This is a genomic window from Mesorhizobium sp. ESP-6-4 (genome assembly GCF_020164735.1).
Lineage (GTDB): Bacteria > Pseudomonadota > Alphaproteobacteria > Rhizobiales > Rhizobiaceae > Mesorhizobium.
Genome location: NZ_JAIUGS010000010.1, coordinates 55,996 through 113,666 on the forward strand (window position 1 = coordinate 55,996; position 57,671 = coordinate 113,666).

Consider the following 57,671-nt stretch of genomic DNA (forward strand, 5'->3'; position numbering starts at 1 on the left):
ATGTCGAACGCCTCGCGCGCCTCCTCGAAGGAAAGCGCGGTGCCCGATGCGACCTTGGCTATGTGTGTCTTGAGAGCGCTCATCGTGTCTGTGCTTGCGAAACCGCGTTCGGATCGACGCGAACGTCATATTGCGACTGCAACTGCGCCACCAGCTGGTCGAGCAGATCGTCGGACATGCCGGCGCCGAAGGATTTCTGCGCGTCGTCCGGCACCGCGCTGCCATCGGCGCCCGCCGGCTCGAAGACCTCGGCGACCTTGAACAGGATCTGGCCGTCGCCGGTGGGCGAGGGGATCAAACCGGTACCGCCTTCGCCGACGCCGAACATGGCCGCGGCGCCTTCCTTGCCGAAATCGGCATCGTCGGCTTCGCGCTTCAGGCCGCGCTTGGTCTGCTTGTCGAGCTTGAGCTCGCCGGCGATGACGTCGAGCGCGGTGCCTGCCTTGAGGCGCTTCTCCAACTCCTGAGCCTTGGCGTCGAGCCGCTTGTCGGTCTCGGCCTCCGTCCAGTCGGCGACGACCTTCTTGCGGACTTCATCCAGCGTGCGGTCGCGCGCCGGCGTGACCGACTGCACTTCGTAGAAGACGAAACCGTTGCCGGCAGTCGTCAGGCCCTCGTTCTCGGTATTGGGCTCCGCCGCGAACACCGACTTGATCAGTTCGGCCGATTCCGGCAGGTCGTTGACGATCGTGCCGTCCGGCCGCTGGCCGGTACGGTCGATGGCGTCGATGGTGACGACCTTGAGCTTCAACTTCTCGGCGGCCTGGACCAGCGAGGCGCCCGAGGCGCGGGTGTCCTCGTAGCTGTCATGCACATCGAGCAGGATGCGGCTTGCCTCGCCAAGCGCCAGGTCCTTGCGGATCTGGCCGGACACTTCCGACAGCGGCTTGACCACCTGCGGCTTGATCTCGGTGACGCGCAACAGCACGGGACCGAAGGCGCCCTGCACGACCTGGCTCACCTCGTTGGCATTGAGCGAGAAGGCGGCATCGGCCACCGCCTTGTCGGCGATCTTGTCCTTGGCCAGCGTGCCGAGCAGCGTGTCGGCCTGCGTCTTGCCTTCGGCGGTGACGAGCTTGTCGAAGGTAGCGCCAGCCTTCAGCGAATCCAACGCGGCCTTGGCCGCATCCGGCGTCTTGAACACCAGCTGCTCGATGGTGCGCATCTCGGGCGTCGTGTAGCGCGCGATGTTCTTGTTGTAGTCCTCGCTGATCTGCTGGTCTGTCACCGCGGACGGATCCATGATGTCCTGCGGCTCCAGCCGGACATAGGAGAACTTGCGATATTCCGGCGCGGCATAGTTCTTCTTGTTGGCGTCGAAATAGGATTTGAGGGCGCTGTCGGACGGCGCCTCGATCGGCTGCACCAGCGTCTTGGGCAGCACGACATAGTCGATCGTGCGATCCTCGCCGCGATAGAGAGAGACCGCCTTCAGGAAAGTCTGCGGAACCTTGAGGCCGTCGGAGATCGCCTCGACGATCTGCTGGCGCACGGCCACCTGCGAGCGGTTCCTGAGATAGTCCTCGGGCCGCATGCCGAGCTGGCGCAGCAGATACTCGAAGGTGCGGCGATCGAACTGGCCGCCGGGGCCCTTGAAGGCCGGATCCTCGCGCGTCAGTTCGGCCAGCCGATCCTTGGAGAGGCCTAGCCCCAGCTTGCGCGCCTGTTCGTCGAGCACTGCGCCCGAAACGAGTTGCGCCAGCACCTGATTGTCGACACCGAGCAGCTTGGCCTGTTCGTGGGTGACGCGCTGGCCATATTGCTGCGACAGAAGGCTGAGCTGGCGGTCGTAAGCGAGGCGGTACTCGTTGATCGAGACCTCCGTGCCGCCGGCCGTGATCACCGCGTGATGGCCGCCCAGCACGCCACCCACCATGCGCGTGGTCGCGCCCCAGGCGAGGAAACTCACCACCAGCAAGGACAGCAACGCCTTCGCGACCCAGGTGCCTGCCGCGCTTCTCAATATACCAAGCATGCATACTTCCGATTTTTGCGCATTTTCGCGTGCGCCGAGTCTGAAACAAGCGCAATAGCGCCCTTCCGGTCCACTGTCGATTGCTTTGTGACCTGATTTTGGTAGTGAGGGCGCTGCTTAATGTCGCTCGGAGAACGCGCCCCATGACCCCTGGAATCCGCCCGCTTGTCGCCGGCAACTGGAAAATGAACGGCACCAGCGCCTCGCTCAACGAGCTGCGGTCGATAGGCAACGGGTTCATGAGCGGGCTCGACGCGGAGACCGAAGCGGTCGTGTGCGTGCCGGCGACCTTGCTGCAGCGCGCCGCCGAGATCCTGTCGCGCACGCCGGTGCGTGCCGGTGGAGAGGATTGCCATCCCAAGGAGAGCGGCGCCTTCACGGGCGAGATTTCGGCCGAGATGCTCAAGGATGCCGGCGCAAGCCACGTCATCGTCGGTCATTCCGAGCGCCGCGAGCTGTTCGGCGACGACGATGCAATGGTCCATGCCAAGGCGTCGGCAGCCTGGCGGGCTGGGCTGGTGGCCATCATCTGCATCGGCGAGACGCGCGCCGAGCGGGAGGCGGGCGCCACCCTTGACGTCCTGTCGCGCCAGCTTGACGGTTCCGTGCCGGCGAGCGCCACCGCCGCCAACACCATTATCGCCTACGAGCCGGTCTGGGCGATCGGCACCGGCCTGACGCCGACCGCCGCCGATGTCGCCGAGGCGCATGCGCATATCCGGGGCAAGCTGACCGCGCTGCTCGGCGATGCCGCGGCCAGGACGCGCATTCTTTACGGCGGCTCGGTCAAGCCTTCCAACGCGGTGGAACTGCTCGGCGTCGACAATGTCGACGGCGCGCTGGTCGGCGGCGCCAGCCTGAAGGCAGCCGACTTCCTGGCCATAGCGGAAGCTTATATGAACATGGCTTAGCCTGCGTTGATATTCAGGTGATGCCGGCCTGCGAACGATGGTTTCCTGCGCTTCCGGTGCTCACGTACTTTAGTACGCTCCGCTCCGGTTCTCGGAAACCACCGTTCTCGGCTCGGCCTGACCTGAATCTCAACACACCCTAGCCGTCTCCCGGGCTCGCGTGGGCTAAATCGTTGTAATGGCCGCATTGGTTCCCATATTCCCGGCCACGGGCTTGGAAATGCCGCCAAAGCATTGTAAGGAGCCGCCTCCAAATCATCGGTCGTATGCGCGCTCGCGCAAGGCCTCGCCAGGATAAATTATGGAAACCGTACTGATCGTCGTCCACCTCATGGTCGTGCTCGCCCTCGTCGGCGTGGTGCTGCTGCAGCGCTCCGAAGGCGGCGGCCTGGGCATCGGCGGCGGTTCCGGTTTCATGACCGCTCGTGGCGCCGCCAACGCGTTGACGCGCGCCACCGCGATCTTGGCGGCAGCCTTCTTCGTGACGTCGCTGGCGCTGTCGATCCTTGCCCGCTACGGCGAAAAGCCGATCGACATCCTCGACCGCCCGGCAACGTCCAGCCAGGGCAACGGCGTGCTCAACCAGCTGCCGGGATCGAACGGACCGGTGGGCAGCTCGCAGCCCGCAGCCCCGGCCGGCGGCTCTGCTCCCGCGGCTCCGGCTGGCGGTGCGACGAGCACCACGCCGCTTGCCAACGGCGCCACAGCGCCGGCTCCGGCCACAACGCCTGCTCCGGCGCCCGCGAATCCGAGCACCGCGCCGGCGACCAACGGCGTCACCTTGCCGGTCACCCCTCAGGTTCCGAACCAGTAGCCGGACAAGCACTGCCGCGATCTGTTGTTCTTTGAACACAGTCGCGGCAAATGCGCGCCCGATCACGAAGATTCAACCGGGCGTGGCGCCTGCCTCAGCTTGAGGCGATGACAGCTAATCGATTATAGATTGCGCGCGGCACTTTTGGCGTCCTTGGGGGACGCCGGGCGACGCCGTGGGCAACACGCATTGAACGATCGGATCTTCGCCATGCAGCTTCGCAGCTTCATCATTTTGGGAGTCTGTGCCGTCCTCGGCATGGGTTCCGCGGCCCTTGCCGGACCGGCAAACATGGTCTCCTCCCCGTCGGTAGAGAAAACCGACGCCATTCCCGTTGCCGCCGCCAAGAGCGACGCATCGCAGCTGAGGCTTCTCAAGAAGAAGAAAAATCCGACCTCGGATGATCTCGCGCAGATCGGCAAGCTCGAGGCCAAGATCGCCGCCGACAAGCAGGCGGCAAACGATAAGGCGCTCGAGGCTCGCAAGATGGCGATGCGCGAGGCCGCCAAGGCCAAGGCTGACGCGGCGCGCCAGGAATGGCTCGCCAAGAAGGGCACTGCCGCGACGGCTGAGGTCGCCGACGCCAAACCGGCCAAGAAGACCACCAAGATCATCGCGCCGCTGGACCCGGTGGCGCAGATCATGCCGGTCAAAGCCGAGGAGCCTATCCCGGCTGAGGTCATGAACATCACCGCTACCGGCAACAATGGCGAGTTGCGCAGTGAGCAGCCCGGCCAGAAGCAGACGAGCAGCGGCGGGCTGTTTGCCGGCCTCTTCGGCGGCTCGTCGGTGAGCTCGATCAGTTACCTGCCCGAGACCCGTGCGCTTGATTCGGCGCTGGCCAAGAAGGCCGCCAAGCGGCCGTTCAAGGTGAAGCCGGAATTCGTGCCGCAGGACGTCACGTTCACCGGTTATGAGCCGGGCACCATCGTCATCGACACCAGCGCGCGCCGCCTCTACCTCGTCGAATCGTTTTCCACGGCACGCCGCTATGCCATCGCGGTCGGCCGCGAAGGCCTGCAGTTCAAGGGCACGGTAGCCGTCGGCGACAAACAGGAATGGCCGCGCTGGATACCGACGCTCGACATGCAGAAGCGCGAGCCGAAGCATTACGGCCAATACAAGGACGGCATGCCCGGCGGCGGCGAGAACCCGCTCGGCGCGCGCGCCATCTATCTCTATGACGGCAAGAAGGACACGCATCTGCGCATCCACGGCACAATCGCGCCGCAGTCGATCGGAACCAGCGCCTCCAATGGCTGCTTCCGCATGATCAACGAGCACGTCATGGACCTCTACAGCCGCGTCAAGATCGGCACGAAGGTTGTTATTATCTAAGGCTTTCCGTCAAACTGCCGAAAGGGCCGGCATCGCCGGCCCTTTTGTTTTGACTGAATCCAAGCCCGTGCGGGCCCCGTCGCCATTTTGGGAAAAAGCCTTCGCGGCGGTTTTTTCTCTGGCGGAATCAATCAGGCCGCGTTAAGCGATGACTCCCATGGCGCGATATGTATTCATCACAGGCGGCGTGGTTTCCTCACTCGGAAAAGGCATCGCCGCAGCAGCTCTTGGGGCTCTTCTGCAAGCGCGAGGCTATCGCGCGCGGATCAAAAAGCTCGATCCTTATCTCAATGTCGATCCCGGGACGATGTCGCCGTATCAGCACGGCGAAGTGTTCGTGACCGATGACGGCGCCGAGACCGACCTCGATCTCGGCCATTACGAGCGATTCACCGGGCGCTCGGCGAACCAGCAGGACAACATCACCACCGGACGCATCTACAAGAACATCATCGAGCGCGAGCGGCGCGGCGACTATCTCGGCGCGACTGTGCAGGTGATCCCGCACGTCACCGACGAGATCAAGCATTTCGTACTGGACGGCAATGACGACTACGATTTTGTGCTGTGCGAAATCGGCGGCACGGTCGGCGACATCGAGGCGATGCCGTTCCTGGAAGCGATCCGACAGCTCGGCAACGACCTGCCGCGCAACAACGCCGTCTATGTGCATCTGACCCTGATGCCCTACATCCCGACGGCCGGCGAACTGAAGACCAAGCCGACGCAGCATTCGGTCAAGGAACTGCGCGGCATCGGCATCGCGCCCGACATCCTTTTGGTGCGCGCCGACCGGCCGATCCCGAAGGAGGAGCGCCGGAAACTTTCGCTGTTCTGCAACGTGCGCGAAAGCGCCGTCATCCAGGCGCTGGACGTGCCGCATATCTATGACGTGCCTTTGGCCTATCACCAGGAGGGCCTCGATTCGGAAGTGCTGGCGGCCTTCGGTATCGACCCGGCGCCGAAGCCCCGCATGGAGCCGTGGCAGAAGCTTTCCAACCACATCCACAATCCGGAAGGCGAGGTGACGATCGCCATCGTCGGCAAATACACCGGCCTCAAGGATGCCTATAAATCGCTGATTGAGGCGCTGTCGCATGGCGGCCTCGCCAATCGCGTCAAGGTCAAGCTCGACTGGATCGAAAGCGAGATCTTCGAGAAGGAAGACCCGGCGCCGTGGCTGGAGAAGGTGCATGGCATCCTCGTTCCCGGCGGCTTCGGCGAGCGCGGTTCGGAAGGCAAGATCCTGGCGGCAAAGTTCGCCCGCGAGCGCAAGGTGCCTTACTTCGGCATCTGCTTTGGCATGCAGATGGCCTGCATCGAGGCGGCCCGCTCTCTGGCGGGTGTCGACCATGCGTCGTCGACCGAGTTCGGCCCCACCGACGAGCCCGTCGTCGGTCTGATGACCGAGTGGCTGAAGGGCAATATGCTTGAGAAGCGCAGGGCCGCAGGCGATCTCGGCGGCACGATGCGGCTTGGCGCCTATCAGGCCGAGCTCGCCAAGGGCTCGAAGATAGCGGATATCTACGGCGACACGCAAATTTCCGAGCGCCACCGACATCGCTACGAAGTCAACATCGACTACAAGCAGCGGCTCGAGGATTGCGGCCTGGTGTTTGCCGGCATGTCGCCCGACGGCGTGCTGCCGGAGACGGTCGAATATCCTGACCACCCATGGTTCATCGGCGTGCAGTATCACCCCGAACTGAAGAGCCGCCCGCTCGACCCGCATCCGCTGTTCGCGAGCTTTATCTCGGCTGCAGTGGATCAGTCGCGGCTCGTCTAGGCGTGCTGATATTCAGGTGAGGCCGGCCTGCAAATGGCGGCTTCCTGCGCTTCCGGTGCTCACGTACTTCAAGTACGTTCCGCTCCGGTTCTCGGAACCCACCATTTTCGACTCGGCCTGACCTGAATCTCAGCACGCCTTAGCTCCGGCCTGCGTGCCAGCTATGCGGACCGTAATGCAAACTTATGTCGCGCTGCTCTACAGCATCATCCTGGGCGAGGGGCGGCGGGTGGTCATGTCCGACCTGAAGGCCATGGCGGAAAGCCTCGGGCTGAAAAACGTCCGCACGCTGGTGGCGACGGGCAATCTGGTGTTCGAGGCGCGCACAGGCGAGCTTTCAAAGCTCGAGGGCCGGCTGGAAAAGGCGTTCGAGAAAAGCTTCGGCCGGCATGTCGACATCATCGTGCGCCGTGCCGAGGACTGGCTGAAGCTTGCCGCCGCCAATCCGTTTCCGGGCGAATCAGCGGACACGGCCGATCAGGTTGCGGTGCGCGTGATGCGCGAGCCGCTGCCGGCGGACACCGTCGAGGCACTCCAGGCCTATGCCGCCGCCGACGAAAAAGTATTCCTAGTCGACGGCGATATCTGGCTTGTCTTCTCGCGCGAGCGGCCGAGCTCGCGGCTGCTTGCCGCTGCCAATCACAAGCGCCTCGGCATCGGCACGTCGCGCAACTGGAACACGGTGCGCCGTCTGGCGGAGTTGGTAGGCAGTAGGCAGTAGGCAGTAGGCAGTAGGCAGTAGGCAGTAGGCAGTAGGGTGGCATTCTCTATTGCCTAAGCCCTACTGCCTACTGCCTTGTTTCAGGCCTTGGCGGTCCTTGCCCCGGCGCCAAGCGCCATGGTGCGCAGCACGTAGTAGACGGCGCCGGCGATCGCCACGCCAAAGAACCAACCATAGACGCCCCACCAGGACGGCAGCCAGTTGGTGAAGTTAGGCAGGATCGAGGAGAAGATGGCGCCGATGCCGGCTGCGATGAAGGCGTTGACATGCCACCCGCTCTGGAAACGGAACTCGCCGTCTTCGCGATAGAGTGCTTCGACGTCGACTTCGCTTTTGCGGATCAGGTAGTAGTCGACCATCATCACGCCGAAGATCGGTCCCATCGTCGCGCCGATGACGTTGACGAAGGAAGCCGCACTGCCTTCCCATGGCGCGAAGGGATAGAGCACCAGCGCGATCAGCGCCGCGATGTAGCCGCCCTTCTTGAAGTCGATCTGGCGCGGGAAGACGTTGGAGAAATCGAACGCCGGCGAGACGAAATTCGCCACGACGTTGATGCCCAGCGTCGCCACCGCGAAGGTCAGTGCGGCAAGCGCGGCCAGGAACCAGCTGTCGAACTTGGCCGAGATCTGGTCGGGATGCAGCAGCACCTCATGATAGACGTCGTAGGCGGCGATCGTGGTGACGCCGGCGACCAGCGAGAACAGAATGAGGTTGACCGGCAGGCCCCAGATGTTGCCCTTGCGCAGTGCCGCATTGTCCGGCGCATAGCGGGCGAAGTCGCAGAAGTTGAGATAGAGCGCCGAGAAATAGGTCACCCAGATCGCTGCCACCGCGAACAGCGCGGTCCAGGACCCAGGCTCGCCCGGAACGCCGGCATCCTTGGTCTTGTCCAGCAGCACATCCATCGGGATGTCGCTGGTGAAGGCGAAAGTGCCGGACTTCACGCAAAGAAAAATGGCCAAGATCAGCATCATGACCCAAACGGCCGGGCCGGCCCAGTCCTGGAAGCGGCGGACGGTCTCCATGCCCTTCTGGATGATCAACAACTGCAGCGCCCAGATGATGATGAAGCAGATCACCTCCAGCGTCGAGTGTCCCAGAAGGTGCGAGCTCTTGTTGAACTCGTCGAACCATTGCAGGCGCGTCAGCAGCGCCACGATCGCGCCCGACGCCGCGGCCGTCTGGGCGCCGTACCAGAAGCAGGCGACGATCGCCCTCACCAGCGCCGGGACGTTGGCGCCCCAGATGCCGAAGGAGGCGCGGGCAAGCACGGGGTAGGGTACGCCGGTCTTCACGCCTGCATAGCCGACCATATTCATCAGCGCATAGATGATTAGCGAGCCGATGCCGATGGCGATGATGAAGTTGACGAAGCCGCCGCAGAACAGAAACAGGCTTGCCGCTAGGTAGTAGCCCCAGAGGCTGTGGACGTCGGAGGTCCAGACATTGAAGATCGAAAACGGTCCCCAGTTCCTGACCGTTGCGGGAGCCAGATCCTCATTGTAGAGGTCAGGCGATGCGCCTTGAATGGTCATTGCAAGTGTTCCCCTTTTTGCAAAACGCGCCCTCACGCGGTGACCGCGGAGGTTAAGCCTGACGCAGGGTAACCGGCAAGCAACCCATTTGCCGGCTTTCGCCTTAAAGATATTCAATGAGAATCGCCGTTATCCGACGGCTCCAGGCCTGCATTGGCTGAGTCGCCAATTGATTTTCGCGCATGTCAGGCGCGGGCCCGCGTTTCGAACTTTTTCCATCGGCAACCAAATTTGTTTGGAACCGATTCGCGGGACGTGCGTTTATTGCGGTTCGACTGCGCTGCGGTCGACCGGGAGGATAATTATGGATCGCTTGCATTTCTTTACCCCAGTGCGAATTGCGCGTGGGCAGGGATACCCTGTGGAGGAAGTCGATAGCGTCTCCGAGGCGATGGTGTTCCTGCGGAAGTGGCCAACGGGACGGCGCGGCCCGGTTTATCAATGCGCCCTGAATTGCTGTGCGGCGGCACTGTCGGGCAAGATGTCGGCCGAGGAAGCGCGCAAAGCCTTTGTCGGCTTTGCCCGCATCACCCGGCTGCTCGACGACGACATGGCGCTGCCGCTGGGCGGCGCATCGATGGACAATGTCCACGCCCTGAGGCGCTAGCGCCGTCACGCCCCCGCGGCTGCGCTGACAGATGCGACGATGAGGCGTCGGCTTATGGTCGACGTCGCTGTGCTGTCGTCGGCTCAGTTTTCCTTGAAAGAGCGTGTGAGCGAAGCCTGCACCGGGGCCAGCATATAGTCGAGCAAAGTGTGCTCTCCCGTCAGGATCATGACCTCCGCCGGCATGCCGGGCGACAAGTGCACGTCATGCAGCTCTGCGAGATCGGCGGTGTCGACTTTGACCTTGGCGAGGAAATAAGGCTCGCCGGTCTTTTCGTCCGTCAGCCGGTCGGCCGACACCGATGTGAGCAGGCCATGGATTTGCGGCAGATGCCGGCTCGGATAGGCCGACAACACCACGCGAGCCGGCATGTCAGGATGTACCACGTCGATATCCGCCGGTTTGATGCGTGAATCGATGACCAGATTGGGCTCGTTGGGAACGATATCAAGCAGCGCCTGGCCGCTTGCGATCACGCCCGATTCGGTCGTTATGCGCAGGTTCATCACCGTTCCGGCGATTGGTGCGACAATGTCGGTCCTGGCCAGCACATCCTGGCGCGAAGGTAATTGGCTGCGCAGTTCAGCCAGGTCCCCTCGCACTTTTGCGAGATCCTCATTGGCGCTCTCGCTGTCCTGTTGGCGCAGGTTGAGGAGCTGGAACTCGGTCTCGCCGATCTGCTGGTCGTTATGTGCCACTTGCGCGCGGTTCGACGCCTGATTGGCGCGGATCTCGGCCTGGGACCGCTGCAGCGCCAGTATCCGCGGCAGCCGCTCCAGTCCCTGTTTGTACATTTCCTGCGCTGAGGCGATCTCCTGGTCGATCAGCCTGAGCTGCTCGGCCTCGGCGGCAATCACCTCCCTCGATCCTGTACTTTGCTCCTGGATTTGCGCGATGCGCTTGTTGAGGATTTGCGTGCGCCCCGCACGGGTCGCCAGGCGGCTGTCGAGCAGCGCCTGTTCCTCGGCGACCACCTTTCGCGCCGTCTCGCTGTCGATCGATGTCAGCTCCTTGGGTAAGGTGATCCGGTCCTGCCCGGCAAGCTCCGCGACCAGGCGCGCTTCGGTCGCCAGCAGTCGGATATAGTGGCCTTGCAACTCGTCATAGCGACCTTGGGCGTCGGTCGTCTTCAGGCTGATCAGCACCTGGCCGGCGCTCACCTTGTCGCCGTCCTTTACGTGGATCGCGCCGATGATGCCGCCCTCCAGATGCTGGACGGTCTTGCGATAGCCCTCGGGGCTGACAACGCCGTTGGCGACGACGGCGCTTGCCAGAAGGGCGACGCTTGACCACGCGGCGGTGCCGCCCACGAAGACGATCACCGACACATAGCCCAGCATGCGCGCTGGCCGCGTCCGTTGGTTCAGGTCGCGGCCGCTGGCGCGGAGGGCAGGTGACCGCCGCCGGACCAAGCCTGAAACCAGCAGCAGGACGAGCACGCCGGCGGCCGCAATCATCGTGACGCGCGTCGGCTGGTTCAGGCCGCTGAACGAAATCGATGCCGCGGCGACCAGATCGCCTGCGGAAATGGACAGTCTGTCCGCCAACGCGCCCAAGCTATCCATCAGCCTGTCCAGCATCGTCGAGAAGTCGCCAAATCGATCACCGCCCATGGCTCACTCCCCTGCCTTCCGGTTTGCTGGCGCATTGGCGGCGATCTTGTCCCGTATGGCCGCCGGCACCGGGATGTGCCTGGGCTGGCCTGCCAGCGCGCCGAGCACCTCGTCGCGCGTGCCGAACATCGAAAGGGATCCGTCGCGGATGAGGGCGATATGATCGGCAGTGCGCAGAAGATTGGTCTGATGGCTGATGATGACCACCGTGCGGCCCCGCTCCTTGAGCTGCTGGAGCACGTTGAACAGCGCCACTTCGCCTTCGCCGTCGAGGCCGGTGTTCGGCTCGTCGAGGACGATCAGCGGCGGGTCACCGAATAGCGCCCGGGCCAGCGCGATGCGCTGGCGCTGGCCGCGCGATATCCGGGCCCCATGCGGTCCGACTTCGGTGCGATAGCCGCTCGGCAGCCGCAGGATCATTTCGTGGATGCCGGCGAGTTGAGCCGCGGCTATGACCGCTTCGCTGTCGACGTCGCGCAGGCGGGCGATGTTCTCGGCGATCGTTCCAGGGAACAGCTCGACCTGCTGCGGCAGATAGCCGATATGCTGGCCGAGTTCCTCCGCAGGCCAGTTCCAGACTTCCGCGCCATCCAGCCGGACATGGCCGAGCGAGGGCCGCAGCGTGCCGACAATGAGACGGCAGAGCGTGGTCTTGCCCGAGCCGGATGGGCCAATGACGCCGCAGGTCTGGCCGGGTTCGACGCCGAAGCCTATCGCGTTCAGCAGCGCCTGCGACGTCCCTGGCGCACAATAATGCAGGTTTTCGAGCTTCAGCCGGCCTTGCGGGCGGGGCAGGCTGACGCCGACTGTTTGCATCGACCTGGTTTCGGCGAAAAGCCTCATCAGGTTGCGGCGCGCGGTCCGCGCGCTGACCAGACTGCGCCAGGCGCCTATCGAGCGCTCGATCGGCGCCAGCGCGCGGCTGAGCAGGATGGAAGCCGCGATCATCGAGCCGGGTGTCAGCTCGCGACGCAGGACGAGATAGGCGCCGAGCCCCAGCACTGCCACCTGAAGGGCGAGACGCAGCGAACGCGACAGGCTGCCGATGATGGTGGTGCGCTGTAGAATCCGGGTCTGGATGTCGATCAGCGATTGCTGGTTTTGCTCCCACCGAAGCAACGCCGGCTCGGACATGCCGAGCGAACGCAATGTCTCGGCGCCATCGATGAATTGACCGACGGCGGCCTGGCTGCGGCGAAGCCCCGCTGCCGCATCCTGGCCTTTGCGGCGGGTGAGGAAATCGTTGGCGAGCGCGGCGCAGAACAGGAGCACGGCGCCGGCAAGGCCGACTACACCCAATGCCGGATGCAGAAACCACATGAATGCCAGGAAGACCGGCGTCCATGGCGCGTCGAGGAAAGTCAGTATGCCATCGCCGGCAATGAAGCCGCGCAGATCGCCCACGTCCTTCAGGCCGGTTTCGAGGTTGCTGCCGGCCAGGCGCGCCTCCATCGCGCGTTCGATCACCGGAACGCTGAGCTGGTCGTCCAGCCACTGGCTGATATGCCCGAGCATCATCCGGCGGGCGTGTTCCAGCAGGCCATAGACGGCGATGGCGCCGATGACGGCAAGGGTGAGCCATAGCAGCGTGTCGATCGACCCGCTCGACAGCACCCTGTCATAGATCTGCAGCATGTAGACGGTGCTGGCGAGCAGGAGGAGATTGGTAAGCAGGCTGAAGAGAAGGAGGGCGGGCACCTGATGGCGGGCCAGATGCATCACTTCCTGGAATTGTGGCCTTGGCTGCATCACGGATAGCCCCCGCTTCGATGCCGTTTGTCAGTGCCCGGCCCCGGCGTTGAATTGGCGCCTGGGCCGGTGTCGTTACGGGGGCAGCATCGGCTGCCCCCGTAAGGTCAGGCGTCAGGCGATGTCGACCAGAATGTGCTGCACCGCTGTCGTGTCGCCATCCGCGTCCGCTATCTGGACGCCGAAGTCGAGGTGCGCGTCCGGTGTCGTGGTCTGCGTCGAGGTGAAGCCGAGATCCACGATCTTCAACACATCGTTGTCGGTCGCGTCCCAGTTCACCAGTGCGGTCTGAGAGCTGCCGCCGGCTGAGCCGGTCGCCCGGTTCAGGTCGATCGCCGTCGGCGTCTCCTGAAAGCCGGCCAGGTTCGGGTTATCGGGACCGATGATCCCGTTACCGGACTGCATGATCTGTGCACCCTGGATCACCCAGTTCTCGCCGACACCATTGTAGTCGTTCCTCTCGATGATGATGAGGCCGTCGTTGTTATCGAGTGGGAAGTCGGCTGCGTATGCGGTAGGCACCTGCCCCATTTTGTAGATGTCGGCGTTCTCGATGTAGATCGCCTTGGTGGTATGCACGCTGCTGTCCGTGCTGCTGACGAGTTGAAGGATGACCATCAGGTCCTCACTGGTGCCGATCCCGTCGAACTTGATGGCCATGTCGGCGGCCGTCTGGCTCGGGGTGATGCTCTCGGTGCCGATGCCAGGGCTGGTGTCGAAGAACCGCAGCGTCAGCAATTCGCCTTTCTGGATGGTGTCGCCAGCGACCCCGTTCGTGCTCTGGGTGGCAGACACCCAGTCCTCGTGGTTGTTGGTGACCAGATCGCCAGGGTTCCACGCGGTGTCGGTGGGTGTCGCGTTGTCGCTGTCGCCGGTGGAGTTAAGACCGAACTTGATGGTGTTGGTGACCGAGTTCGCCGTGAACTGCACGAAGAAGTCCCGGTCGGTCGTTTCGGGAGTGCTGTCCGCCTCGAAGAGCTTCTCCACCACAATGTTCGGGTGGCCGACATTGCTCGTGGGCTCCTTGGATAGAAGCTCACTGGTGTGCAGGATGTCTTTGGTGAAGCCCTCCACCGCGTCGTTCAAGGTGATGGTGTAGGTGTCAGCAGTCTTGTTGAAGACTAGGGTACCGCCCGCCGTGGCCGTTTGGTCGCCAGCCGTATTCGGGTCGCTGTCGTACGAGATTTGCCAGTTGAACGTTGCCTGGGTGGCGTCTTCCGACTGGAGCGTCGCGGACGAGCTAATGAACGGCGTCTGCGTGTTGGGGACAAGACCTGTGAGGTTGCCACCAAGGCTGAGCTGGATGCCGGTAGCCACGACGTCCTGGTCGACAAAGTCCGAGTGCGTGGTGTCGTAGAACGCGGCTGGGTGGGCATCCGCGCCAACATCGTAGCCGAAGGCTCCGGTGGCCGACGCGTTGAGCGTGTTGGCCAGCGTCTCGTGCTGGATACCTGGGGTAACGGGGTCCCCGTCGAACGGCACCGTGATCGTCGGCCCGTCGTCCTTGAAGACGAGGTTCTGGCCGATGTTGAGTGTGGCCGCCTGTTGATCGCCGTCCTTGTCGATGATGGTCGCGGTGAGTTGAATCAGGTTGTCCGCGTCCAGCGTCTTGCTCTCGTCCGGGTCGCTGGTCGGATGGACCACTGCCCGGAGCTGATCCAGGGTGACGCTACCGGTACCGCTAACGGAGACTGTGAACACAAGGTCGTTGCTTGTGGCGGTGCGACCTTCGATGATGGCACCATTGAGCGAGAGGACGACCGCCTGGCCGGTTAAGGTGTCGGTAAGTCCGGTCGAGCCCGCTGTAAAGCCGAGCGCATAGGTCACCGTGCCGGCTCCGTCTGCCCCGAAGGCCGAGCTGAAGTTCGCTGCAAAGCTCTTGGTGTCGTTGGTCGTAAGAACCGTGTCATCGACACACAGCGTCGGCTCGGTGCCGTCTGCCGTGATGCTCGGCCCGTCGTCCTTGAAGTTGAGGTTCTGGCCGATGTCGAGGGTGGCCGGTGCGTGGTCACCGTCCTTGTCGGTGACGGTCGCGGTGAGTTGGATCAAATTGTCGGCTGCCAGAGTCTTGCTCTCGTCCGGGTCGCTGGTGGGATGGACCACCGCGCGGATCTGATCGAGGGTGACGTTGCCCGAGGCGTCGACAGAGACCGTGAACACGAGGTCGTTGCTCGTGGCTGTGCGACCTTGGATGGCGCCGCCACTCAGCGAGAGGACAACAGGCTGCCCAGTCGCGGTGTCGACAAGTCCGGTCGAACCTGCCGTAAAGCTAAGCGCGTAGGTCACCGTGCCCGCCCCGTCTGCCCCGTAGAGCGGGCTGAAGTTGGCGGCAAAGCTCTTCGTGTCGTTGGCGCCAAGAATCGTCTCGTCAACGGTCAGCGTCGGCTCGGTGCCGGTCGTCGAAATGCTTGGTCCATCGTCGTTGAAGTTGATGAAAGAGCCGACTTGTTCGTTGTAGGCGTTGGCCACGTTCCCAGCAAAGTGCACTTCCTTGACGTCGAAATAGTCCTTCTCCATGTCGATATTCTTGATGGTGAATCGGTCGAACCTTCCGCCCGAGCCGCCCGCGGTCGTGAAATCGACGGTCACGCCCTCGCGGACGTTGTGCAGGACCATTCCGGTGCCGCTGAGATCAACTGTTATGCCCAGGGCGGCGGCCGTCGTCGCGACGCCGTTCAGCTTGAACGTCACTCCGGTGATATTGATCTCGGTATCGTTGTCGTCACCCGGCAACACGGAACCTTTCGCGTTGTCGTTATTGTTGTAGGCGTGGACCTCAATATCGGCCACGGTGTTGGTGGGTGTGGACTGCGAGATCGAGAAACCTGCGCCGGAGACGTTCTCGATGTGGTCGGTGTAGTTGGGCGCGAGCGGCGTGTCGGTAAAGTTCTTGCCAGCGCTCTGGGTGCCGCCATTTATCAGATCGATCTGAAGCTCACGGCCGAAGCGTACATCCTGGGATGAGACGCCCAGGCCTTGCGTGCTGACGTTGACTTCAGCCTGCACCCCATTGTCGTGAGCGGTGACAAGGATCTTCTGTGAGCTCGCGACGTCGGCGTCGAGGATGTACCAATTGTTGTGTCCGGGAGGGGCGTCGCCGAGCTGACTGAAATTGAGCACGGTCGTTCCCGTGACCGATGCGAACACCTTGTTGAGCAGATCGATTTGGTCGTTCGGGTTAGTTGCATCCGGATGGAACAACGGCACATACTGAACCAGGTACAGGTCTGCATTGGTGGCGCTGGTGCTGGCCAGCCCAAACGAGAAGGCGAGTGGGCCGGTCGGGGCGGGCATGGTGGCCGCGTTTGAGGTCCCAATGACGCCGATCACAACGTTTGGGTGAGTTTGATCTTGGAACAGCCAGACATAATTGCCATCGACCGTCCGGATGCCGCTGTTGACGCCGACGGTGGTCGAAAACGGAGTTCCGGAGGAATTCTGCGTGAGAACGACCGAGGTGATGGTTTCGCCGGCGCTCGCCGTGGCGATCACGAAGTCGCTCTGGAAGGCGACCTCGGGTGAGGCCAGCCCTCCCGGACCGTCGAGGCCCAAGAGATAGGTAAGCGTGTCGTTGGTGCTGTGCGGCGGAAGGGCCGGGTTGATGTCGTCATCCTGCGGGCCGGTGGTCTCGTCGATGATGATGTCTTGAGCTGTGATGTCGAGTGCCATTGGAAATTCTCCCCTGGTTCAAATGCGGCAGGCGCGATTTCAGCCCCAACGCCGGCAACCGGCCGCACGGACGCGCATCCGCTGGCTAGGCCAGCGCCACGCGCCATCGTTAAAGAAAACTGGAGTGGTGAATTGACTCTCAGGAGGGGTAGAGGGGGTTGGGAGGAGCCGCCGCTGATCCTCCGCTCCTTGCCCCGTCAGGCAATTCTAGGGGGATGCGTCCTGCGCGCATCGGCGGCCCACCAACGGCGGCCGCCAAGGATCGATAATGAGGGCATACTAACCGCCCCTCCCCAACAGGCATGACTGCCTGCACGCCTCCACTGCTCATATTATGAGCAGCTAATGTTTACTCTTATTTGTGGAAAATTAAAACTGGACTATTGATTTTTTAATAACTATGTGACTGGGGAAAATGGTCCCTCTCGAAATGGGACTTATGTCCCTGCCATCGAAGTATCTGAAAATAAAAGAGAATGCGGTATATTGCGCTGACAGATGTGATTATGACAGGGGCAAACAGCATTGAATAGGCTTATGCAGACGACGCTCGCCATAGCACCAATGATGGATTGGACTGATTATTTAGTGATTTCGCTGTGTTAATATAGTGTTGTGTGCAATCTCTGTGCACAAAGTCATACTCCCCCTTCCGTACTCTTTTACCCGATAGGCTGCTCTACACCTTACTCAAACCGTTTCAGTATTCGCTGGCTGAGTCAATCCCGGCCGAGAGCCACCTCAACGGGTATAATCTATGTGGTATGCCGCTGGAGCACCGTCGAGAGATCCTCCAGGAGATAAATTCGGCCGTCGTTCGAGTTCAATTCAGTGAACGCCTAGCGTTTATCCACTTGGCCGACGAGGCCGGTCTCGCAGGCATGTTTCCACGTGCAAGCTCAGCCACTATCGCAGCAGACGGATGACGGACTGGCGCGCTTCACCAAAAAAGATCTCGACATCGTCGGCGTGAAATAGAGCCCGCTGACGTGCTCCCCTGAATTGTCCTCGGGTTTGAGTTTAGCCTGTTCCTCCGATGAGGAGACGGGCAATGAAGCGATCGAGATTTCTGATGAACAAATGATCGGCATTTGAAGAACCCCAGGCTGGGCTTTCGGCGACAGCACTGTGTCGCAAATACGGTTGTGCCTTGAAGAGGGAGAACGGCAAGCTGCAGCGTCCTGCTGGCCGGGCCCGAGCCCCGCGCGATCTCCTCCAGCGACTCGAACAGGCCGAAGTCGACGCACCGGTCGTAGGATGGCGGCTGATCGCGGGCTCAGCTTCGTCGAAGCGAAGCCTGGCGAATACATCAGCGGCCGGCTTGCCGGCGCCACCAACCTCGCCTCCGGCCAATTTGCTATGATCGACGCGACGGAACCGGCTTCTAGCTCGTCTCCTGTCAGCCTCGACCCGAACAAACGCATCGGCCAGCACATAAGGGGCTCGCCCGTGACGATGGTGCTATCGAATGGACCTTCGACAGAAGACGAGGGCTGGGGCCGCAAGGGTTGCGGATTATCCCGGCTTGCTCAAGATTCGAAACGCGCCCAGGAGGTCCTCGCCGACGTATCCTCCGATGTGGCGTTTGGAGCCGCTATCGATGGGCAGCTTCTTGTGCTGGAAAGGTGAGGGCGGAATTTCAGGTCACAAGGCGAGGTTGCCGAAGTTGACCGTAGAACACATTCTCCGGAAGTTGTAGGCTGCCCGGAGCAACAGCAGGCGTTTGCTTGTTGAGCCGAGTGCGCCTGAGACGGAACATCTCTCATCACTCGCGAAGCGCGCGTCCCATAGCGGCATACACAGGAGCGCTGAGATATTCCCAGGCTGATCTTGTGCCGGTTTCGATCATCACCTGCGTGTTCATACCAGCTTGCAATGCCACCGGCATTGCCTTCAACGACTCTGGGGTCAGGACAATTCGAGCCGAATAGTAAGCTTGCCCTGTCCGCGAATCTATAAGCCGGTCCGCTGACAGGGTTTGGATATCGCCGCTCATAGGCTGCTGGTAACGCTTGCTTACGGCGCTAAGCCAAATTGTCGCGTGCAATCCCGCCCTCACTTGGTCGACATCCAACGGATCGACATTTGCCAGCACAACAAAGTTGTCGTCGAGGGGGACGATTGTCATCAGTGGATCTCCTGCCGCTATCACCCCACCGATAGTATGCACCTTCAGTTCCACCACGGTCCCACCAATGGGTGCTTGGATCTCGGTACGGGCCAGCACGTCATTGGCGGCAGCCATTTTTTGCCCCGCCTCGTATATCTTGGCGCGGGTCAATCCGAGTTGTTCGACAATGTCGGTTGCTGTAGACGCTTTAAGTTCTGCAATCTTAAATTTTGTCTCCTCCATCTTCTCCCTGGCGACGCCGATCGACGCAACGTAACCGCTCAGGGCTCCGCTTACATCCGCCTGTTCTGTCTCCAAATCGGAAAGGCGCGTCCGTACAATCAGCTTCTTTTCATACAATGCGCGGACGTCGCTAAGTTGGTCTTCGATGACTTTGAGCTTTCGGGTCGCCGCGGCAACTTGCCCTTCATACCCCTCGATTTCCTTCTGCAGACTGGCGATCATCTGCTGCAGCACGGAGAGACCCTCGTGCAAAAGAGCCTGCCGCGAGCGAAAAATGCTTTCTTGCCCAGCAATGGCATCCATCGCCTGTTTGCCGGCTTGCTTCAATTCCGGCGGAATTTCGATGGTATCTTTTCCATCTCTTTCCGCGACGAGCCGCGCCTCGGTTGCTTTTGCCTCGTACCACTGCGCGCTGATTTCGTTTGCTGCGGCCGTCGAAGCAGTGCCCTGCAATCGTATCAAAGCCTGGCCCGGCGACACGTGGTCTCCCTCTTTAACCAGGATTTCGGATATGATCCCTCCTTCAAGGTGCTGGATGGTCTTCACGTTCGACGCCACATCCACCACGCCGGGTGCCAAGACTGCGCCTTGGATTGGCGCTTCAGCCAGCCATAGGCCCGCGGCGGCGGAGAAAGCTGCCATTATCGCGAAACCCGAAGTCACCAAGCTTTTGCCGAACGGCGCGGGGTCTTCTGCTTGCACACCGCCCGAGCTTTTGTTGCGGAGGGCCAGCGAGGCTTTCACTTGACTCTCCGCAATTCCGGCTTGCTCGGACGCACGGGACTTACGATGTGATCAGTGAACTCCGGTTTCTGGCCGCCCAGGATGAGCGATTTGTCGATCATTCCGATAAATCGCTTGGAACGCCCCGACATGGTGACGACTATCGAGCATCCGGAGTCCTTCATAAATTTGACGGCCGTTTCGAGTGTCCTCCTCGAAGAAATGTCTAAATTTGCGAAAGGCTCATCAAGGACGATCAGTTTCGGCGAACGAAAGAAGGCTCTTGCAACGGCTATTCGCTTCCGTTCGCTGCCGGAGAGGCCGACGGACTCATCAAGAAGGGTGTCATAACCCTGGCTTAACCGGAGAATAGATTCGTGAATTCCCGCTATCTTGGCTGCGGAAACCACGTCGTCCATGCTGGTCTGCTGAAATCGTGCGATGTTCTGCGCAACGGTTCCTTCGAAAAGCTCGATATGCTGCGGGAGATAGCCGATGACCTCAGCCCTGATGTAATCGGGAAGTCGTGTGACGTTCATGTCGCCCAACCGGACTTGTCCGGTGCGCGGCTTAAGCAGCCCAATCAAAAGGCGGGAAAGCGTCGTCTTTCCGGTTGCGGCCCGCCCCATGACCATCAGCAACTCTCCTGGCGCCAGGGAGAGTGAAAGTTTCCGGAACAAGTCTCCCCGCGCTCCGCTGTGCTTGAACGAGACTTCATCGAGATTCAAAGCGCCATTCGGTGTCCCGGGCAACAAGACCGGTTCGTCACGCGCCGGTCTGGCAAGCTCCGCCTTGATCTTCGAGTACCCCTCGCGCGCCTCTCGTAGACTTCTGAGCTCCCGAACCGCCTTGTCGACGATCTTGTAGGCGAAGTTGGCAACAAGGCGGCCTGCGAATAACCCCCCGAGCGTGGCATGATTGTTTAAAAACAACCAGATGCCGGATGCTAGGAGCACGATGTAAAAGGCGCGGCCCAAGACCCGGATGGCAGAGTCGATACTCACCCCTCTCGCGTTCAGCCGATCCCGCTGCAGAAAGCCGTCTATCTTGCTCTTACCCCAGCGGCCGGCGATTGCGTCAGCCATCGCAAAGGCGCCCACCACGTCCTTGTGCCTGTCTGCCGAGACCAAAACTTCCCTGGCCTGCTTGGCGGCGTCGCGTTCCGCCTGGCGGGGTTCTCGCGTGAGCTTGTCCTTAAGCAGGCTCAGACCGATCAGCAAGGCAATGCCGGCCGAAGCGATCATGCAGAGAACCGGATGGATGAAGTATACACACAGCAGGAAAATGGGGGCCCAGACCACATCCATCCATGGCGCTAGGCCGCGCTCCACAAAACTGGATACCTTCTCGATGTTGGCCAGAACCGGTGGGTTAGCAACACCGGCGGTCAATCCGGCTCTCACGGATTGAGTGGTCAACTGATGCTCGATCCATACACTCCATCGCGAAAGCATTCGCCGGCGGACCGTTTCCAGCGCAGCTCCCGCAACAAGCGCGATCAAAGCCGCTGCAGTGAGGGCAACAAGGGTTTCGATGCTGCGGCTCGAAATGACCCGATCGAAGATCTGTATGAGATAGAGGGGACCCGAGAAGCGGAGAAGATTGATAAAGATTCCGAATGTCACGACAGCAGCCAAGCCGGGCCTGGACCGTCGCCACATTTCGCTCAGAGCAGGACTGAACCTCTTATCTCGTATGCTCATTGATCACCGCTGGTCATGCTCGCCCGATTACGCTGCGGTGTTCAGTGTCGCTGAAAGCTCCTGAGAAGTTCATGATTGTGGCGTCCGGCTCATCCGGCGCGGAGGCCGAGATCGGTTGCCTCACAGCGTTAAGCAAGGTCTGGCCTTCATTTCCGCTCTTGCGATCCATCTCAAGCATCGACCAAGTGTCGTTCAGAAGCCCCTGCATTTGGTCGTCGGCCAGAGCAGAGCAGCCAAGCGCCTCGATAAGGTTGGACAAAGACAACTTCAGTGCGGCCCGAGTTTTGGCCAGCACTGCGGCTTCTATGGTCTCCGCAGGAGCGCGAGCCGAGATAAAGGCTGGAATGTCGAACCGTGATGACAGCTTAGGTACCGTGACGGTGATGCTCCCATAGGGAGTTAGCCATGACGCGAACCTGGTGCCTTCGGCAGAGGTCTGGTTGAGCTTACCGAACTCCGCCGCGACGAGCCCTTGCGCAACCATTCCTAAAAATTCAACGCGCAATTGCGAGGCCTGCGCGCTATAACCGTCCGGGGCCATTCCATCCGCAGATTCTGCGATGCGCCGGAAATAGGGATTACTGCTCTGTCCGTTGGCGAGTTTCGCAGAAGCGCGAGCCCTCATGACAGGGTTCAGTGCTCCTTCCTGCAGCTCCCATGGAGAGTAGACGTGCAGCCCGGTGGCTTCCTCGGCTTCTCTCACCGCGAGCGGGGATCGGCCAATTCGTCCGCTTATAGCAAGCACGTTGTGACCCGCGGCGCGAAGGCTGTCGACGCCATATTTTGCTCCCATGGCATCATACGAGGCGAAGATTGTGCCAAGGGCAATGCTCCGCAACGACTCGGCCCAGATGAGCTCCGATGTCTCCCTTTGCTGCAATCCGTCGGCGATCTCGATGACCGCGACATCACATCCGTTTTCGGCAGCGTGGTTCAGCAGGCGGAAGGCACCTTTCTCGATCAACTCCACTGAAGCCAAGTAGGTCGTTGCAAAACCTGCATCGGTGAAATCAAGAACCAAGTCCGCCCCGGCGTCACGGACGATCCACATGTCGCCGCCGGATCCTGTTCCGGTAATCTTCAACGCAGCGACCTTCAGTCCCAATTTTTTAAAGCCCCTGACCAATGACGTCGCCGTCAGGGTTTTGCCTGCGTTCATCGATGTGCCGAGCGACAGAACAATTGGCAGCGAGGGTCGAAGATCGTCTGAACTTACCTTGTAATCCCAGACATTCAGCCGACGGCCGAATTTATCCCCAACCAACCCCAGCGGCGTAATCTTTGTCGGCGCCGCCATTCTGTCATGCCTCGAAAGCTCCTGCGCCGCGATTCCCCCGCCGGCTACCAGGTCGCACGGGCCCAAATCCGGACCAATCACCGCTTCGAACTGGTCGGGGGCATACCTGTTGCCGTAGCAGACAATGATCTCATCGCCAGGAAACATGATGGCCTTTCTTCCGCCGATGAGCTCCAATCGGCTGTGATTGCCAAGTTCATCAATGCGCGCCAGGACAAGATCGCCTGCGGCGGGCTGTATCGGGCCAGTGATAAGGGTTCGCATGTGAGAAGCTGCGACACGACGCGTCGCGAATGCGCGCTTGGCCCTTTTCATACGCCCGCGTTGTATTCTGGAAATCGCCATGACAACTCCCCCAACTAAACTATAGTGACGCTGTTTTCGAAGATTTTATTTGAATCTTATTTTATTCGACTAACCTTTGACTTACCTCTTCTTTTATGCTTTACCATTAGATAACCATAATATAACGGTGGGTTGCATGCAATGGGGCCTCGCTTGGGACTTTAGCTGCGGACTTTAGTCCCATGTTGCGCCTTTCGAATTAGCGATTCCTTAAACATATTCGAGAGGCGGACCATCTGGCAGAAGTCAGATGCGATCATGACGAAAGTCATCTTCGCTCCCTGGCGCGCCAGCTTATCTTGCTGGGTGAGGACTCCGTGCGAGTTGAGCCGTGATCGGCATGGGGCAATTGGTGTTGGGGCGATAGCGTTATGGTATCTCAGCATGGAGAAGCGAAACCGATCACGGTCGTCGGACTTCGGACGTTGTGGGGAACAAATGTTTACGGCGTAAATACAGTGATTAAGCTGTCTCTGAACATGGGATCCTTAGCGGCGACGCATGTTTCAGCTTTTGCCCCTGAAGCTCGCTCAGCGCTTTCCAGGCTATTTCCCGACTGCCCACAGGATGGTTTGGTGGCGCAGTATATTGCGGATGCGATCCGGTGCGCTGATTTAGAGCTTTGCCAGGAGATGAATTTCTTTTCGTCGTTAGCGACGCCCGCGTTCGTGAGCGACCGAGCGCATGAGACTTTCTCTCTCGTTTGGGAGTCGGATGACCCGCAGATGTCGCGCGCGGCTGCTTCGGCTGTTGTTGACGCGATCGATGAAGCAGCACGAGGCGAGGACCCCGCCGCGAAATATATGGAGGCCCGAGCGCAAAATCTGGAAAAGGCCAAGAAGCGGCGGCTTTCGAATTCAACCGCTGTCCTGGTGGCTACGGCCAAGAGGAAGTGCATTCCATTCGAGTTCGTTGCCCGCAACCATCTTCGCCTTGGCCAAGGCAAGCACCAGAAACAGTTGTTCTCGACAATATCCGGCTCGACGTCGTTTGCGTCCGCGAAGACGGCCCTGGATAAAAGACTGGGCAACAGACTTCTGGCTCTGGCCGGCATCCCAGTTCCTCGTCAGATCACCGTCCGCACCAAGGCCGAGGCGGTCGCCGCCGCCAAGCAGTTGGGCAAAAGCGTGGTCGTAAAACCGGCTCAGGCAAATCAGGGGCGGGGCGTTTCCGTCAAGCTACGGGGGCGCGTCGCCATCGAAGCCGCGTTCGAGAGAGCATACGCGCTGCGCAACAAGCAGCACTCGGAGCATAGCGGAGTGCTGGTGGAGCAGTTTATTGCCGGCGCTGAATATCGAGCGACTGTCGTCGATTTTCGTGTCGCAGCGACGGTCATGTGCCGACAGCCGGAGGTAATAGGTGACGGCGAAAAGACCATCCGCGATCTGATCGACGAATTGAACCAGGAACCGGATCGGGATGGTAGACGTCTGTGCCGAGTGGAAATCGACGACGAACTGCTGCGGCACATCCGTTTGCAGCGGCTTTCATTGGAGTCAGTCCCCATCGCCGGCAAACCGGTGGTTCTGCGCCCCACAGGCCACCTTGCCCGCGGAGGCATCCCGGTCGATGTCACGGACTCGGTTCATCCTGACAACACACAGCTATGCGAGCGCATTGCCAAGGTCTTTGGCCTGAGTATCGCCGGGATAGACCTTATCATGCCGGACATTGCGATATCTCACAAAGAGGTCGGATGTGCAGTCGTTGAGGTAAATGCGCGACCAGGCATCGAATTTCATCTTTCGACACGAGCGGGCAACTCGAGGGATGTGAGTGACCTGATTCTTACCAATTTGTATGACGATCCGGCATCTTCGGAAGTCGCTACGATACTGGTCATCGGCGATCGGCACACGAGCATGGTGGCTAAAGCCATCGACCACCGGTTCCAGGCAGAGGGACGGCGGATCGGTCTCCTGTCGAAAAGAGGCGCCTACATCAACACTGTTCCCCTGGAACTGGGCCAGCGAGTGACCCCTCAAACGCTGACTAGGGATCCTTTCCTGGAAGCTTTGATCTACGCGGCGTCTCCGGACAGAATTTGGACGAAAGGCCTCGGTTTGGCTGCTTGCCATGCGGTGTCCATAGCGCCGTCGGGCGCCGAACATAACGAAGTTCTCGGCGATCTCTTCGGCAAGGTGCTGCAGCGCGTCAACCGAGGTAATTTCATTGTAGACGAGGAGGATGAGATATCCCGCCGAGCACTGTCCACTCTGTCCCCTGCGAAGTTGATACTGGTCAGCGCCAAATCTTACCTTGACGCAGATCTGCTGCGACACCTGCAGAACGGTGGTCTTGCTCTGTTCCTGAAGTGGAGCGTCGACGGATCGGGAGCTAAAATGGTGCTTGCGTCGGGATCCGGTGACCTGGCGACGGAGCCCATTGCGTCCCTGTCCCTGTCGCGTCCGCCCCTGATCAGAGCCGACATGCATGCCATGGCGGTTTCGTACTTGGCAAAAAGAGATGGCTGGTTCGATCAGGTGGCAGTGCGGTCTGCGCCGCCCGTAGACCGGCGCGACATGGATGAAGCTCGACAGCGATGAAAATCTGTCGGTTTCGCTAAGTAAAAGGGAGTAGGGTGAATGAAAACGGTTTCGACAACTGACCGGCCGAATGTTTCACTACGCGATGCGGCGACGCTCGTTGCCTTGGCCCTGAAGCGCACCACGAACAAGGCGGGACAACCGCGGATCCGGGCAAGGATGTCATCCAAGACGTTCAAGCGCCTGACCGGGCGGCGCATCGGCGGCGCGAACTCCGCCAAAGAATTCACCGAGGAACTGAGTAACCTTGGATGGCTGATGGTCCGGATGCCGTCCGCTTACGGTTTTGTGCGTTCTGCCTCCCTGACCAAGTGGCCTCTGACAAAATCGAATGTCATTGCGAAGGAACTCGAGCAGATCGGCGGGGAATCCGAGGCGAAAGCGCTGGATGATGCAAGGCGCGAGCTTGGTGGATCAATCGACGTCGGCGGTCCATCTAATGCCTCCGATGCGTCGAACCGAGCAGAAGGAAAAAAGAAAGTGGTTCGATAGGCGCGCGTGGCGGTTTCACCGGGAAGGAACTTATCGGCGCCAATTGCTCTCAACGAATACGGAGACACAGAGAAATTTGATACTACTTGGCTTTGGAATTTCAAAAGCCCGGGCTGCCCCCAACAGGACTCCACGTTGGTAGGTTATATTGGCAAAGGATCATATGCGAAAGTGACGCCGAACTCCGCAACTGTCCAAGGCATGGTTATGAGGATATCTGGCGCAAGGATTCTTGCGGCGGGAAACATGTGGTCCCGCTCCGCAGTTGTCCGGCTACAGCTGTCCGCCGATGGCGCCGGCGGGTGTGATCCTGTGATCTCGAATGCATATCTGATCCCGGACTTAATACCGCCTGTCAGCCGATTTCGTTCCGACATGGTTGACTTTTCTGCGTGGCAGTCGTTGCTCACCGGGACGGAGATTTCAGCTACCCGCGTCGTAGAGACGCTTGCCTTGCTGATCCAGCGTTGGGTTAACTGGCCGGTCCAGTTCGCCGGGTCGGAACAGGGCGCGAACGCACGCGAGGTCGTTGCTGTTTTTGAAACACGACAAGCCCGAGCAGGGCTGCGTGCAGGTGAAGTCGCGGTCGAGCTTCTAAACGCGTTATGCAGAGAGGATCTGGACCGTTTGCGAAAGATATTCGACCAAGCTTTCGACGCCTACCGCGAGAGCACCTTGGACGTAACGCCAACGGTTGACACCCTTGCGATCGCGAAGCGTGCCCAGCATCGCGAAATTCCCTGGTCGACGGTTCCAGGTACCAACTACATCAAGCTTGGATACGGGCGGCACTCCAACATTCTGCTGGGATCGGAATCAACAAATACGTCCTCGATGGGCAGGATGCTTGCCAAGAACAAGGCAGCTACAAACGCCATACTCGTCGCCGGCGGACTGCCGGTAGCAGTGCAGCGACTGGCGCGCAGTGTCGAAGAGGCGCGGGACGCTGCCCGCTGGATTGGATTTCCGGTGGTCGTAAAGCCGGCGTCTGGCAATATGGGGAGAAGCGTTACAGTCGGGGTGCAGAACGAGGTTCAACTGCTTGAGGCATACGAGCATGCTAGCCGCGTTTCGACTCGCATCGTTGTTGAGGCGATTCTCAAGGGCGAAGAATACCGGTTGCTTGTAGTCGGTGGAAAATTCTTTGCCGCCTCCTGTCGCCGCCCAGCGCACGTCAGGGGCGATGGCACAAGCACGGTGCAACAGCTCGTCGACCGAGAGAACCTTAACCCCGAGCGACACGCGGGCATGCACTCGAGTTTGAAGCCGCTCCCGGTGGATAAGATGGCTCGGTCATGCTTGGCGGAGCAGCGCCTGTCGCTCGACGCAGTTCCGGGAAAAGATCAGATCGTTCTTCTGCGGCGGGTTTCAAACGTTTCGCAGGGCGGCACAGCAGTTGATATGACCGAGGCGGTTCATCCGTCTATCCGCGAAGTTGCCGAGCGAGCGGCGGCACTGCTTGGTATCGACGTTTGCGGAGTTGATTTCATTACCACCGCAATAGACCGACCATTCTGGGAAACAGGAGGCGCGATCTGCGAAGTGAACACTCGGCCGATGTTGGGGCTTCACTTGGCGGTGGTCGAAGGCACGCGGCGTGATGCGGCGGATGCAGTGGTCGAGATGCTTTACCCCAAGAGTTCGCCCAGCCGGATACCGCTGGTCGTAGTCTTGACGATGGCCGACGGTGATCCGTTGGCGAATGCGATCCGCGCCTCGGCCGAGGCGTCTGGTCAACTAGTCGGCTTGGCATCTATCGAAGGCACACTGATTGGGAAGCAAACGTGCCGTATGCGTTTCGGAGATCACCTCGATGGGATTGAGGCTATCGTGGCTGATGCAACGCTCGATGCGGGGATTGTAGTGGTTTCGCCGGAAGAGGTGCTTAACAAAGGCGTGGGCCTGGATCGAATTGATATCGCGATCTTGCCGTCGGGAAACAGTTCGGCACCGGCAAAACATGCACGCGAGATATTAACACGAATTGCGGATGGGCGGGTGATTGCCGCGAAGGATCCCGCAGTCGTCGACAAGACGCTCCAAATTATTGGCCGACCAGCTGGCAATCGTCAGCGCGGTGAGTCGACCAAGCAACCGCGCGTAGCAGCAGCCCCAGCAGCGAGACCATGCCGAGGGGCCGGCAGGTTTTCGACAGGAGAAAGCGCCAACTTCACAGTGCTCCTAGTCGGCGATGTGGGCTTTGGAGAATCGTATCTCGAATATCCGCGCATGGCGTCGCTGCGCGAGAGCTTAGCAATCAAGGGACACCGATACTCGCTAGCCCGAGTCTCGGATGTACTTGCCAGTGGCGATCTGACGATCGGAAACCTTGAGGTGCCGCTCGCCGCGACGCCTGATCCCTCCTTGAAGGGCCGCAAAAACTATCTAGGCTCATCAGATCCTGACGAGACCGCAGCAGCGCTAGTGGAAGCAGGATTCAACGCGGTGTCGCTGGCAAACAATCACAGCCTCGACTGTGGGGAATCGGGCCTACGTGAGACAATTCGACGACTGAAGGCCGCAGGTATCACCCCGTTCGGTGCCGGAGTGGATTTGGCAGAGGCGGCTCGACCCTTGGTCAAGACGATCACGGTCGGCGGCGTCGAGCGGACGATCGTGATTTGGGCCTGCTTCGAGTTTCGCGAGAAATACGACAAGCAATTCAGATGGTACGCTGGCAATACGAAGCCAGGGATTAACTGCATTACGCCCGAGGCGATTGCGACGCAGATCGCGGACCTCCGTCGAACGTTGCCGTCTCCCTTCTTTATCGCCTATCCCCATTGGGGAACGGACTACACGAGCACGGAACCTTATCAACGTGAGTACGCGCGGCATCTCGCGGCCGCAGGGGTTGATCTGATAGTCGGTCACGGTGCGCACACCATTCAAGGCATGGAGATTGTGTCCGGGCGGCCGGTTTTGTTCGGATTGGGCAATTTCGTTTGGAACACCCCCGGCCGATTTTCAAAAACTCGGGCAGCTCCTTACGGGCTGGCCGTTGCCCTTCGTTTTGAAAGCCGTGCGAATGACGGGCTGTCGTTGTCTGTTCGCATGTATCCTCTGTTGACGGACAACGACATAACGCATTTTCAGAATCGACCGGTCAGTGAGGAAGAGTTTCCGCAGGCTTTCGCCGTTCTGACAAAGCGCTACGATGGCGGTCGTGACCTACTAACTGGTGTCGATGACGTGGGAAGTTTTGTCGAACTCAACCTTGAGGCCACATCAGGAGCATGAGAAGTCTTCGCGACATGGCGCCGAACAACTGACTGGCGCAGCACCAGCGGAACTTGCCGCTGCCGGAATTGCAGTGACTGGGCCGTGATGTGGCTCAACAACTGCTCCTCAGTAACACAACGTAGGGGCGAATATGGTTCGGCCGTCGAAACTCGTGCACAGGATCAGCGGACTGGTGCTGGCTGGCATCGCTGCAACCGCAATTCTCATATCGACAACTCCCGCGGCAGAAGTGGCACCTCCGGCGCAGGCGGGTGGCGCACTCGTTATAGTTGGCGGTGGACCCATTCCAAGGGAGATCTTGGCTTGCGCCATGGAGCTTGCTGGCGGCCCAGACGCTCGTATCGTCGTTCTGCCCCAAGCGTCTCGTGCCGATAAGCACAGCGACTCTCTCGTTGACGCGTTCCGAGCTGCTGGTGCTAGGAACATCCGAAGTTGGCGTTTTGAGAACCAGGGTCAAGCCAACGAGAAGGCCGCTTCCTCGGCAAGCGTCGCGGGCGTCGCGGACGCAATCAATCAGGCCAATCTGATCTGGCTTTCTGGCGGTTCTCAAACGGCCCTGATGGCGGCGCTTGACGCATCTGGATTCAGTCAGTTGATCCGGGAGCGGCATCGTCGCGGAATTGCTGTGGGCGGTTCGAGCGCGGGAGCAGCGGTTATGGCGGATTGGATGATGACGGGCGGGAGCCAATCACTGAAGTCAGTCATCGCCGGTTCGGCCCCGACCAGTAGGGGTTTAGGCTTGTGGCCCGGAGTGATAATCGATCAGCACTTCCTCAAGCGACGACGAAACAATCGTCTGCTCACTGCAGTTCTGGATAGGCCAGATCACGTGGGCATAGGAATCGATGAAAGTACGGCGCTAGTTACCTTGGGTGACCAAGTTGAGGTCTTGGGCGAAAGCTCGGTAATTGTATTTGACGCTCGCAACGCCCAGCTTAAACCCAGTGATGAGGGCCTGCCGATTGGCGCAATGGGAATATTGACGCACGTACTGGTTCGGGGGATGAGCCTAGCCGCCGACATACCAAGGCCAACTGACGCTTCACAACCGCCAACGCACGTATCAAACTCAAGCATCTGTGCCCTTCAACGTGACTGAATGACCCCACCTAGCCTTGGACGGCGACTACCGATCAGGGGGGTAACGGCCGACAGCGCGATCAAAAGCACCCGATCATTGCAGGCCCAACAAAAACCCTCATGATTCGTTGCTGGCCACCTGATTGAACGGGGTGCTCATATGGAGCCGGGCCATCGACGCGCAGCTGTTCGGGCCGGCCAAGCGCGGCGATCGTCCGCGCGGTGGACGTTCGCAGGTGCTGAACGCCATCTTTATGTGCTATGGACGGCTGCCAACGCGCGGCCCAAGGATCTGCCGCCGAGCGTGGGACTCGGGCGGCACACTGCAGAGCATCCACCACGCGCTCGAAGGTACAGCCGGTTGTGCCACGATGACCGTCTGCTCGCTATGTCGCCTAACCTGGTCAGCGCTGTGGTAGCCGCCGAAGACGAACGCCTCCGGCTGTCCATTCTTTTGTGCTGAGATGTTGGTTGCAGCCCTCAATTTGTAGCGCGCCTACACATCGACCTGAGCCGAAGGGCACGAAAAGGGCCGGAAAACGAAACGTTTACCGCGAAGGCAGCTCCGGGTTGTTTAGCAAGAGCGAATATATTATCCCAATAACACCTCGTTTCGATGGGAGTGACAGATGCGACTTCTGATCCGTCTGTTGGCGGTGACCTTGGGCTTAACGTTCTCGGGCCCGGCGCTTGCCTGGAAAGTTGGCGGTGGCACGACCACCGCGACCATCAATGGGACCAAGCTCACCGTATATACTTATCATCCAAAATACTGCAGCAACCCATCGCTCCTGTTCGTGTTTCACGGCCTCAGCCGCACGGCTTCATCCTACAGAGATTACGCGGAGCCTCTGGCCGATCGAAATTGTCTGATCGTGTTGGCGCCCCTCTTTGACCTGGAACGATTTCCAAGCTGGAGCTATCAGCGGGGAGGCATCGTCAACAACGGTACAATCCAGCCTCGGGACCGGTGGACTGTCTGGTACGTCAAGGGCCTGGTAAGCTGGGCCAGGGCGAAAGAGGGATTGCCGAACGCGCAATATTATCTCTTTGGGCACTCGGCCGGAGGCCAATTCGCTTCCCGCGTTGCAGCATTCGCCTTGCCGGACGCAAAGAGATCAGTTGTTGCCAACCCCTCTTCTTACGTTTTGCCATCCCTGTCAGAGGCGGTCGCCTATGGCCTGGGATGCGTTTCCTCCGGTTGCGTCTATAGCCCGGATCAAGCCAACCAGGAATTGAAGGCCTATCTGGCTTTGCCGCTAACCATTTATCTCGGAGAGGACGACACAGGCGATGCCGAGCTGGGCGAGAGCGCAGCCGCGATGCGTCAAGGATCGACACGCCTGGAGCGCGGCGAGTTCACATTTGAGCTGGCGCAAGCCGTCGCGACCGCCAATGGATGGCCCTTGAACTGGCGTCTCGTGATATTGCCTGGTGTCGGACATTCGGCAAGTGACTTGTTGAAGTCCGATCAGGCCGATCAAGCCTTTGGGTTCAAATGAGAGAGCGGCGGTTCGGGCGACTTCCGAGTTGGCCGGGAATTTAGCATTGTCTAAATTACTGTCGATCTAGAGTGTTCTCCGGAAGAGGGCATCTCGATGCCGAAGTTGAAAGATCTGCTGCTCGACCGGCGGGGTAACATTGCCGTGGCAGCCGCCTTGATCGTTGTGCCTTTAGGCTTGGCCCTGGGCCTTGGCGTCGATTTTACCAATGCCGTCGTCTGGAAATCCAGATTGCAAGAGATTGCCGATTCAGCGGCTCTCGCCGCCGTTGAAAGCGACGAAACAAACGAGGTGGCCGCACAGGCAGCGAAGGACTGGGCGCTTGGCAACAGCTCGTTTGCAGCCGACATCATCGTTGATGCGGACGTCACCACACCTTCTTCCACGTTGCAAGAAGCGGTAGTCAAAATCTCAGCCGGATTACCAACCGCTTTTATGACTCTTGCAGGATTTCAGAAGATAGACATCCAAGTAACGGCAACAGCTCGGAAATCCGCGCCTGATTACTGCATCTATGCCCTCGATCCGGACTCCAACGGAGCGCTGACAGTGACCGGCTCGGGAGGAATATCGGTTCCAAACTGCGGCATTCAGGTGAACTCCTCTGGTGGCAGTGCGCTTAGGCACGTTGGAAGCGGAAAGATCATCGCCAGGAAAATCTCGGTAGTGGGCAGCTATCAAGGCGGCGGCTACAGTGTCACGCCAAAAACGAACGAACCTCTGCTCACGGACCCACTTATCACGTTGCCAGAACCTATTCCGCCGAACGGCTGTGACTACAACAATCAGGTGCTAGCCGATGTCACCATCCCGGCCGGTCGGGTGTTCTGTGGGAGCATCGGCTTCGACGGAGATGTGACCCTCGCTCCAGGAATTCACTACTTCCACAACGCGGTAGTAGCCATCGGCAGCGATGTGGATTTGAAAGGTAACGAAGTTACGATCTTTCTCGACTCGGGGTCCAGTATCATCCAGTCACCAGGGAATGGTTCTGTACGGCTTTCGGCTCCCAAGGACGGAGTCTATTCTGGACTTTCGATATTCGGATCTCGCCAAGAGTCGGACCGAACACCGGCTGTGTCATTTTCAGGAAACAAGAATTACTTGGTTGACGGAGTCATTTACCTGTCACACCACCGCTTTCGAATGAAGGGAACGCATGACCTGAAGCTGGTGGCCAAAACAGGTTGGCTTATCGCGTGGCAATTGCTCTTCAGTGGCGATTCCAGCGTGAGCATCGACGCTTCCGAAACCTCTGTCAGGAAAGGGCTACGCAACTCAGAGGTGGTTTTGCTCCGATAGCGAAAGCCGGAAAGGATGAATTGGACGGGGTCAATTCTGTGCTCTTCTGCGATCGCAGCTCGCTGTTCTCGCCTCCGCTAATGCGCACCGCCGGAATCTCGACCGGGCGGCCCGGCTGCATTGGGCTAAGGGGTATTTAGGAACGCAGCCGGGCCATGCCGGTGGATCCTCCCGGCATTATGATCTTGATCTTGAATTAAATTAAATACAAGCTTCCTCTAATTTAAGGATTCGGGACACGGCGAGCCCGGCGGGCAGGAGCCACCAGCGCCAGCGCCGCGCTCGATAGCTGCACTTGCGCGCGCTTCCCCGAACTCCCAAACCGCGCCTACCACATAGAGTCCGATGAGGATCTGCAGCCACTCGGGGCGGGCGCTGGCGAACAGCCAGTGCCCGCTGCCGCGCCGCCGATAGCTCCCGGCAAATACCAGCACACGATGCTCCAGTCGATGTCGCGACGAAACGCCAGGATCCGCACCGGATTTGCCATGAGCTCGGTAAGCGTGATCACGGGAGCGACGGCGGTACTGCGGTAAGGAACGACACCCGCCGGGATCAGCAGCAGACCCCCGCCGCACGCCGAGAGCGTATTGGGGTCCAGGCGAAGAAGCCCGCGCCGCTAAGTAGTCCAAGTTGCAGCGCGCGCTGCAGCCCGGGCGGGTGCAGTCCTAACAAAGATTCCAAGCGCGCTCGCTGACGTTCCTACGAGTGCCGCCTAGTATTCGGAAGGCGGTCAGCGAGAGTTAGCAGATGGCGCCGTCTTACCCCGAGTGCCGACGGCATGGTCCTGAGTGAGGCACCCGTCTGCGTGCCGCTGACCGGGCACGGTATGCTCGGCACCCGACAGGGACTACCCCTGGCCCGGCACAGCATCGGCTGTCGGCGCGCTGTTGTTTGTGCCGTTCAGGAAGGGTTGGTTCGAGGTCGTCAAGCCATCCGCCGATGTGGCCGGGCCGGCCACCAGCGAAAATGCTGCAGAGAGGGTAAGCATTCGCATGAAGGTTCTCCAATCATTGCAAGGAGTTCAACGTCTTTCCCGAGGCGCGAACTTAAGTTGCTCGGGAGGTCAACAGGGCAGGGCGGCCGTCCCTTCATTGTCTTCAACGGTGCGTTCCGTCGCCGTGCCGCCACTTCGCGACCGTCGTGCGGCTCAGGCCGTATTGCCGGCCCAGGACGCCGGTCGATTCTTGCGACGTTGGAACTCGGCTCGAACTCGCGGCGTTGTGCGGGCGTTGGTGTATGTCTGCCATAACGCCTCCTGCGAATTACGGCTTCAGGATAGCGTTACGACTCCCTGGGACTGAACAGCAGGCTTGCTTTAGCCATGGGACCGACTCTGGCGCGGCTTACCGGTTAGTCAAGATTGTTCTAATGTTCCAACTTGTCGGGAACCGTGGCTGCGGTGACACGTCGGACGCGTCATTGGTCGATTCTCCTTCAGGGAACCGGCCGCCTCAGGAACAGAGCCCGTCGCTTACGCTCTTGGCCGCGACGGGCTTTTCTTTTCCGGCAACGAACACATGTTAAAGCGCGTCAACGCAAACCAGCGTAACATTCGCTCTCTGTCCACCCCCCCGAGCAGGAATATGGCCCGGGCTGTTAGCCCATATCTCCCGCCCCTGACAGGCCGGGCTTCCTTATTGTCCACCCCCAAATCAGCGCATGAACCCTTTGTCCCTCAAACGGATAATGAACCTTTTGCGGGGCCTTGCTAAAATCGGCCCCCATGCCTCGCTTCTTCTTCGACCTATCTCATGGCGGTGATGTCTACCACGATGCACGTGGAGATACCTTCAAAGACTTTGCGCAAGCCAAGGCAACGGCACTCGACCTCCTACGAAGGTTCCCGGCCGGTGATCGCGATCTAACCTGCACGATCCGCGACGGATTCGGGCGCTCGGTTGCAAACGTTAGCATCAAATCGGGTATTTCGGGCCGGGAAGCATTCGGACCTCAGTCCTCGTTGCAGGACGACACGCTATCGAAGGCCTTGCCATTCCTCGCTGGCGGCTGAAACTACCCCTTGGCGACTAACCCGATAGCCCGCCGCTGGTGTGCCCCCACACCTGGCGGCGGACTAAGGGTGGCCGGCGCCTCTGTTTTGGAGATTGCCTAAGCGTGCGCCGGCCTGGCGAACCGTGATCCGCCGCATATGCAAAGTAGCTAAAGCATCTGCGATCGACATGGTGTGATCGCGGAAGCTTGGGAGGCTTGACGGCGGCGGCTTCAATAAGTGACGATTAATATACGGTAAATGGTCGATCCTTCAGGGGTGTAGCCAATTGCTGAAGCCCGCTGTTGGACCCCGGCAGCGGGCTTTGCATTTTAGAGGCTGTTAATACGTGCGCCGTAGCCCTCAAGGCTGGCCATTCCGACAACAGCCCGTCGCCTAGCGTGAAGCGCGGCCGACATCACCCTTCAAAGGGAGGAATGATCTTTGCTCCGGCCTCTTGCCAACGATGATCTCCGATCGCCATATCTCACTCGGATGGGGCGACCTCTCTGGAGATCGCCGTGGGCAAAGAACACCCCTTCGTTGAAGATACGCTGGGCAAGAAGCTGAAGGCCGGCACAGGCCTGTCGGTGAGCTGCCTAACGTGCAAACGCATGGCCGTGCTCGACATGGCCGAGATGGTGAAGCGGCTCGGGCCGGATCATTCCGCCATGCATTGGGGTCTGATCAAAGTCGTCTACTGCCACGAGTGCCGTGCCGCCGGTCGCGACGACCGGAATCTACAGTTCACGAATCATGCGATGACGCCGAAGCAGCGCAAGGGTTCGACGCCTTTGCCCATAAGCTGGCGGGCATAATTGCAAGCCCTCATTTGGAACGCTTCGTGCAACAAGCGGACCATCAATGCTCTCCCTCGTCGGCTAGGTATTCCCTCACATTTCCGAAGTCGCGGTACACCCCGCCGTCGGGATGCTTTTTCTCGTGCCACGAGATCGACCAATAACCAGTGTCCTCAAGATCTTGCATAGCGCGGATTCGATCGGCATCGGCCGGAAATTGCTGCTTGAGGAGTGAGTTGACTGCGTCCACCCCGCCCAGACGATAGGCTTGCAGGCAAATGTCGTGAAACATTGTCTATCCCCGAAAAGACTCGCATGAGCAGAATTGCGCAACTGGAGGCTGCAACGCAAGCGGGCTCTCTCGCCTTAGTTCACCCCGACCGGACCGTACCCTCTTCAGCGGCGCCGGAATACGAGAGACTATGCCTCGCCCTAATCATCGGAACGGTAGGAAAGGCGCGCAATCATGCTGCCGAACGTTTCAGTAGCTCCGCGTATCGGCTCGTCTCTAAACCGTAGCCAGGATATGGGCTGCTCAGATACTCCTGCATCTTCCGGATCACGCCGCGGCCGGGGATCACAAAAGCGGGGTGAATGTCACGCACCAGCGCAATGCCCCGCTTGCAGTATTCCGGCTTCAGATCGCCGAGACGAACAGGCCGGAATGGTCGTTGGGCAGCTTGTTGATCGCCGCGGAGCTCACCTCGCGTCCGACTCGGTTGAATTGAAGCAGTCCGTCGATGTCGTGAGTGAGAAGGCTCTTCAGGTCGCTTGCAGGACGCGACTGGCAAGCTCGATATGACAAAGTGGCCGGCGCCAGTGATTCGAACGTTGCTTGACAAGGACACCCGCCAATACATTGAGGGCAGCCGATGATCCGGACGACGAAAACCGGACAGGTTCGTGAGACCAATTTCTATACCGCCGAATTCAATCGACTGCAGCAACGCGGGGAAGAAGCTTTGCGCCTTTACCGGATCGCGGCCAGCGACTGCCCGCGGAGCTTCGACTAATACCACGCGGCCAAGGCCACACTGCGAGGGTTGGGCGCGGCGACATAGGCTCAGAAGATTCGGCAAAGGTGCAACGCAAGAAGTTCGTGAAGCTTGCAAGAGCTCAAGTTGGATGGGCAGCAGCGGATGTCTGATGATCTCGCATCGAAAGCTGACCGACCGCTTCCGGCCCGAAATAAGACATTCATGATCGTCCTCATCGGCGTTTGTCGCGGGGTAGGCGAAGGCTTTGATGTAGGCAAGCCATTGTAGCTCACTTGGCGAACCAATCCGCTCTGTTTCTGAGCCACCGATGGCGCCAGTGCCTCCGTCGGCCATTTCCTAGAGCCCACCAACCTCTCGAAACCGAAGGACGGCTGAAGCCTCGACCGCCTATGCCGCAATGGCGCGTCGCGAGTTTCATCCCCTGGGCGAAGCCCGTTCCTCGCCGAACCAAGAAACGCGCGCCTGCGCCATCCTACGCTTTGCTGCGGTCGCAAGCGATACGGCAGCGGTCGCCTGTGGCCTCACGATCGCCATCGAGGCCGCATGGTGCGGGCTCGCAAACGAGAACGGAGACTGAAAAATGGCGACCATCGGCACCGTCAAGAAGACCAATACGAACGAATTCACCCGCGAGATCGTCACGCCGACTTCTGACCGCGCGAATAGCGCCCGAGTACGAAAAGCAGCCGCAGCTGCCCCATATCGCTAAAGTCTCCCCGTCAGTACCATTCGGCAAGCGCGCCATGCTAGAACCATCCAGGAAAGGCAACGCGTGCCGCCGTCGCCAGCGGTGGGATGTCCTCGTCGGGGACCGAAGAATAGGGCCACAACAGCTGGGCCCTGATCGAACTCCAACTGCCGGCTGCCGCCATTGCCTTGTCGAGGGCGGCGTCGCTGACGGCGTAGCGTGCCCGAAATGGTAGGACGTGGTCCGCGAGAAAGGCCTGTACGCGTGCTTGCATCTCGAAGGCCGCTTGTTCCCCGGCTCGTATCTGCGCCCACCACTGCAGTGCGCCTTTCGGGCTAAGGCAGGCGATGTTCGAATAGCTGCCATGCGCACCGTTCGCGTAACCGGTTGCCAGCGTGTGGCCTGGCACGAACACCGAAAGGCCCGACAGTTCGCGCCGCATGCCGGCGTACCAGCTGGCGTCGCCGCCGGGGAGTTTTGCCCCGACAAGCGAGGGTACCGCGGTGCCCAATGCGGCAATACTTTCTAGAGCGAGCCGCCGCTTGGCGTGGGGCGGGTTATAGAGCACCAGAGGAGTGCTCGGCGCTGCCTCGGCCAAGCCCGAGACGAAACGCAGCACTTCTTCGTCGCTTGGTGGCCACCAGTCCGGCAAGGTGAATTGCACTCCGGAGAGTCCCAATCCCCCAACCCGCTTCAATCGCTCGCATGCAACTCGCGGATTGGACTGGCTGATGCCGATCTGGAATGGGATTCTCGCGGCACCGGCGACTGCCGCCACCATCTCGCTCAGCCGGTCGAACTCTGCTTCAGTCTGGCAATGGAATTCACATGCCGTGCCGTTGGAATAGACGCCGTGAACGCCGGATGCGCAGAGCCGCGCGAGGGTTTCTTGCGTGGCGCTCCAGTCGATATTGCCATCCAGGCCCACGGCCAGCATCACGGCGCCCCAGATGCCGCGCGGCGCGTCTGCGGGGAGGGCGGAGAGATGATCACTCATGGTCCGACTAGCGCAGCGTGAAGCAGAGCGGCATGAAGTCTCCAAGATTGACCTCTATGCGGCCCCTCCTTGGAACGATCAGTAGCGGCGACAACGATCCGGTGGTGATCACCATGCCTTTTTTGAAGCTGCCGAAATGATCGTCGGCCATTCCGGCGAAAGCGATGATGGGAGAAAGGGCATCGCCAAACGGGTATTTGGCGGTCTCGCGCTGGCTGATCGCTCCGTCGCTGGAAAGCGTGATCGCCATCCCGTCGACCTTCGGCGCTTGCGCCAGTGTCTGCCTGCCGATGACGTAACCGCCTGTGACCATATTGTCGGCCAGCGGCGCGAACGGGCCGGCTTTGGTCCGGTCGTCAATGCGAGAGCCGATGAGCTCGATGCCGAGAATGAAATGCTGGATGGTCTGCAACACGGCCGAGCGGCCAGCTTTGGCGATCTCGGGCGTCAGGTCGGCGCCGAGCCTGACAGCCACTTCGATCTCGAGCCCGGCGAGGTCGCGTTCGCGAAGTTCGATCGTTCCGCCATCGTCGACAACTATTCCGGCGGGGATCGGCGCAGCCATCGCGATACCATCGGGCGGCATGGCCACCTTGGCGACGGGCACGCGCTCTCGGAGCTGCTTCAACACCGCGCCTTGAACGGCCATCGCATCGCCGCGCGTCAGGTCGACCAAACGCGACCCCGGTACGCGTCGACGCGGGTTCCCGTGAGCCTCGGCGATGGCCTCGGCAATCGTATCTATGTCAGCCGGCATCAGCGATTGTTTCCTCGCGGCGGGATTTGTCCGAGGCGTGGGCTGCCTCGATGATGCCGATGAGGTTGCGCCCATAGGCGCCCGTCACCGGTACCGGCTTGTCGTCGACGATAGCGTCGCGCAACGCTGCCCATTCGCGTTTCACCGCATTGTGCATCCAGGCGGGCTCGAACGAATCCGGCAGGTCGGTCCACACGGTATCCCGACCAATCATCGTGCCGCGATCCATGTCGATGCGTAGCGTGCCGCGCTCGCAGACGAGATCCATCGCAAAGCCGACCGCACCGTTGCGATAGCCAATACTCTGCACCTGGCCCAGGCCGCCACGTTTGAAACGCAGCGCCAGCATCGACGTATCATCCGCTTCCTGCTGATGGAATTTTGCGCCGAGCATGGCGCTCACCGAGATGACTTCGTCATCCATCAGCCAGACGAGACCGTCGAGCGCGTGAATGCCGGCCGTCATCAGCATGCCGCCACCGGTAGCATTGCGCAGGTGCCAGTCGCGCCGGTTGTGCTCCATCCAGAGCTTGATCATCCAGCTCGACGCGATCAGCGGCCGTCCGATCTCGCCTGCCTCGATGACCTTCTTGGCTGCCATGCAAGGTTTCGAGAAATGCAGGAGGTGGGCGACCATCAGCTTGACGCCACTCTGCGCCACAGCCGCATTGATTGCATCGCATTCGGCTACAGTTCGCGCCATCGGCTTTTCGAGCAGAATGTGCTTGCCGGCCTTGGCCGCGCCGATCGCCATTTCGGCATGCAGCGCGTGCGGGGCAGCGATAACGACGGCATCGACGCCACTGTCTTCGAGAAGTTCGCGCCAGTCGGTGTAGCCCTTGCCGCCATATTCGGCCGTGAAAGCCGCCAGCGCCGTCGCGTTTCCACGGCAGGCTGCGACGAGGCGGATGCCGTCGACCTCCTTGATTGCGCGTGCATGCGCGGCGCCAAAATCGCCCGCGCCGATAATGCCTAGTGCAATCATCGTGCTGCCTTCTGATATGCGGCGTCGATCAGCGACATCGCCGCAACATAGTCGTCTATGGAGATTGCCGGCGCAGCGTTTCGCCGCAACCGTTCGAATGTGTCGCGCATGCTGAGGCGGTAGCGAGTAGCCGGCAGTTCGACCGGCAGGTCCACAACCGTAGCGTCGTCGAGAGTTGCGCAGATCGCCTTGTCGCCACGGTCGATGAGCGTGGCGTTGGCGGAGACGATGCGCCATTCGAAATCCCCGCCAGGGAGCATTGAAGCGAAGGTATAGCCCGCCTCAATGGTGAACACTGCGCCGGCATTGTCCTCGAGCACCAGCAATGCGTAGTCCTCAACCGAAGCCCTGTGGATGCGGTTTCCCATCGATACATCTTTGAGATGGAGCTCTCCACTGGCCAGGCTCAGCGCTGCATCGACACCGTGGATGCCCAGATTGCGCAATGCGCCACCTCCGCCAATCGCGGGATCGACCACCCAGCCGACACCATCGGCGGCATAACGCTCGGGCGGCCCGTTGACGACGCGGAAATGGCCGTGCGCGACTTGGCCGGCGCGGCCTTCCCTTCGCAGCCTCTCAAAGGCGATCACCGCCGGGCCAAAGCGATTGGGTAAAGGCACGCCGACGAAGGCTTTTCGTTGATGGGCTAGGTCTCTCAGTTGCATCAGCGGCGCCGTGCCGGTCGCTGCCGGCTTCTCAAGGATAAGCGGGACGCCGGCTTCGATTATCCTGCGCGCCCTGGCCGGCAAGCTCGAAGGATGTCCCATCAGCAAGATCAGATCCGCAGGTGTTGCAAGGACGTCTTCGAATGCAGCAATCGCGCTCAGCGAGTTGCGCGCTGCAAAGCCCCTTGCATGCGCCTCGTCCTCATCCCACACGCCGATGATTTCAGCGCCGGCATCGCGCGCCGCATCGAGATGCAAGTCGGCGTGCCAATGGCTAATGCCGGCTAAAACGACTTTCATCTCCCGATATTTCCTCCTGCACTTGCAGGATATCCTACAAGTCGTTATAGGACAAGTCGTCAGCCCCTCAAGCGAAGTGGTTATCGGCGTCGGACAGCAGTGGAAACAGGAAACAAGATGCCGGTATTGAAGTCGATCGAACCGCTTAGCCGACCACCGCTTTTGCATGTGACCGTCCAGGAGAGCCTGAGGAATTATATCGAGGCGAACAGGCTCAAGGCAGGCGACCCGTTGCCCCCGGAGACCTTCCTGGCGCAGCGGCTCGGCGTTGGCCGCAATTCGGTCCGCGAAGCGATCAAGGCGCTGGAATCGATCGGCATCCTGGAGACGCGTCGTGGCATCGGCGTGTTCGTCAAGGAATTCTCCTTCAAGCCACTACTCGACAATCTGGCTTATGGCCTGCAGGACTCGCTGCGCGACGTCGAGGAACTGCGCGAGATTCGGCGTGTGCTCGAGACCGGGCTGATCTCCAAGACCATCGAGATGATCAGCGCCGAAGACATCGACGAGCTTCGCCGGTTGACCGAAAGCATGCGCCAGCGCGCGGAGCGCAGCGAGAGCTTTGCCGAAGAGGACCAGCAATTCCATCAGATGCTGTTCCGCTGCCAGAACAACCACATGCTCAGCGCATTGATCGATATCTTTTGGGTGGCGTTCAACAAGGCCTCGGATTTCACCAATCTCGACAATCCGACGCCGCTCGCCACCTGGCGCGATCATCATGAAATCGTCGAGGCGGTCGCCGCCAAGGATGTTGACCGGGCACGTAGCCGGCTCGACGATCACTACAGAGGTATCCAGCAAGTTATCGCCAAAAACCGCACAACCTGAAAAATGCCAAGGGAGGAAACCATGCGCATCAAGACGATAGCCATCGCTGCCGCGCTGCTGTTCGGCACCGGCCTGCCGACCATCGTGCAGGCGCAAAGTCCAAAGACCATTGCGGGTGGTTTTGACGTCGGCCCCGGCGGTTTTCCCAAGAACTTCAACCCGCTAGTCGCGACTGGCGGCTTCACCTGGCTCAGCACCTATTTTGAACCGCTGGTCGTCTGGAATGCGGGGCTGACCCAACTCGAAGGCGACCTGGCCAAGAATTACACGGTGAGCGCCGACCAGCTGACCTATACATTCAACCTGGTCAAGGAGAGCTGGCACGACGGCAAGCCGTTCACGTCGAAGGACGTGAAATTCACCATCGATCTTGCCAAGAACAAAGCTTCCGGCAGCCTGTTCGCGGCACGCCTCGGCGATATCGCTTCGGTCGAGGCGCCCGACGACAGCACCGTAATCATCAAGCTGTCGAAGCCGAACGCCTCCTTTCTGTCCATTCTTTCGCAGGTGCTGATCCTGCCGGAGCATGCTCTTGCCGGAATGCCGCCGGAGTCGCTGGCAACCAGCACCTGGTGGTCGACCAATCCGGTCGGCACAGGTCCGTTCAAGTTCAAGAAATACGTCACCGACCAATATGTCGAACTGGCCGCGGATGACGATTATCGTGGCGGCAAGCCGAAAGTCGACGTGCTGATTAACCGCTATTTCGAGAGCCCGGCCGCGGCGGTCGCGGCGCTGCGTGCTGGTGAGATCCAATTCACCTATGTCGAGCCTGACGACGCGGCGTCGTTCAAGACCGATTCCAACTTCAAGGTGATCGAAGGCGGCTCCTACGTGGTCAACTATATCGGTCTCAACCAGCAGGTCGACCTGTTCAAGGATCTCAAGGTTCGTCAGGCGATCATGTACGCCATCGACCGTAACGCGATCATAGAGAGCCTCTATGGCGGCGCAGCCAAACCAGCCAACTGCGGCTTTGTGGCGCCGCAACTGGTCCCCGAAGGGCTGGAAACCTACGCCTACGATCCGGCCAAGGCCAAAGCGCTGTTGGCAGAGGCGGGCTGGGACAAGATCAACGGCGACAAGCCCATCACGTTGCTGACCTATTACGGCTCTCCGCAGGCTGCCAATGTCATGGCAGCCATCCAATCCATGCTGTCACAGGTCGGCGTTAACGTCGTGCCGCGCGTCGTCGACACGCCGACCTACAATGGCATCGTCTACAAGGGAGGCACGCCGGACTGGAACGCATTTCCCATGGTCTATGCCGGCCTGCAGAATGGCCCGAACCCGGCTGGCATCAATCCGGGCCTGAACAAGTCGCAGATTCCGCCCGCCGGCTTCAACACCATGCGCATCAAGTTCGACGACCTGAGCGCGGCTTTAGACAAGGCGCTCGGTGAAACCGATGCATCGAAGCTCGATGCCGCTTGGCAGGACGTTTGCAAGGTGATGAACAAGGACCTTCCGTGGGCAACGCTGTGGGTGGCCAATCGCTACGGCGTTGCCTCCAATAAGCTGAAGGATTTCGTCTGGACGCCTGCGCCCGCCGGCGGTCCTTACGCCGCTCATCCCGAGGCCTGGGACATTCAGTGAGCAGGCGGGTCTCCCGGCCCGCCACAAGGGCCGGTTTCCTCTGGGATTCGGCCCACACCATCCACTTGCGGAAAGCCAATGCTGAGCTTCATAGCCCGCCGCTGCGCCACAGGACTGTTGATGCTGGTTGCCTTGAGCCTCCTCATCTTCATCTTGTTGCGCCTGTCGCCGGGCGATCCGATCGACGCATATATCAATCCTTCCGTGCCGATGTCGGCTTCCGATCTCGAGACCCTGCGCGACCGCCTCGGTCTCGATCGGCCGCTGCCGCTTCAGTATTTCGGCTGGGTGCGTGCGGCTCTGTCGGGGGATTTCGGCTATTCGATCCAGCGCAACGGCGTGCGGGTGTTGCCGCTGGTGATGGAGCGCATCGGACCCACGGCTCTCCTGATGGGCGCGGGGCTGGCGATCGCCATTGTCGTCGGTATTGCGACCGGTATCTACAGCGCCGTGCGCCGCAACGCCTGGCCCGACATTGCGATGTCCGTGCTGTCGTTCATCGGCATATCGAGTCCGGCCTTCCTGACCGCTCTGCTTGGCCTCTATTTTTTCTCGGTTCTGCTGCGCTGGGCGCCGTCAGGCGGCATGCAGACCGCGGGCGCGCCATTCTCGATCTCCGATGTGCTTGCCCATCTAATTCTGCCGGCATGCCTGCTGTCGATCGGCCACGCGGCGCTGATCATGCGTTATATGCGCGCTTCGCTGCTCGAAGTGCTCAACCAGGATTATGTCCGCACCGCCCGGGCCAAGGGCGTGCGAGAGTTCTGGGTGATCATCAAGCACGCCACCCGCAACGCGCTCTTGCCGGTCATCACGCTGATCGGGTCGACCGTTGGCATCGCGATCGGCGGCGCGATCTTCCTGGAGAGCGTCTTCAACTGGCCAGGCATGGGCTTGCTGCTGGTCAACGCCGTCGGCACGCGTGACTATCCCGTCATCACGGGTGCCACGCTGGTGATCGGTGTCTGCGTCATTCTGGTCAACATTCTCACCGATGTTGTCTACGCCTTTGTCGACCCGCGCATCCAGGTGGGGTGATGACGATTGCCGAGATCGAACCACCCATGCAGCGCACCAAGGGTCCATTGCGCCGCGCACTCGGCCGCTTCATCGAGAACCGCGCCGCGCGGGCCGGTCTGGTCATCGTGATCCCCGTGCTGATAGCGGTCATGACCTACCACTGGTGGTGGCCATACGCTCCCAACGCCATCGACCTGAAGGCCATGAACAAGGGACCGTCCGCCACCCATTGGCTCGGCAGCGACGGTGTCGGCCGCGACGTTTTCGCGCGGCTTCTGCAGGGTGGTCGCATCTCGCTGCTGGTTGCCGTCTGCTCGGTCGCGATCTCCACCGTCATTGGCTTCCTCATCGGTGCTATCGCGAGCTTCGGCGGCCGCGTCGTCGATGCAACCGCGATGCGCTTCGTCGATCTCGCCATGACCTTGCCGCCAGTCATCTTCTTGCTGGTTCTTGCCTCGATCGCCGGCACCGGCATCGCGCCGACAATCCTTGTCATCTCGCTGCTATCGTGGCCAGTTCTGTCGCGCATGGTCAGGGCCCGCCTCCTCGAACTGCGCGAGCGCGATTTCGTCGTTGCCGCGCGCGGCATGGGGGCAGGGCTGCCGCATCTCCTGTTTCGCCACGGCCTGCCCAATTGCATGGACATCCTCGTCGTCTACGCGACTTTGCAGATCGCCAACGCGATCCTGTTGGAAGCTGGCCTCTCTTTCCTCGGCCTCGGCATCGCACCACCCGAAGCGAGCTGGGGCAATATGCTCAATCTTGCCCGCTCCACCGTCGTCCTCGAACAATACCCCTGGCAGTGGATGTTCCCCGGTGCCGCCCTCGTACTCACGGTCCTCGCCATCAATTTCATTGGCGATGGCCTGCGTGATGCTTTCGATCCCCGATCCGATCTCAACTGAAGGTTTCAAAATGCCACTTTTTACCGGCGTCGTGCCGCCAGTCGTTACCCCCCTCAACAACGACTACAGCATCGACTTTCCGTCGTTCACCCGGACGCTGGAGAACCTGCTCGACGGCGGCGTCCACGGACTGTTCGTGCTTGGCTCGACCAGCGAGGTGGTTTTCCACGACCAAGGCGGGCGCAAGGCGATCATCGAGCACGCGGTAAAGGTCAACAACGGCCGCGTTCCGATCTTCGCCGGCGTCATCGATCCGACCACCGACCGTGTCATCAACCATTCGAAGATCGCCAGATCGGCCGGAGCCGACGCAATCGTCGTCACCGCGCCCTTTTACACGCGCACCAGCCAGCCGGAGATCATCGATCATTTCCGCTATATCAAGGATGCGATCGACATCCCGATCATTGCCTATGACATCCCGGTCTGCGTCCATATCAAGCTCGATCGCAAGACGACGGTGACGCTTGCCAAGGAAGGCACCGTTGCCGGCCTGAAAGATTCCAGCGGCGACGATGGCAATCTGCGTTATGTGCTGAAAGACATGGCCGGCGACGCCGGCTTCTTCGGCATGACCGGCTCCGAGATCATGGTCGATACTGCTCTCGCCATGGGCGCGCATGGTGTTGTGCCGGGCATCGCCAATGTCGACCCGCACGGCTACGTCAAGATGTGGAACCTGATGCAGGCCGGCAAGCATGCCGAGGCCCGCGTCGAGCAGGAACGCCTGCTGAAGCTGTTCGAGATCGTCTGGATCGCGCTCGGGCGCACCAGCGCCGGTTCAGCCGGCGTCGGCTCCTTCAAGACCGCCATGCGCAGCCTCGGCATCATCGCCACCAACAGGATGGCCCGCCCGCAGCGCGATCTCAATGCCGAGGAAACCGCCAAGGTCGACGCGATCCTGCGCGACGTCGGCCTGCTTGGCTGATCATGGAAGCGCCGATCCTCCAGATTGCCGGATTGCGTGCCGTGTTTCGCATTGCGGGGCGCGACATTGCGGCCGTACAGGACGTTGATCTCGAGATCGGCTCCGGCGAGACCGTGGCGCTGGTCGGCGAGTCCGGTTCGGGCAAGTCAGTCACCAGCCTCTCCATCATGGGGCTCCTGGCGCCGAAGATCGGCCATATCGCTCACGGCCATATCTCGATCAGACGACGCGACGGTTCCGTCACCGAGCTGACCGGGCTGGACGCGGAGCAACTGCGCCGCGTGCGCGGCAACGACATCGGCATGGTGTTTCAGGAGCCGATGACCAGCCTGAACCCGGTTTACACTATCGGCGAGCAGATCGCCGAGCCGATGCGCATCCATCTTGGCAAATCGCATCGCGAGGCGGCAGCCGAAGCGGTGCGCTTGCTGATGCAGGTTGGCATCCCGGACCCCGCGCGGCGCGCGAAACAATACCCGCACGAACTCTCGGGCGGCATGCGTCAGCGGGCCACCATTGCCATGGCGCTCGCATGCAACCCGACATTGCTGATTGCCGACGAACCGACGACGGCGCTTGACGTGACGATCCAGGCGCAGATCCTCGATCTGCTTGCCACTCTCCAGGCCGAACGCGGCATGGGCATCCTCTTCGTCACCCACAATCTTGGCGTTGTTGCGGAAATCGCCGACCGCGTGGCCGTCATGTATGCCGGCCGCATCGTCGAGACCGGCCCGGTTGGCGAAGTCTTTGCCCGTCCGCGCCATCCTTACACGACAGGCCTGATGCGATCGGCACCGCGACTTGGCCAAGCAACGGTGCTGAAGGCGGCCGGCACACCGCTGCCGACGATTGCCGGCAATGTCCCCTCGCTGGCCATGCTGCCCGGAGGCTGTTCTTTTGCTCCAAGGTGCCCGATGGCGATCGACTCCTGTCGCGCCGCCGTGCCGCCGCTGTTGCAGGTATCGCCGACACAGACGAGCCGCTGCATCCGCTGGGAGGAGCTATGAGCGCGCCGGCTCCTTATCTGTCCGTTCGCAACCTGACCAAGCATTTCGCGCCGACAGCGTTCTCGCGCGGACCTGTGGTCAAGGCGCTGCAGGATATTTCATTCGACATTCCACGTGGTCAGGTGGTCGGGCTGGTCGGCGAATCCGGTTCCGGCAAGACGACAATTGGCCGTTCCGTATTGCGGCTGATCGAGCCGACTTCAGGCGAGATACGCTTCGACGGCAAGGACATCGTCAAGCTCGGGGCGAGGGAGCTTCGACGTCAACGTCGCAACATGCAGTATATCTTCCAGGATCCCTTCGCCAGTCTGTCGCCGCGCATGACTATCGGCCAGATCCTCACCGAGGGCCTCGATATCCAGGGCATCGGTAATCGGCCCGAGCGCCGCGCCCGCGCCGAAAAGGCGCTCGCCACCGTCGAACTGCCGGTCGATGCCTATGACCGCTACGCGCATGAATTCTCGGGCGGCCAGCGCCAGCGCATCGGCATCGCGCGAGCCCTTATGCTGGAGCCCGAGTTTATCGTCGCGGACGAACCGGTCTCGGCACTCGACGTGTCTATTCAGGCCCAGGTGATCAATCTTCTTCGCGATCTCCAGGTCCGGCTTGGCCTCACCATGCTGTTCATTTCGCATGACCTCGCCGTTGTCGAATATATCTGCGACACGGTCATCGTTCTCTACCTCGGACGCATCATGGAAGTCGCGCCCGCGACCGATCTCTATGTCCGGCCTGGGCATCCCTACACACGGGCATTGCTGTCGGCCGTCCCATCGCCAGATGCGTTCGCCAGGAAGCAACGGCAGATACTGAAAGGCGACATCCCAAGTCCCGCCAATCCGCCGTCGGGATGTGTTTTCAGAACGCGCTGTCCCGCAGCGATGGCTGCCTGTGCCGGCGCCGTGCCACGGCTACGGGAGATAGCTCCTGGACGTATGAAGGCATGCATTCGCGACGACATAGGCTGAACATGGCAGCCTAAAAATTGGAGTAGTTCTGATACTTTTTGGGACATTCACAGTCAGCGCGCAGTTGAGCGGGGAGGTGTCCGTTTCTGTACCCGCAATGGGGGCGGAGGAGGTTGGAAATATAGGGGATAAGTCCGGGCCAGAGATGCCGCAACTTCGTGGTCAGGTTGATCGAGGACGCCGCAAAGGGCGCGTAACTGCTGTCCATGACGAAAAGAGCGGGCCGGCACGAAGAGCCGGTCGTTGCGCCCACTCAGTCGCAGGCGGGAGCAAAAAAGGCCATCCCGGTATATGCGGAGGTGGACGGCCTTCTTTGCGATGCTTCACACCTTAATAGGCCTTCTTCGCGGCGCTCCTCCTGTGCTTCACCGGGCATTTGTGCTTCTTGGTCGCCTTGCAGGCCTTCCTTACGTGCTTCTTAGCCTTCTTCATGGTCATAGCATCCGAAGCGGGTGCAGAGCCAGTTGCGGCCGTCGCTGCTGGCGCTGGCTTCGTAGCCGCGGCGGCGTCGTTAGGGCTGAGAACTGGCATCGAGACGGCGAGCGCGAATGCAAGACCGACGGCAGACAGAAGAGACTTTTTCATGTGTCTATTCCTTGTTTGGCAAGTCGGGGGTTGAGCGTCACCCATCAGGATCGATGGGTGTTACTCCAAGCAGCTTCAAAGCTTTCGCGAGCATCCGGATTCCCTGCGCCTCCTTCTTCTTGGCGCAGTACCGGTTTCCCTTTCTCTGAAGAGCTTTCGCCGCGGTGACCTGCGTTGCCGCGGCATGCGTTTTGAGGGCTTCGTCGACTTGACGGCTGAGAATGGTGCAACGCTCGGTCCGGGTGAGCGGCGCCGCCTTTGAGGTGGAGGGTCCGGTCGCTGCCGTAGCGAGCGACAAGCTGAGCAACGCACCCATCAAGTTGATCGAGATTCTGTGCATCGCTTGTCGCAAACCCGAGCAAGTGCAGCACTGCTGCAGCCGATGAACTGATCCCTCCAGAGCATGATACGCTTGAATGATTTCTGCAGTTTTTCCTGAATGTTTCTGGATTGTGTCTGCCCTCGTGCGGAAGGTTCGCTGCCGCAAATGCCGAAGGAGCATGCGCCAAAACTTGGTGGTGGCATGACACGGATCATTCACGCCTGCGGTGGTGCCAATTGAGCTGTCGGGCAGGAAATCAATAGTTAGAGCCGGCGGTCGGTTTCGTTCGATAGCCTCCGACAGTGCGGCGAGCGGGCGGAGGGAGTTAGCCCGCCTTTAAAGATAAGCGCTTCTATTTGCAGCCGTTACCGGCCGTTCGCACCCAGTGACTGCGGCGAGTAAAGGTCCTATTTTTGTTAGATTAGAAATCCATCTCGGTGGATCATTAGCGGTTCCTAAGCCGGACAACACTAACCTCTGCCGATTGGTAGGGGATCCCGGATAAATGCCTTCAGGCGAACAACAGGCTTCGGCCTAACTTATCTGCGCTCTTTCCCTTTCGACCGCATCAAGATCGATCGTAGCTTTGTCAGCCTGATATGGGAAAGCAGCGAAAGCCGGGCGATCGTCAAGGCCGTCGCCGAACTTGGGGCCACTCTCGGCATGACCACGACAGCCGAGGGCGTCGAAACTGAGGAACAGTATCAGTTGATCAGGGAGAATGGCTGTACCGACAGGGTTGGCTGTACCGACAGGGTTGGCTGTTCGGTCGCCCCCTACCTCAGTCTAAGGTCTTTGCCCTATTCGAAGAAGCAGCCCATTTGAGAGCTTGATAATCGAGAAATGGAGCAAGATTGGCGTGCGATGCGATCCATACAGGTCGTACGGTTAGCCACGGCTTGGTTCAGGCAGGCGGGTTCGCCGGTTCGTGAGGTCCCCCGGGCAGACGCTTGTGCTTCTCGAACAGGTGCAGCTTTTCGGGGTATCCAAGCCTCAGCGCCGCGTTGCAGGACGGGCATTTGAATGAGGATATGGTTTTAAACCATGTGCCTTTTCGTACGATGGGGCGTTCGCACCGTGGGCACTCAAAGGTGAGATATTCGTCGTTAAGCTCTTGAGGAATCGGCAATCCGGCACCTTTAGGCTGATGGATGCCCACCATCGTCGCAGGTAATGGTGGGCATCTATGAATTGGCGATGAAGGGACTATGCTCGCCAGCACTCCCAAATGAAGATCTACGGAATATGTTGCGTCGTCGGGACTTATGAGTTGGCGGATAAGACGTCTGTCCGACGCGTATTACGACTGACGGGCAAGACACAGGTGTCGGGGTAACAACTCGGGCTTTTGCGCTGTTCCCGAGTAGCCTGCCGCGCACGTTGCCACTTCGCGCCCCATGCTACTCCAGTACTGCCCGCTGGCTCTGGCCGGCGGGCTTTTTGTCGGGCGGCGGCCTAGACGTGCACAGCCTCCGTTTGCGGTATGTAGAGCGCATTCCCTGATGGGACTTTCGCCGCGACCTGAAGCGTGAACAGGAGATGATTTTCATCGTCCGTCACTTTCATGATCCGAGGCTTCGTATACTTCCAGAAAGAATGTTTGCTCTCGTTTATCATCTCGCCGGCAGCCCGCACGGCTCCTTCCTTGCCGCGGGAGATTGACACCATCTACGTCGGAGATGAATTAGCTGTTGTCGACGTGGAAATAATAGGTCGTGATGATGCTCTGCCCTTAGTCGACAGGCCCAAACCATCCGGTGCAACTTTGTTTCTCGGAGCTTGGCAACCAGAGAAGGCACGGGACAGTGTCATCGTGTTTGAGGGATCAATCGAAACCGGGGGAATTCTCATGAAGAAGACTTACGAGCAGCCGACGCTGGCTCGCAAGGCGAAGCTTTCCGCAATCGTCGCGGTCCCATCTGTGCCGCCGCCTCCGCCCTGATCTATCGAAGCTCAGGCGAACTGGATAAGCCCGCTACTTCCGGCCGGCGGGTTTTTTAATGCGCGGATTTCCATGGAGGTCATTTACTCAGGATAGGACTCGCGCCTGAGACGAATACCACGCCCGCCGATTCGAATGCTTGACGGATGGCTGCGACCTTCAACGGGCGCGGCGTCCTAATACCATTCTCAAAATCGCGTATCGTGCCCTCACTCAGATTGCACTTGGCACTCAGACGGACTTGTGACCAGTTAAGCAGGGCTCGCGCGGGCTTCGACTGCTCTGGAGTCAGCTCGGCCACCATCTCAGCTGTCCATGTCTAGCGGCTTATGTCCCGCCTGACCGTGCCAACTTGCCGAAGGTCCGCGAGACCCTTATCAGCGGCAGCGGCTTTCCTGCTTGTTGCCATCGGAGTTCTTCCGGTTGGGTGAAATCACCCTTGACGGGTACAAGCTAACTCCGCGGCGAACCGCCGGTTCCAAACCATTACGGCGTTGCCGACCAGACCGGGCCAGCCACTCCGCCTTTGCTTTGCCAAACCCTTCGGCGGCGCACGCGATCCCACAGCGCTTTTTCTGATCGCAAGGTTCCGAAGCCGCCGCACATGTTGGGCCCGGTCGGCCATCAGTACGATAGCGAGTTTGCCGGCCCCACGCTGCGCCCCGATGCGCCACTGGATGGCGCCGAAAGTGCCTCATACATTACGAACGTGATCAGGGGTTCGAGTCGGGAGAGCACTACCGCCTTCCCCCCCACTCGGAGAGCGTACAATGTTTTCTACAGTGTCGGGCGTGATGGGTCTGTCTTGGTGCTGCGAAGACCGGTAGGGCCGGGAGAGTCTGACACGCAAGCTACCTGCGACGCGAACGGCAGTTTTGCGACCCATCTCGATCATCGAGGTGACTTTTGCCCCTTCTTAAAAGCAGACTTCGCCTGCGCAAGGATGGCGGCGTCCAGTGACACCTGAAAGCGGTTTCATCTTCAAGGCCACAGCGCCATCATGCGGGCCAAATCTACCTACTGGTGGCTTGCGAATCTCGGGTCGAAGGCAGACTGGCCTCGAGGAAGCGATGCCAGGCGCCGCCAAGAACAAGCGCGGTTTCGGCCGCACCGAACCCCGCCGAGGAGAGGCCTTGCGCCAACTTCGGGAAATCGAGGCTCGATCTGAACCAGGATGGCTGCTGCGGGAAACTTGCCGCCGCCTGTGTCTCGCGGGTCCAGCGGCCTTCGCGCATCCAGCGCACCACGCTGTCGGGCTGGTCCTGGCAGAGATCCGAGCCGATGCCGAGATGTTCAGGTCCCATGATCCCGGCCGCTTCCGCAGCCATTTTCCCGAACTGCTCCAGCGTCGTGTCCGATCCGTTCGGAAGGTGCAGCGGATAGAGCGACAGGCCGAGCAGCCCCTGCTTTGCGCGCAATGCCTGCAAGAGGGTCTTGGAGACATTGCGGTTGCTGTCGCGCAGCCAGCGTGGATTGGCGTGGCTGACGACCACCGGCTGCTCGGAGAGCGCGATCGTTTCCAGCGCGGTCCGCTCGCCGGCGTGGGACAGATCGATGATCATGCCGAGCCGGTTCATCTCGGCGATCGCCTCGCGCCCCATCCGCGTCAGGCCGCTGTCCTCCTTTTCCATCCAGCCGCAGCCGAGCAGCGACTGGTTGTTGTAGGTGAGCTGCATGAAGCGGATGCCGAGATCGAAAAGCATCTCGATCAGGCCGATGTCGTCCTCGATCGGCATCGGGTTCTGCAGGCCAAGCAGGATCGCCGTCCGGTTCGAGGCCCGCGCCCGCTCGATGTCGCCCGCATCGCGCGCCAGGAGGATCAGGTCCTCATTGTCGCGAAGCCAAGTGCGCCAGTCGACGAGATGGCGCACCGTCTCGCGGAAACCTTCGTGATAGCCGACCGTGGCATGGACCGCGGTCAGCCCGCCCCGGCGCATCTCCTCGAAAATTGCGCGCGACCAGTTGCAGTATTGCAACCCGTCGATGAGCACCTGCGGCGCGTCGCTGGTCATTCGGGCGCGCCCGCGTGGATGTAGGAGGTCTTGATCTGGGTGTAGAACTCGACCGCGGCGCGGCCTTGCTCGCGCGGCCCGTAGCTCGAGGCGCGGACGCCGCCGAACGGCACGTGATAGTCGGTGCCGGCGGTCGCCAGGTTGACCATTACGCAGCCGGAGCGCGAGGCGTGGCGGAACTTCGTGGCGCGCGCCAGCGAGCGCGTTGCGATGCCGGCCGTCAGCCCATAGGGCGTATCGTTGGCAAGAAAGATCGCCTCGTCGAGATCGTCGGCGCTCATCACGCAGGTGATCGGCGCGAACATCTCCTCCTGGTTGATGCGCATGCGCGAACGGCCGTTGAGGAACACTGCGGGCGCCATGTAGTGGCCGCGATGCGCCAGATCGAGCGCCTCGCCGCCGGTCGCTAGCTCGGCGCCTTCGCTGATGCCGAGCGTCACATAATCGAGATTGGCCGAGAGCTGCTCGGCGCTGACGACCGGCCCCATCTGGACGCCGGCTTCGAGCGCATGGCCGACCTTCAGGGCCTTGGTTTTCGCCAGCAGCTTCTCGACGAAGCCGTCATGCACCGGCCGGTGGACGATCAGGCGGGACGAGGCCGTGCATTTCTGACCGGTGCCGCCGAAGGCGCCGTTCACGGCAAGGTCGACGGCGCGATCGAGGTCTGCATCGTCCATGATCACAAATGGATTCTTCGACCCCATTTCGAGCTGCAGCTTCACGAAGCGCGCGGCGGCGAGCGCGGCGATGCCGGAGCCGATGGCGCCGGAGCCGGTGAAGCTCAGCCCTTGTATGTCGGCATTGGCGGCAAGCTCGCGGCCGATCGTCGATCCTGAACCCATCACCAGGTTGAACAGGCCCTTCGGGATCGCCTGCCGGCTGATGATCTCGGTGAGCGCCCAGGCGCTGGCCGGCGTGACGCTGGCCGGCTTCCAGGTAACGGCATTGCCGAAGGCCAGCGCCGGCGCGATCTTCCAGGACCCGGTGGCGATGGGGAAATTCCAGGGCGAAATGATCGCGACGACCCCAAGCGGCTCGCGCTCGATCAGCACATCCACGCCGGCCCTGACGGAATCGGACGAGGAACCCAGATTGCGCAAGGCCTCCGCGGCGAAATAGGTGAAGAACTGGCCGGCGCGATAGACCTCGCCGACGCCCTCGGGAAGGGTCTTGCCCTCCTCGCGCGACAGCAGCTCGCCAAGCTCCTTCGAGCGCGCCATCAACTCGCGTCCGATGGCGTCCAGAACGGCGGCTCGCGCCTCCAGCCCGGCCGCCGCCCATTCCCGTTGCGCGCCTTGCGCCGCCGCGACGGCGTCATGGATGTCGGACGGCCGTGCCTGCGCGAAACGCCCGACAACATCGGCAACGTCGGACGGATTGATATCCTCGACCCAGTCGGCACCGTCGCGCCATTCTCCTGCAACGAAGTTCTGACCGCTCAACATCCTGTTCGACCTGCATCAATTCGGTTGACAACGACCTAACCAATGCTGTGAACTTCAATCAAGCTCAATTTTTGGCACAAATGTTCAGGCAAGCTTAACGGTGACCAAAACCATCAGCCTGACCGGCATGCGCAGCTTCGTCGCGGTCTGCGAAACCGGCGGCGTGCGTGCCGCCGCCGACCAGATCGGCCGCACGCCGTCCGCCGTGTCGATGACTTTGAAGCAACTGGAAGACGATATCGGCGCGCCGCTGTTCGAGAGCGAGCGCAAGGGCGCGCTTTCGCCGGTCGGCCGTATCGTGCTCGACGAGGCGCGTGCCATGATCGCCCATTACGACCGCGCCTGCCTGGCGATGACCAGCTACGCGGCGGACCGGCAAGGCCGCTGCGACGTGGCCAGCGTGCCGTCGGTCGCCGTGACCTTGTTGCCGCGCGCGATCGCCCAGCTTCGCGCCGAAGGCAGCCGGTTCGACCTACACGTCCGCGACAGCGATTCCAGCGCCATCGTCGAGGCGGTCGAGAACGGTATGGTGGAGGTGGGCCTCTGCGTGCTCGCCGGCAGGCGGACGCAGCTTAGCTTCGAGCCGCTGTTCCATGAGCCGCTCGATTTCGTCTGCCCGGCCAACCATCCCCTGGCAAGATCGAAGCGCCCGTTGAAATGGGCTGAGCTCGATGGCGAGAGCTTCATCCGCAATGGCGCGGCCGCGGCACTGGGGCTTGCCGAGACCGAAGCGCTCGCCGCCGGCTCCAAGCTAACCGCGACCAATGTGAGCTCCAATTTGGCGATGGTGGAGGCCGGGCTCGGCGTCACCATACTGCCCCGGCTCTGCCGCTGGAAATCGAGCCACGACGTGCGGTTCGTGCCGCTTGCCGATCCGCGTTCGAGCCGCACCGTCGGCTGGATCGCCAAGGAGGGCCGCAACCTGCAGCCGGCGTCGCTGCGCTTCATCGAATGCATCCGCCTGCAGACGCGGGCGAGCGAGGGAGAGTTCGGCTATGCGGCGGCATGATCGGTGGGCGAGGGGATGACACGCCTGACCCAAGCCCGCATCGAAACGCTCGCCCGCGCCGCGCTGGTGCGGCACGGCGCCAGCGAGGGACAGGCCGAGGCCTTGGCCGCCGGCATCGCGGGGGCGGAACGCGACGGGTTGAAGTCGCACGGCTTGATGTATCTGTCGACCTATTGCGAGCATCTGACCTGCGGCAAGGTGCTGGGGCGGGCCGAGCCGCGCCTGACGCGGCCGGCTCCGGCGGTCGTCGCGGTCGACGCCGCCAACGGCTTCGCGCATGCGGCCATCGCCCTCGGCCTGACGGCGCTGATCGAGGCGGCTCGCTTGCAAGGTGTCGCGGCGCTCGCCATCTGCAACTCCTACAATTGCGGCGCGCTCGGCTACCACACCGAGCGGATCGCCCAGGCCGGCCTGGTTGGTTTAGGCTTCACCAACGCGCCGGCCTCAATCGCACCCTGGGGCGGCCGTAAGGCGGCGCTGGGCACCAATCCCTGGTCGCTAGCTGTCCCGGACGGGCAGGGCGGGGCGCGCTTCGTCATCGACCAGAGCGCCAGCGTCGTCGCCAAGAGCGAGGTCATCAAGCGCGCCCGCGCCGGCGAGCCGATCCCACCCGGCTGGGCTTTCGACGCAAGCGGCGAGACGACCACCGATGCCGGCGAAGCGTTGAAGGGCACGATGGCGCCGGCGGGCGGCTACAAGGGCGTCGGCTCGGCGCTCTTGGTGGAGATCTTCGCCTCATGCCTGACGGGAGCCAACCCCGGGCTTGTCGCCAGCCCCTTCTCCGGCACGGCCGGTGGCCCGCCGGGAACCGGGCAGTTCTTCCTGGCAATCTCGCCCGATGCGACCTCGGCCGGGGCATTCGCGGGGAATCTGGAAGCCGTCGCCGGCGCCTTTGTCAGTGAAGCGAGGCTTCCGGGCACGAAGCGCTTTGACGCGCGAGAGCGGAACGCAACCGAAGGCATCGCGGTGGCCGCCGAAACGCTCGCCACCCTCGAAAAGCTGGCCGGGACCGCCACATGACGGCGATCGCGCTGCGCCCGCCGGAGGTCGTCATGCGCCTTAAGCGGCTGGGCGCGGCGCATCCGACGCGGCTCAGTTTCCTGCGCCAGCTGATCCGCCGCGCCTCCAGGGAGAAATGGCGTGTCAGCAAGCATCTGTTCGACCTCAACGACAACGGGTTCGGGCGTGCCGTCTATGCGATCGAGACGCCGGCACGGACCTACAGCTTGGTCGCCTTCTCGACACCGCTCGATGACGAGAAGCGGTCCGACCGGGTGATCGCGCAGGCCTGGGATACCAGCTACGTGCTTTACGACGGATTGCCGGACGCCGCCGAAATCGCGCGGCTGGAAGCAAATGCGCCGCTGCAGGAGGCGGGCCGCTACACCAGAAGCGAGCTGGTGCTGGCGCGCGCGAACAAGAGCGTGCGGCTGTTCGAGGACGTGGCGTCGGCGCTGGCGCGGGGACAACAGCCGGACGAGGAGCAACTTCTCGGCGTCGGCTATCTGCTGCGCACCACGGCCGTTTACGGCAACGGCAAGTTCGGCATCGCCGACCGCGACGAGATCGCCGCGCGCCCGGAGCTTGCCGGATCCTTCCAGGCCG

Annotated in this window: 47 protein-coding genes (2 of these 47 only partly in view); 27 read left to right on the forward strand and 20 right to left on the reverse strand. The window is 60.9% G+C overall.

Features of this window, described 5'->3' with window-relative positions; all coding sequences use genetic code 11:
- Together trpD and LB523_RS18930 are read right to left on the reverse strand one after the other, a co-directional pair.
- Nucleotides 1-83 carry the beginning of an anthranilate phosphoribosyltransferase gene (trpD, locus tag LB523_RS18925; RefSeq protein WP_095765376.1) on the reverse strand. It extends 928 nt beyond the left edge of the window, so 83 of the gene's 1,011 nt are visible here — the first part of the coding sequence; its start codon is at nt 81-83; its stop codon lies beyond the left edge, outside the window.
- Nucleotides 80-1,975 (reverse strand): peptidylprolyl isomerase, encoded by a 1,896-nt coding sequence (locus tag LB523_RS18930; RefSeq protein WP_224605839.1) that lies wholly within the window; start codon nt 1,973-1,975, stop codon nt 80-82. Before LB523_RS18930 ends, trpD begins: the two co-directional genes overlap by 4 nt.
- Nucleotides 1,976-2,118: 143 nt before the next feature.
- Between LB523_RS18930 and tpiA the strand changes: the two genes are divergently transcribed.
- The 5 genes from tpiA (at nt 2,119) to LB523_RS18955 (ending at nt 7,545) form a co-directional block, all read left to right on the forward strand.
- Nucleotides 2,119-2,886: a triose-phosphate isomerase gene (gene tpiA, locus LB523_RS18935; protein ID WP_224544481.1), complete on the forward strand. Its 768-nt coding sequence runs from the start codon at nt 2,119-2,121 to the stop codon at nt 2,884-2,886.
- A gap of 301 nt (nt 2,887-3,187) precedes the next feature.
- Entirely contained in the window at nt 3,188-3,700 is a 513-nt protein-coding gene (gene secG / locus LB523_RS18940) for a preprotein translocase subunit SecG (protein ID WP_095765379.1), read from the forward strand.
- A gap of 210 nt (nt 3,701-3,910) precedes the next feature.
- A complete protein-coding gene (locus LB523_RS18945) occupies nt 3,911-5,038 on the forward strand; it encodes a L,D-transpeptidase (protein WP_224605842.1) in 1,128 nt (375 codons plus the stop codon).
- 148 nt (nt 5,039-5,186) lie between these two features.
- The gene (locus LB523_RS18950) at nt 5,187-6,824 is read left to right on the forward strand and encodes a CTP synthase (RefSeq protein WP_140542386.1); all 1,638 of its coding nucleotides are present in this window, start codon (nt 5,187-5,189) and stop codon (nt 6,822-6,824) included.
- A 175-nt stretch (nt 6,825-6,999) separates the two neighbouring features.
- A complete protein-coding gene (locus LB523_RS18955; protein ID WP_224528668.1) occupies nt 7,000-7,545 on the forward strand; it encodes a DUF1697 domain-containing protein in 546 nt (181 codons plus the stop codon).
- A gap of 80 nt (nt 7,546-7,625) precedes the next feature.
- On the opposite strand, the gene LB523_RS18960 is transcribed toward LB523_RS18955, so the two are convergent.
- Entirely contained in the window at nt 7,626-9,083 is a 1,458-nt protein-coding gene (locus tag LB523_RS18960) for an NCS1 family nucleobase:cation symporter-1 (RefSeq protein WP_224528664.1), read from the reverse strand.
- A gap of 304 nt (nt 9,084-9,387) precedes the next feature.
- On the opposite strand from LB523_RS18960, the gene LB523_RS18965 reads away from it, so the two are divergent.
- On the forward strand, nt 9,388-9,690 hold the full coding sequence (locus LB523_RS18965) for a DUF982 domain-containing protein (protein WP_095765383.1): 303 nt from the start codon (nt 9,388-9,390) through the stop codon (nt 9,688-9,690).
- Between the two features lie 83 nt (nt 9,691-9,773).
- Here LB523_RS18965 and LB523_RS18970 read toward each other — a convergent pair whose 3' ends face one another.
- The 3 genes from LB523_RS18970 to LB523_RS18980 form a co-directional block, all read right to left on the reverse strand.
- Entirely contained in the window at nt 9,774-11,303 is a 1,530-nt protein-coding gene (locus LB523_RS18970; protein WP_224544485.1) for an HlyD family type I secretion periplasmic adaptor subunit, read from the reverse strand.
- Between the two features lie 3 nt (nt 11,304-11,306).
- Entirely contained in the window at nt 11,307-13,052 is a 1,746-nt protein-coding gene (locus LB523_RS18975) for a type I secretion system permease/ATPase (protein ID WP_224605845.1), read from the reverse strand.
- A 114-nt stretch (nt 13,053-13,166) separates the two neighbouring features.
- On the reverse strand, nt 13,167-16,721 hold the full coding sequence (locus tag LB523_RS18980; RefSeq protein WP_224605848.1) for a DUF5801 repeats-in-toxin domain-containing protein: 3,555 nt from the start codon (nt 16,719-16,721) through the stop codon (nt 13,167-13,169).
- Between the two features lie 1,128 nt (nt 16,722-17,849).
- On the opposite strand from LB523_RS18980, the gene LB523_RS18985 reads away from it, so the two are divergent.
- Nucleotides 17,850-18,350, forward strand: a complete 501-nt coding sequence (locus LB523_RS18985) for a DUF3363 domain-containing protein (protein ID WP_411966479.1) — start codon at nt 17,850-17,852, stop codon at nt 18,348-18,350.
- Between the two features lie 136 nt (nt 18,351-18,486).
- Here the strand turns inward: LB523_RS18985 and LB523_RS18990 are convergent, their stop codons facing one another.
- The 3 genes from LB523_RS18990 to LB523_RS19000 form a co-directional block, all read right to left on the reverse strand.
- Complete coding sequence (locus tag LB523_RS18990) at nt 18,487-19,818, reverse strand: HlyD family type I secretion periplasmic adaptor subunit (RefSeq protein WP_224605855.1); 1,332 nt, start codon at nt 19,816-19,818, stop codon at nt 18,487-18,489.
- Entirely contained in the window at nt 19,815-21,434 is a 1,620-nt protein-coding gene (locus tag LB523_RS18995) for an ATP-binding cassette domain-containing protein (protein WP_224605860.1), read from the reverse strand. Before LB523_RS18995 ends, LB523_RS18990 begins: the two co-directional genes overlap by 4 nt.
- Nucleotides 21,435-21,513: 79 nt before the next feature.
- Nucleotides 21,514-23,142: a hypothetical protein gene (locus LB523_RS19000; protein ID WP_224605863.1), complete on the reverse strand. Its 1,629-nt coding sequence runs from the start codon at nt 23,140-23,142 to the stop codon at nt 21,514-21,516.
- A 575-nt stretch (nt 23,143-23,717) separates the two neighbouring features.
- Between LB523_RS19000 and LB523_RS19005 the strand changes: the two genes are divergently transcribed.
- The 8 genes from LB523_RS19005 (at nt 23,718) to LB523_RS19035 (ending at nt 36,118) form a co-directional block, all read left to right on the forward strand.
- Nucleotides 23,718-25,688 (forward strand): acetate--CoA ligase family protein, encoded by a 1,971-nt coding sequence (locus LB523_RS19005; protein WP_224605868.1) that lies wholly within the window; start codon nt 23,718-23,720, stop codon nt 25,686-25,688.
- 39 nt (nt 25,689-25,727) lie between these two features.
- On the forward strand, nt 25,728-26,180 hold the full coding sequence (locus tag LB523_RS19010; protein ID WP_224605872.1) for a hypothetical protein: 453 nt from the start codon (nt 25,728-25,730) through the stop codon (nt 26,178-26,180).
- Nucleotides 26,181-26,555: 375 nt separating this feature from the next.
- The gene (locus tag LB523_RS19015) at nt 26,556-29,420 is read left to right on the forward strand and encodes a CapA family protein (RefSeq protein ID WP_224605874.1); all 2,865 of its coding nucleotides are present in this window, start codon (nt 26,556-26,558) and stop codon (nt 29,418-29,420) included.
- A gap of 133 nt (nt 29,421-29,553) precedes the next feature.
- Nucleotides 29,554-30,522, forward strand: coding sequence for a cyanophycinase (locus LB523_RS29480; RefSeq protein ID WP_224605876.1), 969 nt, complete (start codon nt 29,554-29,556; stop codon nt 30,520-30,522).
- A 610-nt stretch (nt 30,523-31,132) separates the two neighbouring features.
- Nucleotides 31,133-32,005 carry a hypothetical protein gene (locus tag LB523_RS19025; protein WP_224605878.1) on the forward strand — a complete coding sequence of 291 codons (873 nt, stop codon included), beginning with the start codon at nt 31,133-31,135 and terminating at the stop codon, nt 32,003-32,005.
- Between the two features lie 96 nt (nt 32,006-32,101).
- Nucleotides 32,102-33,307, forward strand: a complete 1,206-nt coding sequence (locus tag LB523_RS19030; RefSeq protein ID WP_224605880.1) for a TadE/TadG family type IV pilus assembly protein — start codon at nt 32,102-32,104, stop codon at nt 33,305-33,307.
- 1,726 nt (nt 33,308-35,033) lie between these two features.
- Nucleotides 35,034-35,321 carry a DUF6894 family protein gene (locus LB523_RS29485; RefSeq protein WP_411966480.1) on the forward strand — a complete coding sequence of 96 codons (288 nt, stop codon included), beginning with the start codon at nt 35,034-35,036 and terminating at the stop codon, nt 35,319-35,321.
- 500 nt (nt 35,322-35,821) lie between these two features.
- Nucleotides 35,822-36,118, forward strand: coding sequence for a hypothetical protein (locus LB523_RS19035; protein WP_224605882.1), 297 nt, complete (start codon nt 35,822-35,824; stop codon nt 36,116-36,118).
- Between the two features lie 43 nt (nt 36,119-36,161).
- Here the strand turns inward: LB523_RS19035 and LB523_RS19040 are convergent, their stop codons facing one another.
- Together LB523_RS19040 and LB523_RS19045 are read right to left on the reverse strand one after the other, a co-directional pair.
- A complete protein-coding gene (locus LB523_RS19040; protein WP_224605884.1) occupies nt 36,162-36,392 on the reverse strand; it encodes a hypothetical protein in 231 nt (76 codons plus the stop codon).
- A gap of 172 nt (nt 36,393-36,564) precedes the next feature.
- Nucleotides 36,565-37,431 (reverse strand): hypothetical protein, encoded by an 867-nt coding sequence (locus tag LB523_RS19045; RefSeq protein WP_224605886.1) that lies wholly within the window; start codon nt 37,429-37,431, stop codon nt 36,565-36,567.
- A 247-nt stretch (nt 37,432-37,678) separates the two neighbouring features.
- Here LB523_RS19045 and LB523_RS29280 point away from each other — a divergent pair, with 247 nt between their 5' ends.
- The gene (locus tag LB523_RS29280) at nt 37,679-37,807 is read left to right on the forward strand and encodes a hypothetical protein (RefSeq protein WP_263490638.1); all 129 of its coding nucleotides are present in this window, start codon (nt 37,679-37,681) and stop codon (nt 37,805-37,807) included.
- 37 nt (nt 37,808-37,844) lie between these two features.
- On the opposite strand, the gene LB523_RS19050 is transcribed toward LB523_RS29280, so the two are convergent.
- The 4 genes from LB523_RS19050 to LB523_RS19065 are packed head-to-tail and all read right to left on the reverse strand — an operon-like array spanning nt 37,845 to nt 41,493.
- Nucleotides 37,845-38,783: a dihydrodipicolinate synthase family protein gene (locus tag LB523_RS19050; RefSeq protein ID WP_224605888.1), complete on the reverse strand. Its 939-nt coding sequence runs from the start codon at nt 38,781-38,783 to the stop codon at nt 37,845-37,847.
- 7 nt (nt 38,784-38,790) lie between these two features.
- Nucleotides 38,791-39,540 (reverse strand): hypothetical protein, encoded by a 750-nt coding sequence (locus LB523_RS19055; RefSeq protein WP_224605890.1) that lies wholly within the window; start codon nt 39,538-39,540, stop codon nt 38,791-38,793.
- Entirely contained in the window at nt 39,530-40,525 is a 996-nt protein-coding gene (locus LB523_RS19060; RefSeq protein WP_224605892.1) for a Gfo/Idh/MocA family protein, read from the reverse strand. Before LB523_RS19060 ends, LB523_RS19055 begins: the two co-directional genes overlap by 11 nt.
- Nucleotides 40,522-41,493 (reverse strand): Gfo/Idh/MocA family protein, encoded by a 972-nt coding sequence (locus LB523_RS19065; RefSeq protein WP_224605895.1) that lies wholly within the window; start codon nt 41,491-41,493, stop codon nt 40,522-40,524. The genes LB523_RS19060 and LB523_RS19065 overlap by 4 nt, the downstream gene beginning before the upstream one ends.
- Before the next feature lie 117 nt (nt 41,494-41,610).
- Here LB523_RS19065 and LB523_RS19070 point away from each other — a divergent pair, with 117 nt between their 5' ends.
- The 7 genes from LB523_RS19070 to LB523_RS19100 all read left to right on the forward strand — a co-directional run bounded on the left by LB523_RS19070 (nt 41,611) and on the right by LB523_RS19100 (nt 48,751).
- Complete coding sequence (locus tag LB523_RS19070; RefSeq protein ID WP_140542389.1) at nt 41,611-42,324, forward strand: FadR/GntR family transcriptional regulator; 714 nt, start codon at nt 41,611-41,613, stop codon at nt 42,322-42,324.
- A 21-nt stretch (nt 42,325-42,345) separates the two neighbouring features.
- Entirely contained in the window at nt 42,346-43,920 is a 1,575-nt protein-coding gene (locus LB523_RS19075) for an ABC transporter substrate-binding protein (RefSeq protein ID WP_224605898.1), read from the forward strand.
- A 78-nt stretch (nt 43,921-43,998) separates the two neighbouring features.
- Nucleotides 43,999-44,958 carry an ABC transporter permease gene (locus tag LB523_RS19080; protein ID WP_224605900.1) on the forward strand — a complete coding sequence of 320 codons (960 nt, stop codon included), beginning with the start codon at nt 43,999-44,001 and terminating at the stop codon, nt 44,956-44,958.
- A 26-nt stretch (nt 44,959-44,984) separates the two neighbouring features.
- Entirely contained in the window at nt 44,985-45,845 is an 861-nt protein-coding gene (locus tag LB523_RS19085; protein WP_411966481.1) for an ABC transporter permease, read from the forward strand.
- Nucleotides 45,846-45,855: 10 nt separating this feature from the next.
- Nucleotides 45,856-46,773, forward strand: a complete 918-nt coding sequence (locus LB523_RS19090; RefSeq protein WP_224605904.1) for a dihydrodipicolinate synthase family protein — start codon at nt 45,856-45,858, stop codon at nt 46,771-46,773.
- A complete protein-coding gene (locus LB523_RS19095; protein ID WP_140541243.1) occupies nt 46,773-47,783 on the forward strand; it encodes an ABC transporter ATP-binding protein in 1,011 nt (336 codons plus the stop codon). Before LB523_RS19090 ends, LB523_RS19095 begins: the two co-directional genes overlap by 1 nt.
- Entirely contained in the window at nt 47,780-48,751 is a 972-nt protein-coding gene (locus tag LB523_RS19100; protein WP_224605906.1) for an ABC transporter ATP-binding protein, read from the forward strand. The genes LB523_RS19095 and LB523_RS19100 overlap by 4 nt, the downstream gene beginning before the upstream one ends.
- Nucleotides 48,752-49,081: 330 nt before the next feature.
- On the opposite strand, the gene LB523_RS19105 is transcribed toward LB523_RS19100, so the two are convergent.
- Both LB523_RS19105 and LB523_RS19110 read right to left on the reverse strand, forming a co-directional pair.
- A complete protein-coding gene (locus LB523_RS19105) occupies nt 49,082-49,336 on the reverse strand; it encodes a hypothetical protein (protein ID WP_224605908.1) in 255 nt (84 codons plus the stop codon).
- Nucleotides 49,337-49,373: 37 nt separating this feature from the next.
- Nucleotides 49,374-49,676, reverse strand: a complete 303-nt coding sequence (locus LB523_RS19110) for a hypothetical protein (RefSeq protein WP_224528505.1) — start codon at nt 49,674-49,676, stop codon at nt 49,374-49,376.
- Between the two features lie 555 nt (nt 49,677-50,231).
- Between LB523_RS19110 and LB523_RS19115 the strand changes: the two genes are divergently transcribed.
- On the forward strand, nt 50,232-50,483 hold the full coding sequence (locus LB523_RS19115; RefSeq protein ID WP_411966482.1) for an EAL domain-containing protein: 252 nt from the start codon (nt 50,232-50,234) through the stop codon (nt 50,481-50,483).
- A gap of 1,196 nt (nt 50,484-51,679) precedes the next feature.
- Here the strand turns inward: LB523_RS19115 and LB523_RS19120 are convergent.
- The 3 genes from LB523_RS19120 to LB523_RS19130 all read right to left on the reverse strand — a co-directional run bounded on the left by LB523_RS19120 (nt 51,680) and on the right by LB523_RS19130 (nt 55,057).
- Nucleotides 51,680-51,904: a multiprotein-bridging factor 1 family protein gene (locus LB523_RS19120; protein WP_224605911.1), complete on the reverse strand. Its 225-nt coding sequence runs from the start codon at nt 51,902-51,904 to the stop codon at nt 51,680-51,682.
- A gap of 709 nt (nt 51,905-52,613) precedes the next feature.
- Complete coding sequence (locus LB523_RS19125; protein WP_224605914.1) at nt 52,614-53,612, reverse strand: membrane dipeptidase; 999 nt, start codon at nt 53,610-53,612, stop codon at nt 52,614-52,616.
- The gene (locus LB523_RS19130) at nt 53,609-55,057 is read right to left on the reverse strand and encodes an aldehyde dehydrogenase family protein (protein ID WP_224605917.1); all 1,449 of its coding nucleotides are present in this window, start codon (nt 55,055-55,057) and stop codon (nt 53,609-53,611) included. The genes LB523_RS19125 and LB523_RS19130 overlap by 4 nt, the downstream gene beginning before the upstream one ends.
- Before the next feature lie 100 nt (nt 55,058-55,157).
- Here LB523_RS19130 and LB523_RS19135 point away from each other — a divergent pair, with 100 nt between their 5' ends.
- The 3 genes in view from LB523_RS19135 to LB523_RS19145 are tightly spaced (at most 15 nt apart) and all read left to right on the forward strand, a layout consistent with a single transcriptional unit that may run on beyond the window.
- Nucleotides 55,158-56,066 carry a LysR family transcriptional regulator gene (locus LB523_RS19135; protein ID WP_224605919.1) on the forward strand — a complete coding sequence of 303 codons (909 nt, stop codon included), beginning with the start codon at nt 55,158-55,160 and terminating at the stop codon, nt 56,064-56,066.
- 15 nt (nt 56,067-56,081) lie between these two features.
- Nucleotides 56,082-57,086 (forward strand): Ldh family oxidoreductase, encoded by a 1,005-nt coding sequence (locus tag LB523_RS19140; protein ID WP_224605923.1) that lies wholly within the window; start codon nt 56,082-56,084, stop codon nt 57,084-57,086.
- On the forward strand, nt 57,083-57,671 hold the 5' end (the start) of the coding sequence (locus LB523_RS19145) for a hypothetical protein (RefSeq protein ID WP_224605928.1). Its footprint extends 1,061 nt past the window's final position; the window shows 589 of its 1,650 coding nt (coding positions 1-589); its start codon is at nt 57,083-57,085; its stop codon lies off the right edge, out of view. Before LB523_RS19140 ends, LB523_RS19145 begins: the two co-directional genes overlap by 4 nt.

Coding starts and splice junctions, on each gene's coding strand:
- LB523_RS18930 (WP_224605839.1), bottom strand. CDS start 1,975: ATGCTTGGTATATTGAGAAGCGCGGCAGGCACCTGGGTCGCGAAGGCG.
- tpiA (WP_224544481.1), top strand. CDS start 2,119: ATGACCCCTGGAATCCGCCCGCTTGTCGCCGGCAACTGGAAAATGAAC.
- secG (WP_095765379.1), top strand. CDS start 3,188: ATGGAAACCGTACTGATCGTCGTCCACCTCATGGTCGTGCTCGCCCTC.
- LB523_RS18945 (WP_224605842.1), top strand. CDS start 3,911: ATGCAGCTTCGCAGCTTCATCATTTTGGGAGTCTGTGCCGTCCTCGGC.
- LB523_RS18950 (WP_140542386.1), top strand. CDS start 5,187: ATGACTCCCATGGCGCGATATGTATTCATCACAGGCGGCGTGGTTTCC.
- LB523_RS18955 (WP_224528668.1), top strand. CDS start 7,000: ATGCAAACTTATGTCGCGCTGCTCTACAGCATCATCCTGGGCGAGGGG.
- LB523_RS18960 (WP_224528664.1), bottom strand. CDS start 9,083: ATGACCATTCAAGGCGCATCGCCTGACCTCTACAATGAGGATCTGGCT.
- LB523_RS18965 (WP_095765383.1), top strand. CDS start 9,388: ATGGATCGCTTGCATTTCTTTACCCCAGTGCGAATTGCGCGTGGGCAG.
- LB523_RS18970 (WP_224544485.1), bottom strand. CDS start 11,303: ATGGGCGGTGATCGATTTGGCGACTTCTCGACGATGCTGGACAGGCTG.
- LB523_RS18975 (WP_224605845.1), bottom strand. CDS start 13,052: ATGCAGCCAAGGCCACAATTCCAGGAAGTGATGCATCTGGCCCGCCAT.
- LB523_RS18980 (WP_224605848.1), bottom strand. CDS start 16,721: ATGGCACTCGACATCACAGCTCAAGACATCATCATCGACGAGACCACC.
- LB523_RS19000 (WP_224605863.1), bottom strand. CDS start 23,142: ATGGCGATTTCCAGAATACAACGCGGGCGTATGAAAAGGGCCAAGCGC.
- LB523_RS19010 (WP_224605872.1), top strand. CDS start 25,728: ATGAAAACGGTTTCGACAACTGACCGGCCGAATGTTTCACTACGCGAT.
- LB523_RS19015 (WP_224605874.1), top strand. CDS start 26,556: ATGGTTGACTTTTCTGCGTGGCAGTCGTTGCTCACCGGGACGGAGATT.
- LB523_RS29480 (WP_224605876.1), top strand. CDS start 29,554: ATGGTTCGGCCGTCGAAACTCGTGCACAGGATCAGCGGACTGGTGCTG.
- LB523_RS19025 (WP_224605878.1), top strand. CDS start 31,133: ATGCGACTTCTGATCCGTCTGTTGGCGGTGACCTTGGGCTTAACGTTC.
- LB523_RS19030 (WP_224605880.1), top strand. CDS start 32,102: ATGCCGAAGTTGAAAGATCTGCTGCTCGACCGGCGGGGTAACATTGCC.
- LB523_RS29485 (WP_411966480.1), top strand. CDS start 35,034: ATGCCTCGCTTCTTCTTCGACCTATCTCATGGCGGTGATGTCTACCAC.
- LB523_RS19040 (WP_224605884.1), bottom strand. CDS start 36,392: ATGTTTCACGACATTTGCCTGCAAGCCTATCGTCTGGGCGGGGTGGAC.
- LB523_RS19045 (WP_224605886.1), bottom strand. CDS start 37,431: ATGGCCGACGGAGGCACTGGCGCCATCGGTGGCTCAGAAACAGAGCGG.
- LB523_RS29280 (WP_263490638.1), top strand. CDS start 37,679: ATGGCGACCATCGGCACCGTCAAGAAGACCAATACGAACGAATTCACC.
- LB523_RS19050 (WP_224605888.1), bottom strand. CDS start 38,783: ATGAGTGATCATCTCTCCGCCCTCCCCGCAGACGCGCCGCGCGGCATC.
- LB523_RS19055 (WP_224605890.1), bottom strand. CDS start 39,540: ATGCCGGCTGACATAGATACGATTGCCGAGGCCATCGCCGAGGCTCAC.
- LB523_RS19060 (WP_224605892.1), bottom strand. CDS start 40,525: ATGATTGCACTAGGCATTATCGGCGCGGGCGATTTTGGCGCCGCGCAT.
- LB523_RS19065 (WP_224605895.1), bottom strand. CDS start 41,493: ATGAAAGTCGTTTTAGCCGGCATTAGCCATTGGCACGCCGACTTGCAT.
- LB523_RS19070 (WP_140542389.1), top strand. CDS start 41,611: ATGCCGGTATTGAAGTCGATCGAACCGCTTAGCCGACCACCGCTTTTG.
- LB523_RS19075 (WP_224605898.1), top strand. CDS start 42,346: ATGCGCATCAAGACGATAGCCATCGCTGCCGCGCTGCTGTTCGGCACC.
- LB523_RS19080 (WP_224605900.1), top strand. CDS start 43,999: ATGCTGAGCTTCATAGCCCGCCGCTGCGCCACAGGACTGTTGATGCTG.
- LB523_RS19085 (WP_411966481.1), top strand. CDS start 44,985: ATGCAGCGCACCAAGGGTCCATTGCGCCGCGCACTCGGCCGCTTCATC.
- LB523_RS19090 (WP_224605904.1), top strand. CDS start 45,856: ATGCCACTTTTTACCGGCGTCGTGCCGCCAGTCGTTACCCCCCTCAAC.
- LB523_RS19100 (WP_224605906.1), top strand. CDS start 47,780: ATGAGCGCGCCGGCTCCTTATCTGTCCGTTCGCAACCTGACCAAGCAT.
- LB523_RS19105 (WP_224605908.1), bottom strand. CDS start 49,336: ATGAAAAAGTCTCTTCTGTCTGCCGTCGGTCTTGCATTCGCGCTCGCC.
- LB523_RS19110 (WP_224528505.1), bottom strand. CDS start 49,676: ATGCACAGAATCTCGATCAACTTGATGGGTGCGTTGCTCAGCTTGTCG.
- LB523_RS19120 (WP_224605911.1), bottom strand. CDS start 51,904: ATGGTGGCCGAGCTGACTCCAGAGCAGTCGAAGCCCGCGCGAGCCCTG.
- LB523_RS19125 (WP_224605914.1), bottom strand. CDS start 53,612: ATGACCAGCGACGCGCCGCAGGTGCTCATCGACGGGTTGCAATACTGC.
- LB523_RS19130 (WP_224605917.1), bottom strand. CDS start 55,057: ATGTTGAGCGGTCAGAACTTCGTTGCAGGAGAATGGCGCGACGGTGCC.
- LB523_RS19140 (WP_224605923.1), top strand. CDS start 56,082: ATGACACGCCTGACCCAAGCCCGCATCGAAACGCTCGCCCGCGCCGCG.